Source organism: Microbulbifer sp. ABF4_143, assembly GCF_056160225.1.
Genome location: NZ_JBSWWT010000027.1, coordinates 1 through 50,472 on the forward strand (window position 1 = coordinate 1; position 50,472 = coordinate 50,472).

Sequence of the window (50,472 nt, forward strand, 5' to 3'; positions counted from 1 at the left end):
CATCCTCTCCCTCTTCTCTTTCTTTTTTTTTCCTTCTTTTGTCGCTTTCTGCCTCCTTCCTCCCCCTCTTCTTGCTGAGTTAAAGGGGGGTGCTGCGCCCGGGAACTGTCCCCCCCGCCTTACGCCGTTAAGAAAGAACACACTTTATATGTCGAAACGCGATTACTACGAAATCCTCGGTGTCGACCGGAGCGCATCGGAAAAGGACCTGAAGAAGGCCTACCGCCGCGTGGCCATGAAGTACCACCCGGACCGCAACCCCGGCGACAAGGAGGCGGAGAACAAATTCAAAGAGGCCAACGAGGCCTACGAGGTGCTGTCCGACCCGCAGAAGAAGGCGGCCTACGACCAGTTTGGCCACGCCGGTGTCGAGGGCCAGATGGGTGGCGGCGGCGCCGGCGGTTTCGGCGGTTTCTCCGATATTTTCGGCGACGTGTTCGGCGATATCTTCGGCGGTGGCGGCCGCCGCAGCGGGCCCGCCAGGGGCTCCGATCTGCGCTATGACCTGGAGCTGGATCTCGAAGACGCGGTGCGCGGCACCACGGTGAAGATCCGCGTACCGACCCTGGCTTCCTGTAAGACCTGCCACGGCTCCGGTGCCAAGCCCGGCTCTTCGCCGCAGACCTGCGGCACCTGCGGCGGCGTCGGCCAGGTGCGCATGCAGCAGGGCTTCTTCTCGGTGCAGCAGACCTGCCCCAACTGCCGCGGGCGCGGCACCACCATCTCCGACCCCTGCGCCAGCTGCCACGGGCGCGGGCGCGTGGAGGAGACCAAGACCCTGTCGGTCAAGGTGCCGCCGGGCGTGGACACCGGCGACCGCATCCGCCTGTCCGGCGAGGGCGAGGCGGGCCCGGACGGCGGCCCCGCCGGCGACCTCTATGTGCAGGTGGTGGTCAGGGAACACGAGCTGTTCCAGCGCGACGGCAAGAACCTCTACTGCGAGGTGCCGATCAGCTTCGTCACCGCGGCGCTGGGCGGCGAGCTGGAGGTGCCGACCCTGGACGGCAAGGTCAAGCTGAAGATTCCCGCCGAGAGTCAGACCGGCAAGCTGTTCCGCCTGCGCGGCAAGGGTGTGACCCCGGTGCGCGGCGGTGCCCCCGGCGACCTGCTGTGCCGCGTGGTGGTGGAGACACCGGTGAACCTGACCGCGAGGCAGAAAGAGCTGCTGCAGGAGTTCGCCGACACCCTGAGCGAGAAAAAGAACTCCCCGCGCCAGACCGGCTGGTTCGAGGGGGTGAAGAACTTCTTCGGTGATATGAAGCTCTGATCCCGGGGCCGCAGGGCCCCGGCTCGGCAGCGGGCCCCGGGCCCGCTCCGGGCGAGCGGTTCAAGCGCTCAGGGCGGATTATTCCTCCGCCAGCCGCTTGCGGAACGCTTCGTGAAACTCTTCCTGTACCTTCTTCAGCTCCCGCAACTGATCCGCGTTTAACAGCGGCACCATCTTTGCCCGCGCCTCGGCGCGGATCGCAATCATCTTTGCGTCCAGCTCTTCCCGCTGCCTGACCGACAGCTTCGGTCTCTCCTCGCCGATGTGGATGCCGTATTCCTTCAGTAGCGCCAGCTGCCTGTCGAAGGTCTGATCCAGGATCGGCAGGGCCTTGTCCTCCTGTTCCGGCGTCAGCTTCAGGCGCAGGGTCAGCCAGTCGGCAATGTCGTCGTATTTCTCCCAGAAGTCGTCGCTGAGCTCCTGCTTCTGCGCCTGCGCCTGCTCTTGTGCCTGCATCGGCGCCGCGCTGCACAGCAGGGCGAGTGCGAAAAGCAGGGCCGCGAGCCCGGCGCTGGCGGACTGGTTGGTGAGTGCTTGCATCTGTGGCGCTCCAATCATCTATCCACTAAGAAGCGTAGCAGTTGCGGCCGCGGGGGCGGGAGGCGCGACGATACTGTTCGCTATCAGGCGCGGGATGCTTATTGCTATTGACCTGTTTTCCCGCGGCCTGGCGGCTGGGGCCGCCATTTGCGCGAATTGCTATTCTGTGTCCTGCCTCCGGGGTAGAATCCGCGGCTTTGTCTGCGGCGCGAAAAGAGGAGAAATACCATGGCGGCAAAAATCGCGGTAACCGGCTTTGGCGGGCGCATGGGGCGCGCGCTGACGCAGGCGCTGGCGCAGTCTGATGCGGCGGCGCTGTCCGCCGCGGTGGTGCGACCCGGTTCCAGCCTGGTGGGTGCGGATGCCGGTGAGGTGGCGGGGCTCGGCCGCAGCGGGCTGGCGATAGTGGACAGCCTGGAAAAGGCCGACTTCGACGTGCTGATCGATTTCACCGCCCCGGCGGCGACCCTGGCCAACGCCGCCTTCTGCGCCGCAAAGGGACTGCCGATCGTGATCGGCACCACCGGCTTCGATGAATCCCAGAGGGCGGCGCTGCTGGCGCACGCCGGGGCGATCCCCCTGTGCCTGGCGAGTAACTTCTCCACCGGCGTCAATCTGTGTTTCAAACTGCTGGAAACGGCGGCGCGGGTGATGGGCGAGGACGCGGACATAGAAATCGTCGAGGCGCACCACCGCCACAAGGTGGACGCGCCCTCCGGCACCGCGCTCAGCATGGGCGAGGTGGTGGCCGAGGCGCTCGGGCGCGATCTGCGCGAGGTCGCCGTCTACGGCCGCGAGGGCCAGACCGGCGCCCGCGCGCGTGACACCATCGGCTTTGCGACGGTGCGCGGCGGCGACGTGGTCGGCGACCACACGGTAATGTTTCTGGCGGACGGCGAGCGGGTGGAGATCAGCCACCGCGCCAGCAGCCGCCTGTCCTTCGCCCGCGGCGCCGTGCGCGCAGCGCTGTGGCTGGTGGGAGAGGGGGCGGCCGGGCGGAAACCCGGTCATTACGATATGCGCGATGTACTGGATTTGAAATGATTCGAGCGGCCGGTGGCGCGCCGCGGCATTGGCGACGGCAAACGGACAACCCCAAACCGATTACGGGAAATCAAACTTGGAAAAAAAACTAATCGTCGGCTGTGAGGAGTGGTGCGCCTTCCCCGGCCTCGGCATCCCCGCGATCAAGGCGCGGGTGGACTCGGGCGCCAAGACCTCCTGTCTGCACGCCTACAACATCCAGACATTCAAGCGCGACGGCGAGCCCTGGGTCAGCTTCGAGGCCCACCCGCTGCAGCATCTGCGCCGCCCCTCGGTGCGCTGCGAGGCGCGCCTGCTGGACAAGCGCATGGTGCGCAGCTCCTCCGGCGAGAGCGAGAAGCGCCCGGTGATCCGCACGTCCCTGTCCATCGGCGGCAGCGTCTGGGATATCGAGTTGACGCTGACCAACCGCGACAGCATGGGCTACCGCATGCTGCTCGGGCGCGAGGCGATGCTCGGGCGCATGCTGGTGGATCCGTCCGAGAGTTTCTGCCTCGGCGACCTGCCCCAGAGCCAGTTGGAGGAGTACTACCGCGACGAGCACCATATGGCCGGCACTGGTCTGCGCATCGGCGTGCTCGCCTCCAACCCGGATCTGTACAGCAATCAGCGCATCATGGAGGCCGGCGCCGAGCGCGGCCACCGCATGAGCTTCCTGGATATTCGCCAGTGCTATATGAAGCTGGATCCGAACGAGCCGGAGGTGCACTACCGGGACGGGCGCATACTGAACAATCTGGATGCGGTGATACCGCGCATCCGCCCCAGCCAGACCTTCTACGGCTGCGCCCTGACCCGACACTTCGAGAGCCTCGGCGTCTTCGCGCTGAACGGCTCCGCGGCCATCAGCCAGTCGCGGGACAAGCTGTTCTCGCTGCAACTGCTGCAGCAGAGCGGCCTGAATATCCCCACCTCCGGATTCGCCAACTCGCCGGTGGATACCAGCGAGCTGATCGAGATGGTCGGCGGCGCGCCACTGATCGTGAAGCTGCTGGAGGGCACCCAGGGCCGGGGGGTGGTGTTGGCGGAGACGCGCAAGGCGGGCGAGTCGGTGATCAACGCCTTCAAGTCCCTGAAGGCCAACCTGCTGGTGCAGGAGTTTATCCGCGAGGCCCAGGGCAAGGATCTGCGCCTGTTCGTGATCGACGGCAAGGTGGTGGCGTCGATCCAGCGCGAGGCGGCGCCGGGTGAATTCCGCGCCAATATCCATCAGGGCGGCACCGCCTCGGTGGTCAAGGTCACCGCGGAGGAAAAGCGCCTGGCGGTGAAGGCGGCCAAGGTGCTGGGCCTGAAGGTGGCTGGCGTGGATATCATCCGCTCCAAGAAGGGGCCGCTGCTGCTGGAGGTGAACTCCTCCCCCGGGCTCGAGGGGATAGAGAGCGCCACGCGCAAGGATGTGGCCGGCGCCATGATCCTGTCGATCGAGAAGGCGCTCAAATGGCGCCCGGCCATAGCCCCGCAGAGCGACGCCTCCCTGGCCAAGGGGGATTGACCCAGGGCCACCCCGGGCGGGGCTGAAGGCGGCACAGAACCGCCGGGCCCCGCCGCTCCCTCCCCGCAGGCTGGCGTCGCGCTCCCCGCGCCCTTTGGCAAAGCGCCCGGCCCGAGACTAACCTACTGAAAGCGCCGGGCTGTGTATCCGGCGCGGATTGTCGCGCGGGTTTCGATGCCCGCGCACTCCCGAATCCCCGTTCCCGGCTGCCACGGATGGTGGGTTGGCGGGGGGCGCGCGCCGGCGCGTTTCCGCTCTCGGTGGCCGGATGGTGAATACCGCAAGGCCTTGTGCATGAAAAATCGCCAACACCGCTACTTCCTGGACAGCCTCGCGCTGGCGCTGTCACACCTGGCGGTATTGCTGATTGTGATGATGGTCACCAGTGCCCAGGCGTCGACCCGGTTGTCCGACTCCGCGGCGGGGCGGCAGGTTATGGTGGACTATATAGTGCACTTCGCCTACCACCTGCAGTGGCCGATCGAGGCCTTCTCCGGTGCCAGGGCCCCCTTCCGTATCTGCATCATGGGCGAAGACAGCCTGCGCGAGCCGCTGGCGCAGCGGTTGCAGCACCAGCGGATCGGCGGCCGCCGGGCGGCGCTGGAGAGCGTCGACCCGCGCGAACCGATACGCGCGCGCCGCTGTCAGATCGTCGTGCTCGGGGAGATGGAGCGCGCCAGCCTGCTGAAGGCGGTCCGGGCGCTGGAGTTCTTCCCGGTACTGACCGTCAGCGATGTCGACCGCTTTGCCGCCACCGGCGGCATGGTCGAGTTTGTCAGCAGCGGCGGCAGCATCGCGCTGCAGCTCAACAAGACCATGCTCGACCGCGCGGAACTGAAGATGGGCAACAGCCTGTTTCGCCTGAGCCGCGAGCTGAACTGAATGATGACAAAGCTGTTTCCGACAGATTGGCCATCATTCCGCATTCATCATGCACAAGCCTCTGGCGCCAGCGCGGCATTTCGCGTAGAATCTGCGCCCGGTTTGGGCAGGTCCCGCGAGCCCCGAGGAACCCCGAAGCGGGGAACCCCGGAGAGGTGAGCTTCGCGGCGCACCGGCCCGTCAACGCCGGCGGCAAGCGCCGGCCACAGTGTGCACAGTGTGAGAGCCGCGCGTGAACAAATTCTAAAAAAGCGAGATGAAGCTGCGGAGTTTCATCTCGCTTTTTTATAGGTGCCATCCGGCACCTGCTGCGCCGCCCGCTGCTGCTCGCCACCCCGCCCGCAAGCAGTTCTGAAGATTGGAGATCAATTTGACTAAAGCTGTCCCCACGCCGGAGGGCCCCATGCCCCACAACTTGATGCCGAGTACAACCCCCGCCCTGCTGGTACTCGCAGATGGCAGCGTTTTTGAAGGGCGCGCCATCGGCGCTCAGGGTAGCGCCGTTGGCGAGGTGGTGTTCAATACCTCCATGACCGGCTACCAGGAGATACTGACCGATCCCTCCTACGCCCGCCAGATAGTCACCCTGACCTATCCCCATATCGGCAACACCGGTACCAACGCCGAGGATGAGGAGTGCGGCGAGATCTGGGCCGCCGGCCTGGTGATCCGCGACCTGCCGCTGCTGGCCAGCAGCTTCCGCAACGAGCAGCCGCTGGAGGAGTACCTGAAGGCGCGCAATATCGTCGGCATCGCCGATATCGATACCCGCCGGCTGACCCGCCTGCTGCGCGACAAGGGTGCCCAGAACGGCTGCATTGTCGCCGGCGACAGCATTGACCGGGAAGCCGCGCTGGCCAAGGCGAGAGAATTCGCCGGCCTCAAGGGCATGGACCTGGCCAAGGTGGTCTCCACCAAGCAGAGCTACCCGTTCAACGAGGGCACCTGGGAGCTGGGCAGTGGCCACAAGCCGGCGCCGCAGCAGCCGTTCAAGGTGGTGGCCTACGACTTCGGCGTGAAGCGCAATATCCTGCGCATGCTGGTGGACCGCGGTTGCGAAATCACCGTGGTGCCGGCGGAGACGCCGGCGGCCGAGGTGCTGGCGATGAATCCGGACGGTGTCTTCCTGTCCAACGGCCCCGGCGACCCCGAGCCCTGCGACTACGCCATCGCCGCGATCCGGGAATTCCTCGAGGCGGAGATCCCCCTCTACGGTATCTGTCTCGGCCACCAGCTGCTGGGTCTGGCCGTCGGCGGTGCGACTGAGAAGATGAAGTTCGGCCACCACGGCGGCAACCACCCGGTGCAGGACCTGAAGACCGGCAAGGTGATGATCACCGCGCAGAACCACGGCTTCGCAGTGGACGCGGAATCCCTGCCGGCCAATGTGGAGGTCACGCACAAGTCCCTGTTCGACGGCACCCTGCAGGGGATCCGCCTGAAGGACAAGCCGGCCTTCAGCTTCCAGGGGCACCCGGAGGCCAGCCCCGGCCCCCACGATGTGGCGCCGCTGTTCGACCAGTTTGTCGAGCTGATGCAGGCGCGCCGCTGAGCGCAGCCCGCTTGGATCCTTTGTAGGAGCGGCCCATGGCCGCGATCGGATTCCAGAAGACTTGGAAAGATTGATCGCGGCCATGGGCCGCTCCTACAGTACACACAGAGTTTCAGCGCTGCCGGTTGAACCGGTGAACGAACGGAAGAAAGATGCCAAAACGCACAGACATCAAAAGCATTCTGATTATCGGCGCCGGCCCCATCGTGATCGGCCAGGCCTGCGAGTTCGACTATTCCGGTGCCCAGGCCTGTAAGGCGCTGCGCGAGGAGGGCTACCGGGTGATCCTGGTGAACTCCAACCCGGCCACGATCATGACCGACCCGGCCATGGCCGACGCCACCTATATAGAGCCGGTGGAGTGGAAGACGGTCGCCAAGATTATCGAGCAGGAGCGCCCGGACGCGATACTGCCGACCATGGGCGGCCAGACGGCGCTGAACTGCGCCCTGGATCTGGACAAGAACGGCATACTGAACAAATTCGGCGTGGAGCTGATCGGCGCCGACAAGGACGCTATCGAGAAGGCCGAGGACCGCGATCTGTTCGACAAGGCCATGCGCGCCATCGGCCTGGAGACGCCGCGCGCGCGCATCGTCCACTCGATGGAGGAGGCGAAGAAGGTGCCGGAGGAGTTCGGCTTCCCGGTGATCATCCGCCCGTCCTTCACGATGGGGGGCTCCGGCGGCGGCGTGGCCTACAACTGGCCGGAGTTCGAGGAGATCTGCAAGCGCGGCCTCGACCTGTCGCCGACCAACGAGCTGCTGATCGACGAATCCCTGCTCGGCTGGAAAGAGTACGAGATGGAGGTGGTGCGCGATAAGAACGACAACTGCATCATCGTCTGCTCCATCGAGAACTTCGACCCGATGGGGGTGCACACCGGCGACTCCATCACCGTGGCCCCGGCGCAGACGCTGACCGACAAGGAATACCAGCGGATGCGCAACGCCTCCATCGCGGTGCTGCGCGAGATAGGCGTCGAGACCGGCGGCTCCAACGTGCAGTTCGGCGTGGACCCGAAGACCGGGCGCATGGTGGTGATCGAGATGAACCCGCGGGTATCCCGCTCCTCGGCGCTGGCCTCCAAGGCCACCGGCTTCCCGATCGCCAAGGTCGCCGCCAAGCTGGCGGTCGGCTACACGCTCGACGAACTGCAGAACGATATCACCGGCGGCGCCACCCCGGCCTCCTTCGAGCCCTCTATCGACTATGTGGTCACCAAGATTCCGCGTTTCACCTTCGAGAAGTTCGGCGAGGCGGACGCGCGCCTGACCACGCAGATGAAGTCCGTCGGCGAGGTGATGGCCATAGGCCGCACCTTCCAGGAGTCGCTGCAGAAGGCCCTGCGCGGTCTGGAAGTGGGCAGCTTCGGCTTCGAGAGCAAGATAGATCCGAGTGAGGACGGCGCCCGGGAGCGGTTGCGCCGCGAGCTGTCGGTGCCCGGTGCCGAGCGCATCTGGTATGTGGGCGACGCCTTCCGCATGGGCATGAGCGTCGAGGAAATCTACGAGCTGTCCGGCATAGATCCCTGGTTCCTGGTGCAGATCGAGGAGCTGATCAAAATCGAGGAGCCGCTCAAGTCGCTGCCCACCTCGGCCCTGGACGCCAAGACCATGCGCTTCCTGAAGCGCAAGGGCTTCTCCGACCGCCGCCTGGCGGACCTGCTCGGCGTCAGCCAGAAGACCGTGCGCGAATTCCGCCACAAGCTCGGCGTCTTCCCGGCCTACAAGCGCGTCGACACCTGTGCGGCGGAATTCGCCACCAGCACCGCCTATATGTACTCCACCTACGACGAGGAGTGCGAGGCCAATCCGTCCGACCGGAAGAAGATCATGGTGCTCGGCGGCGGCCCCAACCGCATCGGCCAGGGTATCGAGTTCGACTACTGCTGCGTGCACGCGGCGCTGGCGATGCGCGAGGACGGCTACGAGACCATTATGGTCAACTGCAACCCGGAGACGGTATCCACCGACTACGACACCTCCGACCGTCTCTATTTCGAGCCGGTGACCCTCGAGGACGTGCTGGAAATCGTGCGCAAGGAAAAGCCGGAGGGCGTCATCGTCCAGTTCGGCGGCCAGACGCCGCTGAACCTGGCCCGCTACCTGGCCGCCGAGGGCGTGCCGATCATCGGCACCACCCCGGAGCAGATAGACCGCGCCGAGGACCGCGAGCGCTTCCAGCAGATGATCATGCGCCTGGGCCTGAAGCAGCCGCAGAACGCGATAGTGCGCTCGGAAATGGAAGCCATCCAGCGCGCCAAGGATGTGGGCTACCCGCTGGTGGTGCGCCCGTCCTATGTACTGGGCGGCCGCGCGATGGAGATCGTCTACAAGGAAGACGAACTCAAGACCTATATGAAAGAGGCGGTGCGGGTTTCCGACGAGGCGCCGGTACTGCTGGATCACTTCCTGAACGCCGCGATCGAGGTGGATATAGACGCCGTCTCCGACGGCAAGGATGTGGTGATCGGCGGCATCATGCAGCATATCGAGCAGTGTGGCGTCCACTCCGGCGACTCCGCCTGCTCCCTGCCGCCCTACAGCCTGCCCGCCGACGTGCAGGACAGGATGCGCGAGCAGGTCAAGGCCATGGCGCGCGAACTGGGCGTCGTGGGTCTGATGAATACCCAGCTCGCCTACCAGGACGGCGAGATCTATGTGATCGAGGTGAACCCGCGCGCGTCGCGCACCGTGCCCTTCGTGTCCAAGTGTATCGGCACCTCGCTGGCCAAGGTGGCGGCGCGCTGCCAGGCGGGCATCAGCCTGGCCGAGCAGGGCTTCACCGAGGAAATCGTGCCGGACTACTTCTCGGTCAAGGAATCGGTGTTCCCGTTCAACAAGTTCCCGAAGGTGGACCCGATCCTCGGCCCGGAGATGAAGTCCACCGGCGAGGTGATGGGCGTGGGCGAGACCTTCGCCGAGGCCTTCGACAAGGGCCTGCTGGCCGCCGGCGACAAGCTGCCGGAGTCCGGCCGCGTGTTCATCTCGGTGCGCGACTTCGACAAGCCGGCGGCGGTGGATGTGGCGCGGGACCTGGCGGCGCTCGGCTTCGAACTGGTGGCCACCCGCGGCACGGCCAAGGTCTTGCAAGATAGCGGCATTCCCGTTACAACCGTCAACAAGATGAGCGAGGGCCGCCCGCATATCGTCGATATGATCAAGAACGACGAGATAGCCCTGGTGGTCAACACCACCGAGGGGCGCCAGGCCATTCGCGATTCCGCCGATATCCGCCGCAGCGCGGAGAATCACCAGGTGTGCTACACCACCACGCTGGCCGCGGCCAAGGCCATGGCCCTGGCGATGCAACAGGGCGAGCCCCTCAAGGTCCGCCGTCTGCAGGATCTGCACCAGCGGGTGGTCAAGCTGCCGGAGTAAGGCTGGCGCCTTTTTGTAGGTGCGGCCCATGGCCGCGATCGGAATGGGGAAACCCTAACATTGATCGCGGCCATGGGCCGCTCCTACAGGGCAAATCAAATACGGATATAACGGCCAGGCTTCACCGGAAGGCGAAGCCTGGCTTTCTAGTGAATAAATTTGGAGGTCCCAACTTGAACCGGGTACCAATGACCGTCGAGGGCGCAGAGGCTCTGCGCGCCGAATTGGAAAGACTGAAGAAGGTTGAGCGCCCGGCCGTGGTGCAGGCCATCGCCGAGGCGCGCGAGCACGGCGACCTGAAGGAAAATGCCGAGTACCACGCCGCGCGCGAGAAGCAGGGTTTTATCGAGGGGCGCATCCAGGAGATCGAGAGCAAGCTGTCTCACGCCCAGGTGATCGACGTGAAGGCCATAGAGCCCAGCGACAAGGTGATCTTCGGCACCACCGTGACCATTATCCATATGGAAAATGACCAGGAAGTGACCTACAAGATTGTCGGCGACGACGAAGCGGATGTGAAAAACCACAAGATCTCCGTCAATTCACCGATTGCCCGCGCCTTGATCGGCAAGGAAGTGGGGGATGTCGTCGTGGTGCAGACACCGTCCGGTTCGGTGGAGTACGAGATAGATTCGGTAGAGCACCTGTAATTTATTTTCATCACGTCAAAAAATAAGGGCGGCAATTTGCCGCCCTTATTTTTTGCAGCGGGGCTGGCCCGTAAACAGGAAGCCGGTTACTGGACAACCACCGCGGTGTTGCCATTGCCCGTCTGGCTCACGATGGCGGTTTCAGAAATCCCGTTCTGTATCACTATGGCCTCGTTCACGCTGCCGGACTGGTTCACGATGGCCAGGTGGCCGCCGCCAATGCCGAAGGCGCCGGCCTGCGTCACGCTGGCGCGGTTGGCGAAGCCTTCCTGGGTGATCCTGGCGCTGCTGCCCCAGTCCACCTGAACCACAGTGGCCTCGTTGCCGAACCCGCTCTGCAGTATGTCGGCCTCGTGGTCATTGCCTCTCTGATCCGTGTAGGCGCGGTTGAAGGTGCCCTGCTGGTTGATGGTGGAGAAATGACCGCTGCCGGACTGGGCGATCTGCGCTTCGTTACCGGTGCCCGCCTGGTAGATGAAGGCATCGGAATCAAAGCTGGCGTTCTGGCCTATGTAGGCGTTGTGCAACTGGCCGCGCTGCTCGATTCGCGCGACATTGCCCGCGCCCAGTATCTGCGCGATTTCCGCTTCATTGCCGAAGCCGGACTGCAGTATCCAGGCCTCGCTGTCCTGGCTGCCCAACTGGTAGATGGTCGCGTCGTTGAGCGTGCCTTCCTGGTAGATATATGCGCTGTTGAAGGCGCCGTCCTGTTGCAGCGTGTAGGCACTGTTGAGGCTGCCGTCCTGTACCTGGGATATGCTGGATCCCACCTCGGACTGCTGCAGCGCATAGGCGTTGTGGAAGTTTCCGCTCTGTTGCTGCGAGATGAAATTGTCGGTGGCGCCCGGGTCCGCCTGGTCGGCGATGGCGGTGTTGCCCGTGCCATTCTGGTTGAGCTCGGCGGTATTGGTCGCCGCCAGCACTATGCCGCTTGCGGTTAGCAATAACGCTGCGGCGATGGGGGTTGTGGGGTTCACAAATGGCTCCTCTACTGCTTCACCTACAGGGGCCCGGTGGTGTCCGGGCGCTCCTTTGTCCGCGCTCGCGCCTTGTGGGCATACCGGCGGATCACCAGTCAATTGTTATTAACCCGGCAAATGAAATTTGCGCGGGTTAATGCGGCACAGGGATGTGCCGCCGCCGGTCGCAGGCCGGCGCGAGCCCTTGAAATTCAAGAAGATCCGCGCATCTTCGCCAGTATTTCAAGGGCGACAATCAAATATTTCAGGGTGAAATATTTGATTGCCAAGTTAATAAAAGGCGGCCGTAAAGGCCGCCTGGGGTTTTGCTTTATGCGCGGCGACTACTGCACGATAAAGCCGACGTTGCCAATACCTGTCTGAGTGGCCACAGCGGTTTCGTTGAAGCCGAACTGGAAGGTGTTGTGGAAGTTGAAGAGCCCCACCTGGGTAGTGACCGAGTTGTGGAAGAGCCCGATCTGGGTGGTGTTGGCATTGTTGCCGAAGCCGAACTGGAACTCCGCGGCGGCATGGCCGAGACCTACCTGGGTGATATCCCCAACGTTGAATGCACCGACTTGCACCTTCAGCGCAGAGCTGCCAATAGAGCCGACCTGGACGATGTTGCCGCTGTTGAAGAAGCCGGCCTGGATGATATCGGCATCGTTTGCCAGGGCGAATGCCTGGGTGATATTGGCGCTGTTGCCGACGCCACCTTGCAGGATATCGGCGCTGTTCAGGGCACTGACTGTCTGCAGGATGTTACCGAAGTTCAGCGCTCCGACCTGAGTGATGCTGGCGCTATCCAGCAGGCTCAGGGTCTGGGTGATAACGCCGAGGTTGACGAAGCCCACCTGCAGGATATTGGCATTGCTGGCTAGAGAAGCTGCCTGAGTGGTAACACCCACGTTGCCCGCACCCACCTGGGTAACGGCGGCGGTGTTGAACGCACCGGCGGCTTGGGTGGAAACCGCCGTGTTCACGGCACCTACCTGAGTCTGCACTATGGTGCTGTCGTTCTCACCGGCGGTCTGCACCGCGATTTCGTTGTTGAACAGGCCATTCTGGTTTTGCACGATCAGGTTGTCGTTCACGCCGAGCCCGATCTGCGAGGCGAACTGGAAGTTGCCGATACCGTTCTGGTTTTGGAGGGTGGTGTTGTTTGCCGCGAATACGCTGCCGCTGGCGGCGAGAAGTACTGCTGCGGCGATGGGGGTAAACGTCTTCATGAGTTGCTCCTTACTTACGTCCGACGTTGAAAGAATCAGTACAGGTCATACTGATTTACGATGGTGCCGACCTCAGCACCATGTTGGATTACAGCGTTGTGCGAGCCTTCACCTCCCCGGCAAGCGGTCCCGCTGTGAATAGGTGCCGATCTGTCCCGAAAGGACCAGGTTGAGCCTCAATTCCCCGGCAAGTGCCCCATACGCCGGCGGTGCTACCGTTGTCATGGCGTGGATGTGGCGAGCAGGGGAGCGATGGCGGATTCAAATAATTCCTGGCCAAATTTCAAACTCTTTGTTTGCAAAGTGATCAAACACTGTGTTGAGTCTTGCCGCTCAAGCGGGGGGTCGCTATAGGAGGGAAGTGTCGAAACTCTAGGAAAAAAGTTCGATTTTTGATCAGTTGTTTTCTGAGGCGCTAAGGAAGGATGAGAGTCGCGCTGGGGAAAGTGATTTTCCGCGCCAGTCGATGAATTGCCGCCGCAGAGAAGGGCGGGTGGCGCGCAATTGCGCGGGAGTTGCGCCGGATCAGTGCGCCAGCGACACGGAGTTGCCGTTGCCGAACTGGGTCACGATTGCCGTCGAGGAAAAGCCGCTCTGGATGACCGTCGCCTGGTTCAGTCCACCGGACTGGCTGATCACGGACAGGTGACCGCCGCCCATGCCGAATGCGCCGGACTGGAGTACGTCGGTGCTATTGAAGAATCCATCCTGGGTGACGACAGCGCTGTTGTACCCGTCTCCCTGAGCGACCAGGGCACCGTTGGCAAAGCCGCTCTGGGCGATATCGGCTTCCTGGAAGAACCCCTCCTGGTCCGTGTTCGCGCGGTTGAAGGAGCCCTGTTGATCCGTGCTCGAGAAGTGGCCTATGCCGGTTTGCGCGGCATCGGCGTCGTGATCGGTGCCTTCCTGATCGATATGGGCTTCGGCGTGAAAACTGCCATTCTGTGCGATGCCGGCGCGGTGGAACTGGCCCCTCTGCTCAATCGCGGCGATATTGCCAACACCGGCAATCTGGTTGATTTCCGCAGTGTGGTTGAAGCCCCGCTGGCGGGACACTGCCCTCGTATCCGTGGCGGCCGTCTGCAGGCTCGCGGCTGCGTTGAACGCGCCTATTTGGTGGATTTCACTGCTGTTGCCGGACCCGCCGATCTGTATGGTGCCTGCCTGATTGGTTACGCCGTCCTGGACCTGAATGATTTCGCTGTCCAGTTCGCCCTGCTGGCTCGCATCGGCGGTGTTGTGGGCACCCTCCTGTGCCTGCAGGAGGCTGTTGCCAAGCGAGCCCGACTCTATCTGCTCGGCGAAGGCGGCATTGCCGGCCCCGCTCTGTGCCTGCTCTATTTTGTTGTCCGCTGCGCCGGCCTCGCCAGCCGCAACTAGGCTTAGCGCCGCTATCATGCCAGGAAGTTTTTTCACGATGGAAATACCGCGCTGTCGGAATTATCTACAAGGTCAATTGTACTGGTTGACGGTGGTCGTGATCGCCACCCCCTTCTGGGTGACTTCGGTGTGCAGGCCATTGCCGCTCTGGTAGATGTTCACACTGTGATGAACGCCTATCTGGTTCACCAGGGCGGAATTCTGTATGCCAAACTGGGCGATGCCCGCCTCGTGTGCGAAACCTATCTGGTTGAGGCGAATCCAGTTTTCGTAGCCGACCTGAAGCAGGGCGGCGATATTGTCCTCCCCCTTCTGGCGTGAAATCACCGCGTTTTCATCGCCGGCCTGCCTGACAGACAAACGGTTGCCGTTGCCGTCCTGGAGGGCGGACAGGTAGTTCAACATTCCGTACTGTCGGGCGTTCACCGCGTTGAGGCTGCCCTCCTGATAGATGATCGCCAGGTTGGCCACTGGCACGGCGTTGTTGAAATCGAGCTCGCTGGTGGCGGCCAGTTCCGACCCCGAATCCAGGTCCGAACTCCAGGCGCTGTTCAGGCCGAGCAGGGTTAGGGTCAGGGATTGAATCAGTCTTCCGGGTTTCATGGGATTACATAATGTGAGTGCTTTCATTCAGGTAGTACTGCAGCACGGGGTTGTTGATGTCGTCCGGGTTCTGCAGCGCCCAGGAATTGTTGACGATACCTTCGCTGATCAGATGGATGACCGCCGACTCCATGGCCGAAAGCATCGCCAGCTGCGCCGGCTCGTTGGTCGTGGTGCCCGCCTCCATCTCGAGCAGGCGGCGGAACTTGACGAAGCGGTACACGTCGGCGCTGATGGCTTTCGAATAGACAGTCTTTGAGGTCAGCACCGAGTGCAGAACGCGGCCGGAGCGGATGTCGATGGCTCTCAAATTCACGGTGACCTGATCTACCCGGTACTGATCATCGATGCCGATACCAAAATACCGCGCGCCCGCTCCGCCAGTGCGGATATTGGTGTCGTAGGCGACGATTCCGCCTTCCAGCAGGACGTTTGCCGCCACCAGGGAGGGCAGGGGAATGTTATTGTTCGCCGGCGCATCCGGTTTGGCCAGCGCGGCGCGAATAATTTTGCGTTCCGTCAGCAGGTTCTGCAGTCCCTCCCGTTCCAGGGGGATAAACCAGCCGGACTCGTTTAAGACATCCATCAGCATCGAGGCACCGCCCTGGGTTACCGCGGTGGAAAAGCTGCTGTTGGGGGCCGGTTTGTATTGCCCTGTCTGGTCGCGGAAGGCGTATACGGCGGCCAGTATCTTGCCCTTGGGGGCGGGCAGGTTGAGCAGGTCCCGGTAAGTGCTGTTTCTCGGAGTAAGCTGTGCTTCATCCCTGCCCGGTCCAAAGAGGGCGTCGCCTGTGGTCTTCATTGCAGAGCAGCCGCTCAGAGTGGTCATAACTGCCAGTGCGGGCAAAGCAAGACTTTTTATTGCGGTACGCATTGCCTATCTCTCCTACAAGCATTCGCGGGCTTTAATTCGTCGGGTTGAGTCCGCTGACAATGATTTCACTCTTGTCGCCGGTGTTGCGGTCGGTAATCAATACGGTCAGTACGCCGTCGTTGTCGATGATCTGCACGACAAAATCATCGGTGATCAGTTCGCCGCTGTTGCCGTTACCGACATCCGTCAGCAGCTGGTTCAGCAGGCGGGTCTCCAGGGAGTCCGTGAACCTGTCCAGGGCACTGGGCTGTTCGTAGATGGTGTCCTCGCGGTCCGGATCCTTGTGGCGGTCCTGGGCCTGGGCGTTGTTCAGTAAATAGGCGCCGTTCAGGGGATTGCCGCCAAAATTCGGGTTTACCGGCTCATAGATCAGTTCTGTGCCGAGCGCGAGCCCGCTGGCAAGCGGAAAAACAGGGGCCAGAATGAGGCCCGCCAGTCTCGATTTCTTCATCAGAATTCATCCTTACCTATATCGAAGTGGTCGGTCAGCGCGCTGCGGACCTTCTCCTGCAACACTATCTCGTGGATATGTTTCGATGCCTCTTCCGCCATTCTCTGAATATTGTTGGTGCTTGGGCTGATAAAACGCCGGAATACGACTCTGTTGTTGTAGGTGATCCATATCAGGTTGCCCCAGCGCGCGGAGGGGCGTTCGTGAATCGTCAGGTTGTAATCACTGTCCGGGTAGTGGAGATTGCGGTATTCGCTCATATAGCGCGCAAAATCGTGCCCGGTGCGGGTAATGGTCCTGTCGATATTGAAGCCGCTGATTTCATCTTCTAGGCGCCCGCCGCCATCTTCCAGGGCGCCATCGGCGTCTCCGGTGCCCTGCGCCGACGCCAAGCCAGTGCATAAAAGCAATAGAAGCGCCAGCCTTTTCATAGCCGCTCCGCCTGGAGGTGCATCTTGGCCCAGTTGCTCGCCTGCAACCGGTTTTTGACGCCGATCTTGCGGAAGATGTTGTACATATGGTTTTTGACCGTGTGTTCGCTCAGGTGCAGCCTGGAGGCGATGACGCTGTTGGGATCCCCGGTGGTCAGCTGGTTCAGGATCTCCTGCTCGCGCCTGGTGAGCAGCGGGCCGCTCTGCAGTTCTTCGGAATGGGATTTCTCCGCACTCTGTATGGCCGCGGTGAGCTTTTTGATCAGGTTCTCCTGCGTGGTTGTCGCATCGCAGAGGAGCTGGAAATTTTTCCGTTTTAACTTTTCCGCCAGATGACAGGGGATGTCGGCGGGGAAGTTGATCAGCAGAACCTTCTGGTGGGCCAGGTTCTTCAGGTATGGCAGCATCCGGTTCGTTTCAGAGTTTGCTGCTATGTGCCAGCAGTCGACGACGATTGCCTGGTAGTGTTGAAGGCAGTGGCGTTGTTTTCCTATTTCTGATTTTTCCCATTTGAAGGGCAGTGAATCGGAAATCAGTGAGTAGAGCAGCTCTCCCTGTAGGCCGGAATTGCTGAAAAAAAGAACCGGCATATACCTGTTACCTCTCCTTGGCCAGATCGAAATCTTAAAACCTGTATCTGGGTCCGTCCTGCGACCCCCTGTCGCAGTAAATAGTATTTCTGCCCCGCTGGATTTTCCTCGTCAGGCAGAGAAATTTCTCACGATCACCGTTAGTAAAATTAGGTTAAATAACTCAGTGAATGAGAAGTTAGTTTGGAGTGTAGACTGTGGTGGCGTAATTTCTAGACAAAAAATGTGTCAGATTTTTCCGGTGTTCGTGTAACGGAATTTGCTTTTTTCGGATGTGTTGCCCTTGTCGCGATAAATGCCCGAAACCGCTGTGCGACGGAATTAGTGGAGCGGATCGGTGGATGTGCCGGCCCATTGCCGCGCTTCTATGCTATATGCCGGGTGCCGCGGTAAATTTCCTCCCGCCGGGCGGTGACGGCAACGAGCGGCCCAGGGCTGGGGACTGAAGTGCAGCGACTTATTTCATCGACGACAGGCTTGCCACCGCGGCGCCACCCGGCTCTCAGGAGCCGCCGCGTTGGCCTGTTGTATGCGTTGCTGCTGATCGCGCTGTTGATGGGCGGCTGCCAGCCGAAGCCGCAGCGCGCTCTTGGCACCCTGGAGTGGGATCGTATCGCGCTGCCGGCGCCGGCTGCGGAAAAGATAGTTGATATACGTGTGCGCGAGGGGGAAAGGGTCAGCGCCGGCCAGGTGCTGCTGCAGCTGGATACCCGCCGCACGCGGGCGCAGCTCGCGGCGGCGCGGGAGGAGGTGGCGCGGCGCGAGGCGCTGCTTGACGAATTGCAGGCGGGACCGCGGATTGAGGAAATTCAGCGCGCCGAGGCGAATCTGGCCGCTGCTCTCGCGGAGGAAAAGGATGCGCGGCAAAACTTCCGGCGCCTGCGCAAACTGCTCGGTGAGGACTATATCTCCCAGGCTGACGTCGACCGCGCCAAGGCAGCCGCCGACAGCGCCTCGGCGCAGGTGGCCTCCGCCCGCGCGGCGCTGTTGGAGTTGCAGCGCGGCACGCGCAGCGAGGATATCGCCCAGGGGGCGGCGGCACTGGCGCAGGCCCGCGCAGAGGCGGAAGCGCAGGCGGTGCTGCTGCAGAAACTCACGGTACAGGCTCCGAGGCAGGGTCTGGTGGACAGTCTGCCGTTCAAATTGGGGGACGAGGCGCCGGTCGGCGGCCCGCTGGCGGTGATGCTGGTGGGGGAGACGCCCTACGCCCGCGTCTATATTCCCGAGCCGATGCGGCCCGCCGTTCGGGTGGGCGATACCGCGCGGGTTTTTATCCAGGGGCTGGATCGGGCCTATAGCGGCCGGGTGCGGATGATCCGCAGCGAGCCCAGTTTTACCCCCTACTTTGCACTGACCGGTGACGACGCGGCGCGGCTCAGCTACCTGGCGGAAATCCAGTTGGGAGAGGACGCCGCCGCGCTGCCCGCGGGCCTGCCGCTGCGGGCGGAATTTGACGGCAGCGGGGTGCACGGCGATGGCGGCTGAGAGTGAAATCGCGATCCGCGCGCGGAGCTTGAGCAAGTGCTTCGGCGCACTGCGCGCGGTGGATGGCGTGGATCTCACCGTGAGGCGCCGACAGGTGTACGGCTTCCTCGGCCCCAACGGCTCCGGAAAATCCACCAGTATCCGCATGCTGTGCGGCCTGCTGACACCGAGTGCCGGTGAAATTGAAGTGCTGGGCCTGCGTATACCGGCACAGGCGGAGGAGCTGCGCCGGCATATCGGCTATATGACGCAGCAATTCTCTCTGTTTGCCGACCTGAGCCTGCGCGAGAACCTGGAATTTCTCGCCGCGGTGCAGAACCTGTCGCGCAGGGAAATGGTGCGGCGGGTGGACGAGCTGCTGCAGGAGTACGGTTTCGCCGAGCGCGCCGGGCAGATGGCGGGCACCCTGAGCGGCGGCCAGAAGCAGCGCCTGGCGCTGGCCGGCAGCGTGATCCACAAGCCGGAGCTGCTGTTTCTCGACGAGCCCACCAGCGCGGTGGACCCGGAATCGCGGCGCGATTTCTGGGAGAAGCTGTTCGAGCTGGCGGACGCCGGCACCACGATACTGGTTTCCTCCCACTATATGGATGAGGCGGAGCGCTGCCACCGGCTGGCGATTCTCGATCGCGGCCGCCTGGTGGCCGACGGCAGCCCCGCCGAACTCACCGGCGCCCTGCGCGGGCGCACGCTGGAGGTGCGCGCCGAGCGGCCGCGGCAGGCCAAGCGGGTGCTGTTGCAGGTGCCCGGCGTGATCAGCGCGGCGCAGATAGGCAACAGCCTGCGCGTGCTGTGTGAGGAGAGCGGCGACTGCGCATCGCGTGTCGAGCGGGCATTCCGCGAGCGGGGCGTCGGCGCCGAGGTGTGCCCGGCGCTGCCCAGCCTGGAGGATGTGTTCGTCGCCGCCACCAATAGAGCGCCGCAGGAGGAAGCCCGGTGAATTGGCGCCGGCTCTGGGCCGTGGTCGTCAAAGAGTTGCGCCAGCTGCGCCGCGACCGCATCACCCTGCTGATGATCGTCGGCGTGCCGATACTGCAGTTGATGCTGTTCGGCTATGCGATCAACCTGAATCCGCGCCATCTGCCCGCCGCCATCGCCGATCAGGCGCAGACCAGCGGCTCGCGCCAGCTGGTGATGGATATGCTCGCCACCGGCGTGATAGAGCCGGTGGCCGACGCGGAGAGCCCGCAACAGCTGATGACCATGTTGCGCCGCGGCGAGATCAGTGTCGGCGTCGTGATCCCGAAAGATTTCGAGCGCCGCCGCGCACAGAGCGACGAGGCGGTGCAGGTACTGGTGGACGGCAGCGACACGGTGGTGCAGAACGCCGTCGCGCAGCTGGCGCAGATGCCGCTCGCCTTTGCGCCGGCGCAGCCGCGGGGAGCCTCGGGGCGGGAATCCTCGATACCGCTGCCGCAGCTGCCGATCAGTGTCGTGGCCTTCTACAATCCGCAGCGGGTGTCGGCGATCAATATAGTGCCGGGACTGATCGGCATCATCCTGACGATGACGATGGTGATGTTCACGGCCATCGCGATAGTGCGCGAGCGCGAGCGTGGCAATATGGAGCTGCTGATCGCGACGCCGGTCAGCAGCGCCGAACTGATGATCGGCAAAGTGTTGCCCTACGGCGTTATCGGCCTGGTGCAGACCAGCCTGGTGCTGTTGGCCGGCGTGCTGCTGTTCCAGGTGCCGATTCGCGGCAGCCTGCTCGATGTCTACTGGGCCGCGATACTGCTGATCCTGGCCAACCTGAGCCTGGGCCTTTTGATCTCGACACGCGCCCAGTCCCAGTTCCAGGCCATGCAGATGACCTTCTTCGTGTTCGTGCCGTCGATACTGCTGTCCGGATTCATGTTCCCGTTCGACGGCATGCCGAAGCCGGCGCAGTGGATTGCGGAGCTGCTGCCGCTGACCCATTTCCTGCGCCTGATCCGCGGGGTCATGCTGCGCGGCGCCGATATGGCTGAGCTGTGGCCCGACTGGCTGGCGCTGCTGGTGTTTATCGCGCTGATGATGACGCTGGCGATAGCGCGTTTCCGCAAGAGCCTCGATTAAATTTTGTTCAGATGCGGATTTCGCGCCAAACCTGCTACCCGCACAAAGTGTGAACTTCTGGGCGATTGTGTTGCCATCTGCTGTTAGGATGGATGGTCGACCGGCCTATCTCGAGGAGGCAATACCGTGACCCAACTACTGGAAAGCCTGCCGCTCTGGCTGTGGTTATTGCTGGCGCTGCTGGCGCTGTTCGTTGCACGCAAACCGGTGCACCAGGGCATCTTCTCTCTGGCGCGCTTCTTTCACCAGTCACTGCGCCTGGGCGCCAATGCGGTTGCCGGCGCCGAACAGCGCCTGCAGGAGCGCAACCGCGAGGTGCTGCTGGCGGCCGGGCGCGAGGCGGCGGAGCGCCATGTGGAGCGGGAGTTCGACCGCATCGAGGCCACGATGAAGAAGGAGCTGGCGCAGTATCCGGCCCTGCACCGCAAGCTGTGCGAACAGCTGACCGCCATCGACGAGGACTATGTGCGCAGCGCCGAGGTGCCGCCGGAGCCCACCAACTGGGCCAAGGCCATCAAGGCGGTGGCGGAAATCCCGGCCAAGAACGACGGCGTGGTGGGGGATGTGCTGGAGACCATCCACCACTCGATGCGCAAGGCCGAGGCCAAGGCGCTGGAGGCCTACCGCGAGTCCGCCCGCGAGCGCCACCAGCTGCTCAAGCGCATGATGCCCAGCTGGCGCTCGATGCTGTCCACTCTGGGGCGGGTCAACAAGAGCGTGGATTCGGTGATCCGCCGCGCCAAGGCCATCGACGGCCATATGGAGCGCTACGAGGAAATCGTCCAGGGCAGCGACCGCGCCCTGCGCATGCTCTCCTCCTCCTCCCTGAGCCAGTTCTTTATCGCGTCCTTCGTGCTGGCGATTGCCGCCGGCGGCGCGCTGATCAATTTCCACCTGATCGCGCGGCCGATGACCGAGATGGTCGGCGGCACCAGCTATATCGGCAGTTTCAAGGTGGCGGATATCTCCGCGCTGGTGATTATCCTGGTGGAGATCACCATGGGGCTCTTCCTGATGGAGTGTCTGCGCATCACGCGGCTCTTCCCGGTGATCAGTGCGCTGAACGACAAGCTGCGCACGCGCATGATGTGGGCCGCCTTCGCGCTGCTGTTCTGCCTCGCCTCGGTGGAGGCCGGTCTGGCCTTTATGCGCGAGATACTGATGCAGGAGGATCTGGCGGTCAGCGCGCAGCTCAGGGGCGCAGAGATTGAGGCGACTGCGGGCGGTGTCCTCTGGATCACTACCGCGGCACAGATGGGCATGGGCTTCATTCTGCCGTTCGCGCTCACCTTCGTCGCGATACCGCTGGAGAACTTTATCGCCTCGGCGCGCACGGTCATCGGCCTGCTGGCGACCTTCTTCCTGCGCGCCCTGTCGGTGCTGTTGCGCCTGACCGGCACCGCGGCGCTGCGCTGCGGTTCGCTGCTGGTGCGCCTCTACGATATTGTGATTTTCCTGCCGCTGTGGCTGGAGAGCCTGTACGCGAACTGGCGTGCCGACTCGGCCGCCGTGACCGCGGCGGAGGAGGCGCGATGAAAAAACTGATTCCTTTTGCCTGCGCTCTGCTGCTGGCCGCCTGCGGCGAGCCGGTGGCGCGCAACCAGGGCATCTATATGCTGATCGATACCTCCGGCACCTACACCCAGGAGCTGGACAAGGCGCAGCAGGTCATCAACTACACCCTCGCCAAGATGAACCCCGGCGATACCTTCGCGGTGGCCAGTATCAACAGCGGCAGTTTCAGCGAGAAGAACATCAAGGCCAAGGTCACCTTCGACGACAGGCCCAGTGTCGCCAACAAACAGAAGCGGGCCTTCCAGCAGGCGATACAGCAGTTTGTTGAGGAGACCCGGCCCGCGGCCTACACGGACATCACCGGCGGCCTGTTGCAGGCGGTGGAATACCTGAACGAGAAGGACCCGGGGCGCAAGACCATCCTGATCTTTTCCGACCTGAAAGAGGAGATCAGGGAGGGCTACAACCGCGATGTGCCGCTGCAGCTTTCCGGCTTCAATCTGGTGGCGCTGAATGTGACCAAGCTGCGCAGTGACAATATAGATCCAAACGCCTACCTGGGGCGCCTGCGGGACTGGCAGAGTCGCGTCGAGGAGAGCGGCGGCAGCTGGCGGGTGGTCAATGATCTGGAGCGGCTGGAAAAAATCCTGCCCTAGCGGGTTGTTATCACTGTAGGAGCGGCCCGTGGCCGCGATCGAGCTGTCAGATTTCTCTGGAATTCGATCGCGGCCACGGGCCGCTCCTGCAAGGGCAATTGAAAATACTTTCGGGTGAACGATGCTCTGGCCATCGCTTTTTTGCGCGCTGCTGTTGATTCTGTGGCTCCATGCCAGATCCCGCCCCGCGCCGCCGTCACTACTCGACCTGCCCCGAAAAGACGGCCTGCTGGTCATAGCCCACGGCGATGAATCCGGCAATGGACTCTACCCGGGCAATACGTTTTTCTACCTGCAGAAAATGGTCGAGCTGGGGGTGGATGCGCTGGAGATGGATCTGCACCTGAGCGCGGACGGCCACCTGGTGCTGATACACGACGCGCGGCTGGAGCGCACCACCGACGGTGAAGGCGCCGTCGGGGAAAAGACGCTGGCGGAACTGCGCCGGCTGAATATGGGTTACAACTGGACCCGCGACGGCGAGACCTACCCCTATCGCGACAGGCCGCTGCGCATCGCCACCATCGACGAAGTCTTCGCCGCGCTGCCGGACACGCCGATGATCATCGAGTTGAAGAACAACGACAAGCGCGCGGCGGAGGCCATGTGCGAAAGCCTGCGGCGCTCGAACAAGCGCAGCCGGGTGATCGTATCCTCCTTCCACCAGGGCGTGATCAATCACTTCCGCCGCCTCTGCCCCGAAGTCGCGACCGGCGCCGCGACCCTCGACGCGATGCTGTTTTTCGCCGCGCAGCTGGTGGGTGCGGAAAGGCTGCTGCGGCCGGGCTACCAGACGATGCAGCTGCCGATGCGCTACTACGGCATACAGGTTTTCTCGCGGCGCTTTATGCGCGCGGCGAGAAAACTCAATCTGCATATATCCGCCTGGACAGTGAATGAGGAGGCGGATATGCGGCGCTATATCGAACTCGGGCTGGACGGGCTGGTTACCGATAGGCCGGATAGATTAATGGCGCTCCTCGCGGGGAGTGCGCGGGGCTAGCTTGTGTAGGAGCCTGCCTGCAGGCGAATGCCGGAGGCCGGGCAGCAGCGCGGCCAGCCGCGCGAAAGCGCGGGTTGGCCAGCCCGGCTGCCGCGCGTCCGCCATCTCCCCCTCGCGCACCCGGTACCAGGTCGCATAGAGGGCCGGCAGGAACAGCAGCGTCAGCGCGGTGGCCACTATCAACCCGCCCATAATCGCTACCGCCATGGGGCCGAAGAAGTCGCTGCGCGACAGCGGGATCATCGCCAGTACCGCGGTCAGCGCGGTCAGCGCGATCGGGCGGAAGCGGCGCACCGTGGACTCGACGATGGCATCCCAGGGTGTCAGCCCCTGGTTGATGTCCTGCTGTATCTGGTCGACCAGTATCACCGAGTTGCGCATGATCATGCCGGCCAGCGCGATGGTGCCGAGCATGGCCACGAAGCCGAACGGCTGGCGGAACAGCAGCAGGAACAGGGTGACGCCGATAATGCCGAGCGGCGCGGTCAGGAACACCATCGTCGACAGGGAGAAGCTGCGCAGCTGCAGCATCAGCAGGGTAAAGACCACCAGCAGGAACAGCGGCATACCGGCGTTCACCGAGGCCTGGCCGCGCGCGGACTCCTCCACGCTGCCGCCGATTTCGAGCAGATAGCCCGGCGGCAGCTGTGCGCGGATATCCGCGAGGCGCGGCCAGAGTTCGCCGACCACGGTGGCCGCCTGTTCTGTTCCGTAGATGTCCGCGCGCACCGTCACCGTCGGCAGCCGGTCCCGGTGCCAGATAACCCCCTCCTCGAACCCGTATTCCAGAGTCGCGATCTGGTTCAGCGGCACACTGTTGCCGTTGCCGGTCTGCACGGCCAGGTTGCCGAGCCTGCCGAGGGCGTGGCGCTCGCGCTCGTCGCTGCGCACCTGTACGTCGATCAGCTCGTTGTCCTCGCGGTACTGGCTGACGGGAATGCCGCTCAGGGAGCTCTGCAGTGCGCGCGACAGACCGGCGGAGTCCACGCCCAGGGCGCGGGCGCGGGCCTGGTCGATATTCAGCTGCACCGACTTGCTCGGCTCCTCCCAGTCCAGGTGTACATTGCTCAGCGCCGGGTGTGTGCGCACTCTCTCGGCGACCGCGCGCGCTATCTCGTGCACCTCGGGAATATGCTCGCCGGACACGCGGAACTGCACCGGGTAGCCCACCGGCGGCCCGTTCTCGAGCCGCGACACCCGCGAGCGCAGGGTCGGGAATTCCTCGCGCAGGGTTTCGATCAGCCAGCTGCGCAGCTGCTCGCGCTCCTCCACATTGCGGGTCAGCACCACGAACTGGGCCAGGCTGGCCGTCGGCAGCTGCTGATCCAGGGGCAGATAGAAGCGCGGTGAGCCGGTGCCCACATAGGCCACATAGCTTTCCACCAGTTCATTCTGAGCCAGCAGATTTTCCAGGCGCCGGGCTTGGTATTCGGTGGCGGTGAGAGAGGCGCCCTCGGCGAGCTTCAGGTCGACGATCAGTTCCAGGCGGTTGGAGGAGGGGAAGAACTGCTGCGGCACAAAGCGGAACAGCGCCACCGAGGCGGCGAAAACCGCCAGCGTCAGCAGTATCACCGTCTTGCGGTGGCGCAGGCACCAGGTCACCAGTCCGCGGAAGCGCCGGTAGAAGGGCTTCGCGTAGGGATCCCGCACCTCGCCGCTGTGGTCGCGCCGGGTCAGGTTCGGCAGCAGCTTGTCGCCCAGGTAGGGCACGAACACCACCGCGGCCACCCAGGAGGCCAGCAGCGACAGGGTGACCACCTGAAATATCGAGCGGGTGTACTCGCCGGTGCCGGACTGGGCGGTGGCGATCGGCAGGAAGCCGGCGGCGGTGATCAGGGTGCCGGTCAGCATCGGGAAGGCGGTGCTGGTCCAGGCGAAACCGGCCGCCTTCAGGCGCGACAGCCCCTGCTCCATCTTGATCGCCATCATCTCCACCGCGATGATGGCGTCGTCCACCATCAGCCCCAGCGCCAGCACCAGGGCGCCGAGGGAAATCTTGTGCAGGCCGATATCGAAGTAGTGCATCAGCGCGAAGGTCATGGCCAGCACCAGCGGGATCGACAGCGCCACGACCAGGCCGGTGCGCATGCCCAGCGAGAAGAAACTCACCAGCAGCACTATCGCCAGCGCCTCCATCAGCACCTGCAGGAACTCGCCCACGCCGCGCTTCACCGCCGCGGGCTGGTCCGACACCTTGCGCAGCTCCAGGCCGAGCGGCAGGTCTTTCTGCAGTTCGGCGAAGGCGGCGTCGAGGTTTTCGCCCAGCTGCAGAATATCGCCGCCGGCCTTCATCGACACGGCGATACCGATGGCGTCCTCGCCCATAAAGCGCATGCGCGGCTGCGGCGGATCGCTGAAGCCGCGCCTGACCGTCGCGATATCGCCGAGCCTCTGGGTGCGCCCGCCCGCCGCAATCGGGAAGCGGCGGAGTTCGTCCACCGAGCGGAACTGGCCGCTTACTTTGATGCGCACCCGGTCGCTGACGGTATCCACGAAGCCGGCATCGACGACGCTGTTCTGCGCCTGCAACGCGTTTTGCACCGCGGACAGAGGAATGCCGAGGGCGGCGAGTTTGGTGTTGGAGATCTCGACCCAGATTTTTTCGTCCTGCAGCCCGAGCAGTTCCACCTTGCCCACGTCCTTCACCCGCGCGAGCGCCAGCTGCAGCCGCTCGGCATAGTCCTTTTTCAGCGCGTAGTCGAAGTCCGGACCGGTCAGCGCGTAGATATTGCCGAAGGTGGTGCCGAACTCGTCGTTGAAGAAGGGGCCGCGGATATCCGGCGGCAGCGTGTGGCGGATATCGCCGACCTTTTTGCGCACCTGATACCAGAGATCGGGGATTTCGCTGGAGTGCATATCGTCGCGGGCGACGAACAATACCTGGGACTGGCCGGGGCGGGAGAAGGAGGTGATGCGCTGGTAGTCGCCGGTCTCCATCAGTTTCTTTTCGATGCGCTCGGTGATCTGGCGCGACACCTCCCCGGCGCTGGCGCCGGGCCAGAGAGTGTTGACCACCATCACTTTGAAGGTAAACGGCGGGTCCTCGCTCTGTCCCAGCTGGGTATAGGAGAGGGCGCCCAGCAGGCCGAGCAGCAGCATCGCGTAGAGCACCAGCGGGCGGTTTTGCAGGGCCCATTCGGAGAGATTGAAACGCATGGTGGTTGTTCCCTGGGGCTCGGTTTATTCCTGGTGTGCAAAGGAGCGATCGGGATTGATCGGGCGGTTCATCCGGTCCACCGGCCGCACCCGCTGACCCTCCCGCAGCAGGTGGGTGCCGGCGGCCACGACCCAGTCGTCGGGTTTGAGGCCCGAGAGCACCGGCACCACTTCCTCGCCGTAGGGCCCGAGGGTCACCGGAGTCTTGTGCAGCGTCTGCGCGAGCGGGTCCAGCACCCACACATAGGGCTGGCCGTTGTCGGCGGTGACGGCGGACATCGGCACTGCCAGCGCGGCTGTCGAGGGCTCTCCGTCGACGAAAACCCGCGCGCTCTGCCCCAGTTCCGCGCCCAGCTCCCGGTTGTCGAAGGCCACCCGCGCCTCGAAGGTGCGCGAACTCGGATCTGCCGCCGGCGCCAGTTCGCGTATATGTGCGGGGAAGCGGCGGCCCGGCTGCGACCAGAGTTCCACCGCCAGTGTCTGGCCCACGGCAAAGCGCTCGATATCCTGTTCCGGCAGGTCGATGCGCACCTCGAGCTCTCCGTCCGCGGCCAGGGAGAAGACCGCCTGGCCGGCGGCCACAACCTGGCCCGCCTCGGCCAGGCGCCGGGCGATGACGCCATCCCGCGGCGCCTTCAATACGGCGTAGTCGGCCTGGTTGCGCGCCACCTGCAGTTGCGCCTTGGCCCGGTCGAGCTGCGCGGCGCTGGCATCGAAGCGGCTCTGCACCGCGTCGAACTGGGAGGCACTGACCAGCTGGCGTTGGCGCAATTTCTTGTGGCGCTCCAGTTCGCTGCCGGCGAGGCGGTGCTCCGCCCTGGCGGCGCTGAGCTGTGCGCGCGCCGCGTCCAGTTGCAGGCGCAGATCCTCCGCGTCGAGTTCGGCCAGCGGCTGGCCGCGCTCGACCCTGTCGCCCACATCCACCAGGCGCCGGCTGATCTTGCCGCCGACGCGGAAGGAGAGTGCCAGCTCATAGCGGGCGCGTACTTCGCCCGGGTAGACATCCTGCTCGGCCCCGGCGGCCTTCGGCTGCACCATCACCGCCGGGCGCGGCTTGTCCTCGGTGTCGCCGGATTCTGCCGGCGCACAGGCGGCCAGTATCAGGCCGAGCGGCAATACAGCGGCCAGTAGCGAGCGGTACATAGGCGGGTCCCTTTCCGTGTAACTGAGAGTGCCGGTGAATACGGGCGCCGGTTGGGCCGGCAATGCTATACTGGTCAGTATAGTAATTTTATTGAACTCGTGAGTCCACTATATCCGCCGGATCGGGTGGACGCCTTTGGAGAGCTATGTCCGAATCCATGTCTGTACCACCGTCTGCCGAGACCGCGCCCCGCGGGCGCCCGAAGGACCCGGCCAAGCGCCGGGCCATTCTCGAAGCGGCCAAGGAGCTGTTCCTGTCCCAGGGCTTTGCCGGCACCAGCATGGACGCGGTGGCTTCGGCCGCGGGTGTGTCGAAGCTGACCGTCTACAGCCACTTTTCCGACAAGGCGAACCTGTTCACCGCCGCGATCGAATCCAAGTGCGAAAACCTGATGCCGCTGCCGATGTTCTCGCTGGAGCGGGGGGATTCGGTCGAGGAGATGTTGAACCGTATCGGTGTCGCCTTTCTCGAGATGGTCGGCAGTGAGGAGTCGGTGCGCCTGCTGCGCCTGATGTGCGCTATCGGCGCGGAGGACGCGGAGATGGCGCGGCTGTTCTACGAGGCGGGCCCGCAGCGCACCCTGGGGGGGATGGAGCGCTTCCTGCGCCGGGCCGACGAGCTCGGGCTGTTAAAGGTGGACGAGCCGGCGGCGGCGGCAGAATTGTTTTTCGGCATGTTGCAGGGCGGCTGCCGCCATATCCAGAAGCTGATCGGCTGTTGCGACGCGCCGACCGGCGAGGCTGAAATCCGCGCGAGGGTCGCATCGGTGGTGGCGGTCTTCCTGCGCGCCCATGCGCACTGAGTTCCGGCCGCGATCGGGTTTCGCCAAAACGACCGCGGCTCGATCGAGGCTCAGGTCTTGATCCGATACCCGGTGCGGAATATCCACCAGATAGTGGTCATGCACAGGATCAGGAACAGCAGTGTCATGCCCAGGCTGATACCCACATTCACATCCGCGACGCCGTAGAAGGCCCAGCGGAAGCCGCTGATCAGATAGACCACCGGGTTGAACAGTGTGACCGTGCGCCAGGGTTCCGGCAGCATATCGATGGAGTAGAAGGCGCCGCCCAAGAAGGTCAGCGGCGTAATCACCATCAGCGGGATCACCTGCAGCTTTTGGAAGTCATCTGCCCAGACGCCGATGATAAAGCCGAACATGCTGAAGGTGACGGCGGTCAGTACCAGAAACCCGAGCATCCAGAAGGGGTGCACGATTTCGTAGTCGACGAAGAGGCGCGCGGTGGCCAGGATCAGCAGGCCGAGAATGATCGACTTGGTGGCCGCGGCGCCCACATAGCCGGCGACGATTTCGGCCGCCGACACCGGCGCCGACAGCACCTCGTAGATGGTGCCGGAAAACTTCGGGAAGAAGATCCCGAACGAGGCGTTGGAGATGCTCTCGGACAGCAGCGACAGCATAATCAGGCCGGGAATGATAAAGGCCCCGTAACTGACCCCGCCGATATCCCCCATGCGCGAACCGATGGCGGCGCCGAAGACGATAAAGTACAGGGAGGTGGACAGCACCGGCGAGGCGATGCTCTGCATCAGCGTGCGCCAGGTGCGCGCCATTTCAAATTTGTAGATAGCGCGGATTCCGTACCAGTTCATGCCTGGGCCTCCTTGGTCAATACTGCTTGATTTTCTCTGCGCGCGCCCTTGACCAGACCGACGAAAATCTCCTCCAGGGAACTCTCGCGGGTGTGCAGGTCGCGGAACTCGATACCGGCCTGGTTCAGGCGGCGCAGAAACTCGGCGATACCGGTATCGCTGCTCTTGATGTCAAAGCGGTATACCAGCTGGCTGCCGTCGGCGGAGAGCGTCAGCGGCAGGTCCGCCAGTGCTTCCGGGATGGATTGCAGGGGTTCCGGCAGGTGCAGGCTGAGCTCCTTCTCGCCCATCTTCTGCATCAGTGTGTGCTTGTCCTCGACCAGCACCAGCTCACCGCGATTGATCACCCCGACGCGGTCCGCCATCTCCTCGGCCTCCTCGATATAGTGGGTGGTGAGGATAATGGTGACACCGGACTTGCGCAGGTCGCGCACCATGTCCCACATATCCTGGCGCAGCTCCACATCCACACCGGCGGTGGGCTCGTCGAGGAAGAGGATGTTGGGCTCGTGGGAAAGCGCCTTGGCAATCATGACCCGGCGCTTCATGCCGCCGGACAGGGCCATGATTTTGCTGTCCTTCTTCTCCCACAGGGAAAGCTGGCGCAGCAGCTTCTCGATATAGGCCGGGTCCGGCGCCTTGCCGAACAGGCCGCGGCTGAAATTCACCGTGGCCCAGACACTCTCGAAGGAGTCTGTGGCCAGCTCCTGGGGCACCAGGCCTATCAGGCTGCGCGCGCGGCGGTAGTCGCGCTGGATATCGAAGCCGCCGGCCAGCACGCGGCCGCGGGTCGGGTTGACGATGCCGCAGATGATGCTGATCAGCGTGGTCTTGCCGGCGCCGTTCGGTCCGAGCAGTGCGAAGATCTCGCCGCGGCGGATCTCCAGGTCCACGCTGTGCAGGGCGGTAAATCCCCCGGCATAGGTCTTGCCGAGCCCCTCGACGGAAATAATCGGTTCCACTTTTTCTCCTCGCTAAAAGTTGTGTTAGGGCCTGTTCACTTGATCGTCCGGTTGCCGGGAATATCGACATCCTACCCCAAAAGCTTTTCACCGGTGTGCCTCCCTCTCTGTTGGAGCGCGGCTGTCGCGGCGGCGGCCGCCAGCAACAGGAGCGCGAGCCCCGCATGTGCAAAGCTGCTGGCGAGACCGAAGTGTGCGCTCCACGGCTGGCTCGCGAGTGGCGACAGGAACTGGCCGAGGAAAATACTGGTGGTCAGCCAGCCTGCGACGCGGCCGCGCCTCTGTGGCGGGGCCAGCTGGATGGCGCAGGTGAAGAGGTGAGGCATCATGGCACCCATACCGATACCGTATACCGCCGTCGCGGCGATTATTGTGCCGAGGGACGCGGCTGCGGATATCAGTAACATACCCGCGGCTAATATGGTAAAGCTGAATGCAAAGGCACCCAGTGTTCCCAGGCGCGTGCGCAGACGGCGATAGAGAAGCAGCGATGACACTGCTCCCATCAGATTGCCGCCGGCGATGGCAATGCCTGCGTTGCTCGGCAGCACGGTGCCTATCTCCCGCAGCAGGAAGGGCAGCTGGGTCGGGATCAGGTAAAAGGTCAGACTGTGCACCAGTGCCACTGAAAAAAGCACGGACAGCAGAAAGTAGGGGACCTTCGTCGCGGTGTCGGTATCTGCGACAGCAGCGCGCCTGCGCGATGGTTCATTGAGAAAAAAGATCGCCGCGGGCAGCAGGAGCAGGGCTATTCCGTAGACCGCGAAAGGTGCGCGCCAGTGCAGATCTGCCAGCAGGCCGCCGCCGATCAGAAACACCACGCCGCCAAAACTGATAAAGGCGCCCTGTTGACTCATATATTTTGCCCGCTCGGCACCGGCGAAGTAGTCGCCCGCCAGTGCGGTCACAGAAGTCATGGTGCCGGCAACGGCGACGCCCAGGAGGGCACGGCCCGTCAGTATGAGCGCCAGACTGTCGGTCAGCAGGCTGGAGAGCCCCGCCAGGGCGTAGAGCAGTACTGAGCTGAACAGCAGGCGGCGCCGGCCGAAGCGATCGCAGATGGCGCCCGCAACAGGGGCGCAGAGAGCGATAAACAGCCCCGGTAGGGTCAGCACCAGGCGGGTCAGCAGCTCGCTGTCCGGGTGGGCGGCAAAGTGGTCCTGCAGAGCCGGCAGCGACGGTGCAATGGTCGCGCCGGACATCACATTCAGTGCGGCCAGACACAGCAGTGTCGCGCGGCGCAGCGGGGAGACCGAGGGTTCCAGACCGATACTCGGCACAAGTGCCGTCGTCATGCGGCTATCTCCCCATAGGGATTCTTGTCGCGGGCCTCGCGCAGGGCCGTGGCCCACCACTCCAGGTGCGCCAGCATGCGCGCCAGGGATCTCTGCGCGCGCGCCGGCTCGCGCAGATTGCCGCTGTCGTCGAACTGCTTCCACGCATTGATGAAGCTGACGCTGTCGCGCAGCGTGATCGAGTGCAGTTCGGCAAACACCTGGCGCAGCTGCTCCACCGCGCGGGCGCCGCCGGAGATGCCGCCGTAACTGACGAAGGCCACCGGCTTGCCCTGCCACTCCGCCCTGGCGGAATCGATCAGCGCCTTCAGCGGCGCCGGGTAGCCGTGGTTGTACTCCGGCGTGACGACGATAAAGGCATCGGCCGCGGCCAGGCGTGCGTGCCTGTCGGTGATCTCTTCGGCGGGATCAATGAAGCTCAATTGGTAGCGGTCGCTGCGCGCCAGCTGCGCCGCCAGCCAGTCGACGATGGTGTCGCAGAAGCGGCCCTCGCGGTTGCTGCCGTAGATGATCCCCAGGCGAAGTTCCTCATTCACGGTGATTTTCTCCAGGTGGTTGCCATCGAATGCCGCACAGTGTAAAAGCTCAACTTAACTTGAGATCAATGGCCGCCGCGAACAATGTGCATGAAACGTCGCTATGGCGCCGATAGGAGTTGGCTATGGGTAAGGGTGACACGGGCCCGCGTCGGGAGCTGACAGTAGGGGAGGTGGCCGAGCGCAGCGGCGTGGCGGTATCCACCTTGCACTTTTACGAGAGCAAGGGGCTGATCAGCAGTTGGCGCACCGCCGGTAATCAGCGCCGCTATTCGAGGGATGTATTGCGGCGCGTCGGTATTATCAAGGTGGCGCAGAGCGTGGGCATTCCGTTGGCGGAGATACGCGCGGCGCTGGACACCTTGCCGAACGGCCGCACGCCGAACGCGAAGGACTGGGCGCGGCTGTCCGCGCGCTGGCGCGAGGACCTGGAGCGGCGCATTGCGCAATTGACACTATTGCGCGACCAGCTCGACGGTTGCATCGGTTGCGGCTGCCTGTCGATGGACAGCTGCCCGCTGCGCAACCCGGGGGACGTGGCGGCGCAGAAGGGGGTCGGCGCGCAGTATTTGAATGGCTAGCAGGCTACTGAAAAAAACCAATCATGGTTTTTTTCAGCCCGGGTTTGCGGCGCGTGTCCGCAAACCCTCCACGACGAATCAAGCACTTAAGCGCTTGATTCGCGACCCGGCCATCCATGGCCGGGTGGTGAGTGTGGGGCACGGCTTCCGCTGGCGCGGAGCTCGGGCAGATTTGCTCAGTGATTCCAGGGCGGCCCCTTGAGCTCCACGACATTGCCCTCGGGGTCGGAGATATAGATGGATGGCCCCTCGCCCTCTGCACCGTAGCGGGATTCGACCGGGCCGGGTTCAATGCCTTTGCCGCGCAGAAAGGCGATGACTTCCTCAGTCTCGAACGGCTCTATGCGCAGGCACAGGTGGTCCAGGTTGCGGCCCTCCGCGCCCGGCGCGGCCCCGCCGGCGCGCCCGAGTTTCCGGTCGACCGGCACCAGGTCTATCAGGCTGCTGCCGGCGCGCAGTTGGTAGAGGCCTATGTCCCGCTGTTCCCGTTCCAGGGTGCAGCCGAGAATATTGGTATAGAAATCCAGCATCGGCTGCAGCTCTTTGACGCGCAGGACGATATGGTCGATATGTCGGACTTTCAGCATGCGATGGGTTCCGGGCGGCCGTCTATGTCCGCGTGCGCGTTGTGGGTGTGCAGGATCGATGCTATCTCGGGTTTGCAGGAACCGCAATTGGTGCCGCAACCGAGCGCTTCGCCGAGGGCCTCCACCGTCGCGCTGCCTTCGGCAATGGCCGCCTCTATCTGCTGTCGCGTCACCTGCATGCAGCTGCATATTGTCTGCGCACCGGGGGCGATATTGCGCAGCAGCTGCGCGGGTGCCGCCGGCAGCGGCCGGCTCAGGTGTTCCTCCAGGGCGCGCCTGTCCGGCAGTGTGCGCCAGTCGCTGCCGGTGAAAATCAGCAGCTCCACTCTGTGTGTATGGGCCAGCCAGCGCCGCCCCTGCGGCAGTTGCAGCTGCTGCCAGTGCAGATCCGCCGCCTTGCCGGAGAGCAGCTGTTCGCCGAGTGCGCGGCCGTCCAGTGGTCTGCGCAGGGCCAGCTCGTAGCGATAGCCGCCGTCAACGGGCACCCGGTACCAGTGCGCCAGCGCCGCGCCCAGCCGCGCCAGCGAGTCCCGCACCGGCGCGGCCATGTCCTCGCGGCACAGCAGCGTCGCGTACAGGCGCACCGGCAGCGGCGAGATCTGTACCGGCAACTGCTTGAGTTCCGGCTGGCCCGAGTGGGGGTCGGTGGCCGGTTCGGCCAGGGCGCTGACACGGGAATTCTGCGCGAGGGTTTCGCTCCAGTGGATCGGCGCGAACAGCTCGCCGGGTTTCTGCGCGCCGGTGAGCGCTGCGCGGCCATACATAGTGCCGCGCCTGCTGCGCACTTGCAGCAGTTGGCCGTCTTCGACGCCGTAGCGCGTCGCATCCCGCGGATGGATCTGTATTTCGGGCACCTCGCTGTGGTCGAGCAGTTTGCGCGCGCGGCCGGTGCGGGTCATGGTGTGCCACTGGTCGCGCAGGCGGCCGCTGTTCAGCCACAGTGGAAACTCGCCGTCGCGCCGCTGCTCCGGCGCGCGCGGTTGTATCGGCACGAATCGCGCGCGGCCGCTCGGCGTGTGGAATCTGCGCGCGGTGAACAGTCTCGAGCAGCCCCGGGGATGCTCCCGGTTGACAGGCCACTGTACCGGCTGCAGCGCGTCGTACTCGCGCCGGCTGATCCCCGAGAGCGCGGAGATATCGAAGGCGCGGCCGCCGCCGTTCTCGAAGCCCGACAGTGCCGCGTGTTCGCGAAAGATTTCCACCGGATGGGTATAGGCGAAGGCCTCTGCAAAACCGAGGCGCGCGGCCAGGTCGCAGACAATCTGCCAGTCGTGCCGCGCCTCGCCGGTCGGTGGCAGGAAGGCGCGCTGCCGGGAGATACGCCGCTCGGAATTGGTTACGGTGCCGTTTTTTTCGCCCCAGGTCGTCGCCGGCAGCAGCAGATCGGCGAGCCGCGCCGTGTCCGTATCCGCCACACAGTCTGAGACTACCACCAGCGGGCATTTTTTCAGCGCGGCGGCTACGCGCCGCGCGTCCGGCATACTCACCGCCGGATTGGTGGCCATAATCCAGATGGCCTTGATCTGGCCGCGCTCGACCGCATCGAACAGCTCCACCGCCTTGAGGCCGGGCTTTGACGCCACCGAGTCCGACTGCCAGAAACGGCCCACCCGGTCGATATTCTCCGCGCTGAAATCCATATGGGCGGCGAGCATATTCGCCAGCCCCCCCACCTCGCGCCCGCCCATCGCATTCGGCTGACCGGTGATGGAAAAGGGGCCCGCGCCAGGCACACCGATTCTGCCGGTTGCCAGGTGGCAGTTGATGATCGCGTTGTTCTTGTCGGTGCCGCTGCTGGACTGGTTGATACCCTGGGAGTAGAAACTGACGGTTTTCTCCGTTGCGGCGAACAACCGGAAGAAGTCTGTCAGTTTTTCCTCGGGGATTCCGCAGCTGGCCGCGGTCCTTTGCGGCGACCAGGAGCGCGCCGCCTCCAGTGTCTCGTCGAACTGCTCCGTGTGCGCGTCGATAAAGTCGCGGTCCAGTTTGTCGTGCGTGGCCAGATAGTTGAGGAGACCGTTGAACAGCGCCGCATCGCTGCCCGGCGTAATCGCCAAGTGCAGTTCCGCCATTGCGCTGGTGGCGCTGGCGCGGGGGTCTATGACCACCAGGCGGGTACCGGCGGCCTGCATGCGCTGGAACAGGATAGGGTGGGTCCAGGCGGCATTGGAGCCCACCAGCACCACCAGGTCCGCTGTTTCCAGATCCTCGTAGCAGCAGGGCACCGCATCGGCGCCGAAGGCGCGCTTGTAGGCGGCCACCGCCGACGACATGCACAGGCGCGAGTTGGTGTCCACATTACCGGAGCCGATAAATCCCTTCATCAGCTTGTTGGCGACATAGTAGTCCTCGGTGAGCAGCTGTCCGGACAAGTAGAAAGCCACGGATTCCGGGCCGTGCTCGGCGATGGTGCGGGAGAATTCCGCAGCCATAAAATCCATCGCGGTTTCCCAATCGCAGTCCTCGCCGTGCAGCCGCGGCCGCAGCAGGCGCCCGCGCTCGCCGAGGGTTTCCGCCAGTGCCGAGCCCTTGACACACAGGCGACCGAAATTGGCCGGGTGCTGCTGGTCGCCGCGCACCGATACGGCATCGCTGCTGCCCTGACTTTGTACTGTCGCGGACACGCCGCAGCCGACGCCGCAGTAGGGGCAGGTGGTACAGGTCCTGTGTGCGCGGAAGCGCTCCGTCGGCGCCATCTTCAGACCGCGTCAATCGCGATACAGACGGTGTCGCCGTCGAGGGCGACCGGGTAGCTGGCCAGGCGTATGTTTCCGTCCTCGATACAGACGCCGTCGCTGAGGCGGAAGTGATGCTTGTAGAGCGGCGACGCAACCGTGAGTTCGCCGTCGAGCTCCGCGATCATACCGCGGGAGATGACTCCGGCTTTTGCGATCGGATCCCAGTTGTCCAGTGCGTAGAGTTGCGGTTCGGCGCCGGGAATAAAAAACAGCGCGACGCTCCTCCTGTCGGAGGCCGAGCCCACGAGGGCGCAGATTCCGGAATCGGCAACCAGATCCGATCGCTGGCAGACTGCCTGCCATTGGCTGTGGTTTACGGCTACTTGGTTCATGCTTTGCTCCTAACTATTGACCCGGCGAACAAATATATCGTCCTGATATATTTGTTCGTCGCCCTTGAAATACTGGCGTAAATACGTGGATTTACTTGCATTTCAAGGGCTCGCGCCAGCCTGCGGCTGGCGGCGGCACATCCTTGTGCCGCGATTGACCCGGCAATATTTATCGCCGGGTTAATAGGCAACGGTATGATTGATTCGTCCTGCCGGCATACGCCGGAACGACGTCGCCATTCCACCCTGTTCAGTACGCGCCTAAGCCGGTTCCGCGATCCTGACGATTTCCTCCTCTCTCGCGGGGCGGGGCTGGCCGCGCTCCTCGACGAAAACAACCTTTTCGTCGGGCTCGTCGCTGTTGACGAACTGGCGGAAGCGCTTGAGCATTTCCGGATCCTCGATGGCGGTCTTCCACTCGCACTGGTAGCTGCCGATGACGTTGGCCATCTGCGCTTCCAGCTCCGGGCAGATTCCCAGCTTGTCGTCGATGATGACTTCGCGCAGGTAGTCCAGGCCGCCCTCCAGGTTTTCCAGCCACACCGAGGTGCGCTGCAGCTTGTCCGCGGTGCGCACATAGAACATCAGGAACCGGTCGATGTATTTGATCAGGGTTTCGTCGTCGAGATCGGTGGCGAAGAGATCCGCGTGGCGCGGGCGCATGCCGCCGTTGCCGCACACGAACAGGTTCCAGCCCTTCTCGGTGGCGATAACGCCGACGTCCTTGCTCTGCGCCTCGGCGCACTCCCGGGTGCAGCCGGACACCGCCATTTTTATCTTGTGCGGTGAGCGCAGCCCCTTGTAGCGGTTCTCGATATCCAGTGCCATCTTGACGCTGTCCTGTACACCGAAGCGGCACCAGGTGCTGCCGACGCAGGACTTAACCGTGCGCAGGGATTTTCCGTAGGCGTGGCCGGTCTCGAAGCCGGCGTCGATCAGTTCGCGCCAGATGTCCGGCAGCTGCTCCAGGCGCGCGCCGAACAGATCCACCCGCTGGCCGCCGGTGATCTTGGTGTAGAGCTTGTATTTTTTCGCCACCTGGCCGAGCACGATCAGCTTGTCCGGGGTAATCTCGCCACCGGGAATACGCGGCACCACCGAATAGCTGCCGTTTTTCTGCATATTGGCCATAAAGGTGTCGTTGGTGTCCTGCAGGCCGACGTGCGGCTTCTCCAGAATGTGCTCGTTCCACAGGGAGGCGAGAATCGAGGCCACCGCCGGCTTGCAGATTTCACAGCCGCGACCGCTGCCGTGCTTTTGCAGCAGCTCGCCGAAGGTTTTGATCTCCTCCACCTGCACTATGTGGAACAGCTCCTGACGGGTGAATGGAAAGTGCGCACAAAGGTGGTTGTTCACTTCCATACCCAGTGCCGCCAGCTCCTCGTCGACGACATTCTTCAGCAGCGCCGCGCAGCCGCCACAGCCGGTGGAGGCTTTGGTTGCGTCCTTCACTTCCGCCAGGGAGCAGCAGCCGCCGGCCACGGCGTCGACTATTTGCCCCTTGCTGACGTTGTGGCAGGAACAGATGGTTGCGGTGGCGGGCAGGGCGCCGGCACCGAGGGCGGGCGCGGCGCCGTCGGCGGCGGGCAGTATCAGCTGTTCCGGATGCTCGGGCAGATCGATATTGTTCAGGTGGTACTGCAGCAGCTGGTCGTAGTCACCGGTATCGCCGACCAGCACCGCGCCGAGTAATTTTTTGCCTTCCCCGTCGGTGATCATGCGCTTGTAGACGCCGCTCTGCTCGTCGATGAAGGTGATGGCCGCGGCGCCCTCGCTGCGGCCGTGGGCGTCGCCGATAGAGCCCACCTGCACGCCGAGCAGTTTCAGTTTGGTGCTCATATCGGCACCGGTAAAACGGGCGTCCTCGCCGCACAGCTGCGCGACTGTGTTGCGGGCCATGGTGTAACCCGGGGCCACCAGGCCGAAGATGCGGTTGTCGTAGAGGGCGCACTCGCCGATGGCGAAAATATTTCCGTCGGACGTGCGGCAGGACTCGTCGATGACGATACCGCCGCGCTCGCCGACTGCCAGGCCGGCGGCCTTGGCGAGCTTGTCCTCCGGGCGAATACCGGCGGAGAAGACGATCAGGTCGGTGAAGAGTTCCCTTTCGCCTTTGAACTGCATACGCAGGCGGCCGTCGACCTCCTCGATCAGCTCGGTGGCGGTACTGGTGTGCACCGTTACACCCAGGTCCTCGATCTTGTTCTTCAGCAGCTCCGAGCCGCCGGCGTCCAGCTGCACCGACATGAGCCCCGGGGCGAACTCCACCACATGGGCCTCGAGCCCCAGCTCGCGCAAGGCGTTGGCCGCCTCCAGTCCCAGCAGACCGCCGCCGACCACGACGCCGGTACTGCCGCCCTCGGCGGCCGCGCGGATCGCATCCAGGTCCTCGATGGTGCGGTAGACGAAGCACTTTTCGTGCTGATGCCCGGGAATCGGCGGCACGAAGGGATAGGAGCCGGTGGCGAGTACCAGGCGGTCGTAGCTTTTTTCGATACCGCTGGCGGAGGTGACGGTTTGCTTTTCCCGGTCGATGGCCACCGCGGCGTCGTTCAGCAGCAGCTCGAAGCCCCAGTCCCTGTATTGTTCGATCTTGCCCATGGCCAGGTCGTCGGCAGAGCGGCCGGCGAAATACTCGGACAGATGCACCCGGTCGTAGGCGGGTCTTGGCTCGGCGCAGAAGACGGTGACGTCGAACAGCGCTTTTTCCGGCCGCGCGGCCAGTTGCTCGAGGAAGTGGTGGCCCACCATGCCGTTGCCGATAACGATGAGTTTTTGCTTAACCATAAGTCTGCCATCTCAATCTGTTTTGTTCGGCAGGGGAGGTGGCGCGGTGGAGTGGCACGGGCGCCTCCTCTTCTGCCGAAGAGTCCGGGCGCCGTTGCCGCGGTTGGAGATAAGTTGTGTTGGTAGTTATTGATATTCAAGGTTTGTGCCAAAGTGAAATCAGCGGTTTTTTCAGGATTTTGGCGATAGACAGGGTTTTGCTTGCGATAAATTGGTGCGCCCGATGGGGTGACTGCCCCCCGACGGTGCCCGCAAGCGGGATTGATGGCAGCAGGGCCGCTACCACCGCCAGCTAATGGCAGAGCCGAAAGCCGGGTACCGATCGCGGCCACCGGCCGCTGCTACAGCAGATACAGCAGGTGCGACAGCAGTGACAGCAGCGCCACCAGTTGCCAGAACAGCAGCGGATTGCGCTCCATCAGTGGCCGAAATTCTTCACGGGTGAACTCCGGGTTCGGCGTCTGCAGGTCGTGTACGAATTCCGACAGCGCCGGGTAGCGGTGGCGCGGGTCCGGCGCGCAGGCCCGCCGCAGGGCGCCGTCTATCCACTCGGGAATATCCTCGCGGCGCTCGCGCACACTGATGTATTGCAGATGGGTGTAGCTCTTCAGTCGGTAGTGACTCAGGCCGGTGCGCTCGCGGTAGGGGTAGCGGCCGGTAAGCAGCTCGTAGGCGATAACGCCCAGGGAGAAGATATCCGAGCGGTGGCTGGGGGTGTCGCCGAAGAAATACTCCGGCGCGGCGTAGTTCTTGCTGCCCGGCGGTGTCTCGTCGCCCAGCTGCAGCCGCTCGCGCAGCCCGGCGCCGTCGGCGCCGCCCAGATCGATCAGCTTCAGGCGGCCGTCCTTTGCCACCATGATGTTTTCCGGCTTCAGGTCGCCGTGCACTATTTCCATGCGCTGCAGCCGGCGAAGCGCGCTGACCAGCTGGCCGATCAGTTCGCGCACCTGCTCCACCGGCGGCTCGGGATTCAGCTGCATCCACTGGCGCAGGTTCTGGCCGTCGATATATTCCAGTGCGTGGTAGAGGAACTGCCGCTGCGCGCGCGGCGGGAATATCCTGACAATACCCGGGTGGTCCAACCGGCGGCCGGTCCACTCCTCGGCGACGAAGCGCTCGATATAGAGGGGGTCGTCGGCGAAGTTGACCGAGGGGGTTTTGAGTACGCGCAGTTCGCCGCTATCGGTATCCCGCGCCAGGTACAGCTGGCTGCGGGGGCTGGCGTGCAGCTCCTGCAATATCAGGTAGCCGTCGATCTTGTGCCCCGGGCGCAGGTCCGGCGGAAAGGGCAGTTGGCGGTTGCGCTCCAGCAGGTCGTCGCCGCTCGGCTCGACCCGGTGCACGCGGCAGACCACTGCGCTCAGGTTGTCATCGGAGCCGCCGGCCAGGGCCACATCCACAAGCGTCTGGGCGGCGGTGTCGCCGCTTTGCCGCAGTATGTTCGCGATGACTTGCGCTGGGACAAAATCGTGTACGCCGTCGCTGGTGATCAGGTAGATATCGCCGGCTTGTAACACCTCGCGGCGGTAGTCCAGCTCGAGATGGGAGTCCATGCCCAGCGCGCGGCTCAGGAAGGTGCGCCCGGGGCCCAGGGCGCGGCTGTGATCGCGGGTCAGGCATTCCAGTGTGCCGTCGCGCAGCCGGTGAATGCGCGAATCGCCGATATGGATCAGGTGGGCGCTGGCCCCCTGCAAAACGACGGCGGAAAAGGTGGTGAGCCAACCCTGGCGGATCTCCCCGCCGGCCCCCTGGCGGTAGAGCCAACTGTTCAGCGACTGCAGCACCCGCGACGCGGCCTGTTTTACCGGCCAGGTTTCCGGCGTGCTGTAGTAGTCGGACAGGAAGCCGCTGATCGCCGCCCGCGCCGCCTCGCCGCCGGCCTCGGCGCTGGCGACGCCGTCGGCGACGGCGGCCAGGGTACCGCGGGCGCGCAGCTCCACCGCATCCGGGTTACAGGCGGCACAGGCGTCGTCGTTGTGGGGGCGCCGGCCGGCACTGGAAGCGCTGGAGACTTCCAGCGCGGGGCGGGCCCGCGGCCCGCTTGAAGCGCCGGGGTCTTCGGTGCGCGACGGCGAAGCGCTCTGCGTTTGCAGGTCAGGCGACATCGATCAGCGACACGCTGCCGTCGGGCATGATTTCGGCCATCTGTCCCTGCGGCTCCTCCATCAGCAGCAGTACCGCGAAGCCGAGCAAGGCGGTGGCGGCGATGACCAGAAAGAAGGTCTGGTAGGACACCAGACTCAGCACCGTCAGGTAGAAGACGGCTCCGACATTGCCGTAGGCGCCGGTCATTCCGGCGATCTGGCCGGTCAGGCGGCGCTTGATCAGCGGTACCACGGCGAATACGGCCCCCTCGCCGGCCTGCACGAAGAAGGAGCACAGCATGGCCGCGCCCACCGCCAGATACAGGGGCCAGGAGGCCGAGATCAGGCTCATCAGGAAATAGCCCGCGGCGAGGCCGGCGACCAGTATCAGCAGCGTCGGTTTGCGCCCGAAGCGGTCACTGAACAGGCCGCCCGCCGGGCGCGATACCAGGTTCATGAAGGCGTAGGCACTGCCGAGCAGGCCGGCCTTGACCGGATCCAGGGTGAATGTCTCGGAAAAAAACAGCGGCAGCATGGAGACCACCGCCAGTTCGGAGCCAAAGGTGGCGAAATAGAGCAGATTCAGCACCGCGACCTGCTTGAATTTGTAGCGGTGCATCGGTGCCGGCGGATTGCGGAACACCTCGCGGTTGATGCTGTAAGTTTTTTTGGCGTCCAGGACGTAGAGTAGTGCCAGGCCGCCGTAGATCAGCGCGGCCCAGAATTCGGAGATGATGCCGACACCGGCGGACAGCTTCCAGGTCAGCAGTGCCAGCGCCGCGTACAGCGGGATTTTCATCACCAGCAGCAGCGCGAAGTCCCCGGGGCTGGTCACTTCCATCGCGCCGATTCTTTTCGGCTTGAAATAGGTGGAGCCCTTGGGGGTATCGGTGACCGAGAAATAGTAGACCAGGCTGTAGACCAGTGCGATGGCGCCGGTCAGGCCTATGGCCCAGCGCCAGCCCTCATTTCCCGGTGTGTCGCCGCCGAAAATCAGTGCGATGGTGGGCAGGCTCATGGCCGCGGCGGCGGAGCCGAAATTGCCCCAGCCGCCGTAAATGCCCTCGGCGGTGCCCAGTTGTCGTGCCGGAAACCATTCGGACACCATGCGGATACCCACCACGAAACCGGCGCCGATAAAGCCGAGCAGGAAGCGGCCGAGGGCCGCTTGCACGAAGTTGTCGGCGAGCGCGAACAGGAAGCAGGGCAGGCTGCCGACGGCGAGCAGCAGGGAAAAGGTCAGGCGCGGGCCGTATTTGTCGGTCAGCATACCGATCACGATACGCGCGGGAATCGTCAGGGCCACGTTCAGGATCAACAGGGTTTTCACCTGATCCGGACTCAGCGACAGGCTCTCGGCGATGGAGAGCAGCAGCGGCGCATGGCTGAACCAGGCAAAGAAACAGATAAAAAAGGCCACCCAGGTCAGGTGAAGAACTTTGGTTTTCCCGCGGAAGGAAAACAGGTTCAGGGTATCACTGGACATGTTTATTTCCCCTTGTGGATTTGTCGCGGGCACAAAAAAAGCCCACGGGGCGGTTTATCCGCTGCCGGTGGACTTCGTTGTCCGTTCAATAATTTTTCGGGGGCCAGCCAATCCGTATCCGCTTGAATAGGGGGTTGGCGACCGCATTAAAGAAAGTGTCTATCAGGCCGCTGAAAGATACTTTTTCAGCAAGTTGCCATTCAAATTGCGTGCCATCATTTCCGTTCGCGTGGCGATATGCGCGCAGCCGCGATTCTGGCTGCGGGTGGCGCTGTGTGCTCTCTTCAGTGTCCGGCCTGAAAATACTGAATGATCTGCTCCGCCACCTCGCGCATGGTGGTATTGCTGCGCATGGCCAGGCTGCGCAGCGTCTTGTGGGCGGCGGCCTCGCCCAGCTCCTTCTTTGCCATCAGCAGGCCCTTGGCCCGTTCTATGGCCTTGCGGTCGTCCAGCTGCTGCCGGGCGCGCGCGAGGGATTCGCGCAGCTGCTGAAGCTGGCGGAAGCGGGCCAGGGCCATGACGATCGCGGTCTGTACCCGCTCCGCGCTTATGCCCTCCGCCATATAGGCGCTGACTCCGGAGGCCAGCGCGCGGCCGATAAAGTCCGCATCGCCACCGCTGGCAAACAGGGCTACCGGGATGGGAGCCTGGCGGTCGAGCACCGCCAGGCCCTCGAGCAGATCCGGGTCCGGAGCCCCCATATCGATCAGCAGCAGATCCGGTCTGTGCCTTTCCACCCGGTACAGCAGCCCCTCGGCACTGTCGAGCTGTGCCAGTAGGCGGTGGCCTGCTGCGCGCAGCCGTTCGCACACAGCCCGCACGTGCTCTGTCCGGCCGCCGACCAGTATGATGTCGAGGGGGTTGTCCATCTCTGCGCGCTTTTCAGGAAGTTTGCCCGGGGATAACAGCGGTCGCGTCGCCGCGAAACCGGGTTTTCCCGCCATTCATACAATCAAGAGCTGTGCCAAGTGCAAAAGTGGACTCCTATGTGACTGACGCCGCGGCTTTCGGGCGATGGTGACGCCTTAGGAACCTCTGAATAACTCCATAGCCTCTCTGCGGGCCCTGAAGCGTGCAGATGCAAGGCGCAGCTCGCAGCGAATGGCCCGGCCCTTTGCAAGAGCTGCAACGCCGCAGATGCATGCTTCAGGGCCCGCCCCGCGGGGCTTTCAGAGCGATCCACACTCTGCGTTGCGACTTTTTGAAAGGTCTGGACATTCCTACAAAGTCGCGCCTTGATTGTGAACCGCTCTGAAAGCCAGAGAGGCCATGGAGTTATTCAGAGGTTCCCTTAGTATCGATACCGCCATTGCAGTGCGCTTCACGGTCCGGGCGGGCGGCCGCACGGCGCTGGTGCATCGGTTTCTGTGGCGGCCTGTTTTTGGTGCGCGGTGACATCCGGGTCCGCCGACCGGCGGCGCGTACCGCCCGGTCGCAAAGCGCATGGGCCGTGTCGCCACCGGGGATCCGGGTTGGGTGTGGAGTCATTTCGCGCCAATTTCCGGCGCTGACCTGCATCTGGAAGGCGAAAATTTTCTGCGCAATCAGTTACAGTTGTAACCAGGGGCGCTCGCCCGTATCGCAGCGCTTGTGCTGTCGGAGTTATAGGCAGAAGCTAATTTCGTTATTGATAATTCTTATATCGTTGATCGACTAATTTCCTTTTAATAGCTTCCCGCTGCGTATAGAATTTTTTTCTGCTTCCGTATGCGGCAGACCCATATAATTCTTCCAACAGGGGGTTCTGCAGCAGGGAGTGCGAAAAGTGGTGTTCGATCTATAAGCAGTATTCGATATATAAATAGAAATCTACCTTACCGAGGGAGCATAGCGGTGATCATAGCCATTCCGAGAGAGACCGCACCGGGGGAGGCGCGGGTAGCGGCAACTCCCGACAGCGTGAAGCGTTTGCGCGATCTGGGTTTTTCCGTCGCGGTTGAAAAAGGCGCGGGCGCAGCGGCCAGTTTTACCGACGCGGCCTACGCAGAAGCCGGAGCCGAAATCCGCGGCGATATCAAAAGCTGCCTGCAGGACGCCGGCCTGGTGCTCAAGGTGCAGGCCCCCAGCGACGAGGAGCTGGCACTGATCCCCGAGGGCGCCACCCTGGTCGCCTTCCTGAAGCCGGCACAGAATCCCGAGCTGTTGCAGAAACTCGCCGAGCGGAAGATCAATGCGCTCGCGGTGGAGTCCATTCCCAGAATTTCCCGCGCGCAAAAAATGGATGCGCTCAGTTCCATGGCCAATATCGCCGGCTATCGCGCGGTGATCGAGGCGGCGCACAACTTCGGTCGTTTCTTTACCGGGCAGATCACCGCCGCCGGCAAGATTCCGCCGGCCAAGGTGCTGGTGATCGGCGCCGGCGTGGCCGGCCTTTCCGCCATCGGCACCGCCAAGGGTATGGGGGCGGTGGTGCGCGCCTTTGACACCCGCGCCGAGGTGCGCGAGCAGGTGGAGTCCATGGGAGCGGAGTTCCTCACCGTGGAGATAGAGGAGGAGGGCTCCGGCCAGGGCGGTTACGCCAAGGAGATGTCGAAGGAGTTTATCGAGGCCGAGATGGCGCTGTTCCGCGAACAGGCCAAAGAGGTGGATATCGTTATCACCACCGCGCTGATCCCCGGCAAGCCGGCGCCCAAGCTGTGGCTCGCGGATATGGTCGACAGCATGGCCGAGGGCTCGGTGGTTGTGGACCTGGCCGCGGAGATGGGCGGCAACTGCGACTACACGGTGGCCGATGAAAAAGTCGTGAAAAACGGTGTGACCATTATCGGTTACACCAATCTGCCGAGCCGTGCCGCGACCCAGTCCTCCAGTCTCTACGCGACCAACCTGGCGCACCTGCTCAGCGAACTGGCGCCGGAGAAAAACGGCGAGATCAATATCAACTTCGACGACGAAGTGATCCGCGGCGCGACAGTGGTCAAGGGTGGCGAAATTACCTGGCCGCCGCCCCCGCCCAAGATTTCGGCGCAGCCGAAGCCGGCGGAAAAGAAACCCGAACCGCAGGTGACGGTGGTCGAGGAAAAGGCGCCCGCGAAGAAGTCGCCGCTGTCGATCCTGGCCTTCTGGGCCGTTGCCGGAAGCCTGCTGCTGTGGCTTGGCAAGGTGGCGCCGGCGGATTTCGTATCCCATTTTACCGTGTTCGTACTGGCCATCTTTGTCGGCTGGCAGGTGATCTGGAATGTGACCCACGCGCTGCACACACCGCTGATGAGTGTGACCAATGCCATTTCCGGCATTGTCATCGTCGGTGCGCTGCTGCAGGTGGGCGCGACCGGCTCCGGCCTGGTGACCCTGCTCGCCTTTGTCGCGGTGCTGGTGGCCAGCATCAATATATTCGGTGGCTTCTTCGTCACCTACCGCATGCTGAAAATGTTTCGGCGCTAAGAGGGGAGAGTAATGATGAACGGTATGATTTCCATGGCTTATCTCTTCTCCGCGGTGATGTTTATCCTGAGCCTCGGCGGGCTCTCCAGCCACGAGACGGCGCGGCGCGGCAATATCTACGGCATGGTCGGTATGGCGGTGGCCATCCTCGCCACCATCGCCGGCATCGTCGCCGGTGCCTACTGGATGGTGGCCATCGCCATGGCGGTGGGCGCGGTCATCGGGCTGGCCCTGGCCAAGCGCGTGGCGATGACGCAGATGCCGCAGATGGTGGCGCTGCTGCACAGTTTCGTCGGTCTGGCGGCGGTGCTGATCGGCTGGGGCGGCTTCCTCGATCCGCGCGTGTCCCTGAGCGGTGCCGAGCACATAGTGCACAACACCGAGATCTATCTGGGTATCTTTATCGGCGCGATTACGCTGACCGGCTCGGTGGTCGCCTTCGGCAAGCTGCAGGGGCTGATCTCCGGCAAGCCGCTGATGCTGCCCGCGCGCCACTGGCTGAATCTGGCCGCGATCCTCGCCTGCGTGGTGCTGGGGGCGCTGTTTATCCCCGCGGACCTGAACGCGGGCACCGTGATCAATCTGCTGATTATGACCTCCATCGCGCTGCTGCTCGGTATTCACCTGATCGCCGCGATCGGCGGTGCCGACATGCCGGTGGTGATCTCGATGCTGAACAGCTACTCCGGCTGGGCCGCGGCGGCCACCGGGTTTATGCTCAGCAACGACCTGCTGATCGTGGTCGGCGCCCTGGTGGGCTCCTCCGGTGCCATTCTGAGCTACATCATGTGCCGCGGTATGAACCGCTCCTTTATCAGCGTGATCTTGGGGGGCTTCGGTTCCGACGGCGGCGAGGTGGCCGAGGGCGATATAGACGGCGAGGTGATCGCGACCAATTACGACGAGCTGGCGGCGGAGCTGGAAGCGGCCGAGAGCATCATCATAGTGCCGGGCTTCGGCATGGCGGTGGCCCACGCCCAGCAGGCGGTCAGCGACCTGACCGACCGGCTGCGCAAGATGGGCAAGACGGTGCGCTTCGGCATACATCCGGTGGCCGGCCGCCTGCCCGGGCATATGAACGTGCTGCTGGCGGAGGCCAATGTGCCCTACGATATCGTGCTGGAAATGGACGAGATCAACGGCGACTTCCCGCAGACGGATCTGGTCCTGGTGATCGGCGCCAACGACACGGTCAACCCCGATGCGGTGGAAAAACCCGGATCGCCGATCGCCGGTATGCCGGTGCTGGAAGTGTGGAAGGCCGGCAAGGTGGTGGTGTTCAAGCGCTCCATGGCTTCCGGTTACGCCGGCGTGGCCAATCCGCTCTTCTACAAGGAGAATGCGCGCATGCTGTTCGGGGATGCGAAGGACAGCCTGCAGGCGGTGCTGGGCAAGCTGGGCGCGGTGAGCTCCAGCCAGGGCGCCGCCAGCGGCCGCCAGCAGGCTGTTACCACTTGACGGTTCGGGAATGCCCGGCACAGCCGGGCTTGACTTCGTGACCCCTTCGCGCCGGCCCCGGGCCGGCGCTTTTCCCCCTCCCGCTTGAATTCCCTCCATCTTTCCTCGACATCCACCCGCGCCGGCTGAACGGGCGGACAGATTTTGCTATCGATTGGCCGGGGCAGTGGTGGTACTCTCCGGCGCTTCGAATACTAATTAAAAAATGGAGTTTGGAGTCATGGAGGTGTCTTTCCGCCGCCTGGTCTTGCCCGTCTTACTTTTTCTGAACGCTGTTTCCCTGGCCGCCTGCGGAGGTGGTGGAGGTGGCGGAGGTGGTGGCGACAATGGCGACGAGCCGCTCGGCTGGCAGCCGAATGTCTTTCAGCCATCGGAGAATTTCGCCAACCAGTGCAGCTCCGTGCTGCCGCAGAACAACTGGCTGCGCTCCTGGAGTCACGAGACCTATCTCTGGTACAACGAGATAGAGGATCGCGATCCGGCCGCGTACAGCGATCCAGTCGAATACTTCGCGCTGCTGAAAACCGAGCAGACCACCCCGTCCGGCAGCAAGAAGGACAACTTCCACTACTCGATGCCGACCGACGAGTGGAACCGGCAGTCCCAGTCCGGCGTGGCGGTCGGCTACGGTTTTCAGTGGGCGCTGCTCAAGGCGGAGCCGCCGCGAAGGGTCCGGGTGGCATACAGTGATCGCGACGGCGAGTGGCCCGCGGGCGTCCGGCGCGGCATGGACGTGATTACTGTGGACGGCGTGGAGCTGGATTGGAGCGACGACATAGAGACGCTCAATGCCGGCCTCTTCCCGAGCGAAGTCGGCGAGCAGCACACTTTCGTCTTGCAAGATCCGGAAACCCTGGACCACGTCGAGGTGACCCTGACCGCGAGTGCCATAACCCTGGACCCGGTGCAGAATGTGCGCGTGTTCGATCGGGCCGACAAGCGCGTGGGCTATATGTTATTCAACGACCATATAGGTACCGCGGAGAAGGCGCTTCTGGACGCGGTCAATCGGCTGCAGGCAGAGGGTGTGAACGAACTGGTGCTGGATCTGCGCTACAACGGCGGCGGTCACCTGGCGATCGCGAGCCAGCTCGCCTATATGATCGCAGGACGCGAGCGTACCCGCGGCAAGACTTTTGAGCAGCTGCAGTTCAACGATCAGCATCCCACCCACGACCCGGTCACCGGTGAACCCCTGGATCCGATTCCATTCATCGACGTCACCCTCGGCGAGTGGGAGTTGCCGGGCAACCAGCCGCTGCCGAGTCTGGACCTGGATCGCGTGTTTGTACTCGCCGGCCCGAACACCTGTTCCGCCAGCGAGGCGATCATCAACGGCCTGCGCGGCGTGGACATGGACGTGGTGCAAATCGGGAAGCAGACCTGTGGCAAGCCCTACGGTTTCTATCCCACACCCAACTGCGGCACCACCTGGTTTACGATCCAGTTCAAGGGCGTCAACGACAAGGGCTTCGGCGAATACGCCGACGGCTTCGTGCCGAACGAGGACTACGACGATGGCTACGCGCTGGTGAAGGGCTGCGACGTTACCGATGATTTCTCCCACCCGCTGGGTGACGAGAGCGAGGCGCGCCTCGCGACGGCGCTGAACTATATTGAGACCGGCAGCTGCGGCAGCGTCTCCGCCAGCAGCTTCTCCGCCGAGCCGCAGATGGCGGGCGGCCTCTCCAACGGGGAGGGCCGGGTGTCGAAGTCCGTCTGGCGGCAGAACCGCATAGTAATGCTGGGTAGGTGATGCTATGAAAGCGACCAATACGGGCCTTATTCTCAGTGCGCTGCTGCTCGGCGCCTGCAATTCGCCGATGGCGCTTGGCGGCGACAAGCCGGCGGTGATCGCCGAGGCCACGCCCGAGAGTCGGGCGGAGCTTCAGCGCCTGGTCAGCGAGGCGCTGGACGGCGCTGCGGTCACCCTGGCCGACGACGCGCTGACGAAGGAAAGCACGCTGATCATCGAGCGCAATCCGCCCCAGGATCTGAGCCGGCGCCCGCTGCAGGGCCGCATCATGGAGCCCCCGGTCAAGTTCCGGCTGCTGCTCAGCGACAGTCGCTGCTGGCTGGAGAGGGTGTCCGATGGCGGGCGCTGGGAGCTGCTGCAGGCGGAGTGCGTGCCTGCCGGCGGCTAGGGGACGTTTCTTCTGACGTTTCTTCTGTAGGAGCGGGGGGGGGGGGGGGGGGGGGGGGGGGGGGGGGGGGGGGGGGGGGGGGGGGGGGGGGGGGGGGGGGGGGGGGGGGGGGGGGGGGGGGGGGGGGGGGGGGGGGGGGGGGG

General features: G+C 63.7%; 42 protein-coding genes and 1 pseudogene. 21 read left to right on the forward strand and 22 right to left on the reverse strand.

The genetic code is table 11. The annotated features are described in order from the left end of the window. The first annotated feature begins 148 nt into the window (after window positions 1–148). Window positions 149–1,267, forward strand: coding sequence for a molecular chaperone DnaJ (gene dnaJ / locus ACXAF3_RS16545; protein WP_475113403.1), 1,119 nt, complete (start codon window positions 149–151; stop codon window positions 1,265–1,267). Between the two features lie 78 nt (window positions 1,268–1,345). Here dnaJ and ACXAF3_RS16550 read toward each other — a convergent pair whose 3' ends face one another. Beyond that, on the reverse strand, window positions 1,346–1,807 hold the full coding sequence (locus tag ACXAF3_RS16550; RefSeq protein ID WP_475113404.1) for a hypothetical protein: 462 nt from the start codon (window positions 1,805–1,807) through the stop codon (window positions 1,346–1,348). A gap of 228 nt (window positions 1,808–2,035) precedes the next feature. On the opposite strand from ACXAF3_RS16550, the gene dapB reads away from it, so the two are divergent. The 7 genes and pseudogenes from dapB (at window position 2,036) to greA (ending at window position 10,810) form a co-directional block, all read left to right on the forward strand. Next, entirely contained in the window at window positions 2,036–2,851 is an 816-nt protein-coding gene (gene dapB, locus ACXAF3_RS16555; RefSeq protein ID WP_475113405.1) for a 4-hydroxy-tetrahydrodipicolinate reductase, read from the forward strand. A gap of 76 nt (window positions 2,852–2,927) precedes the next feature. Further along, window positions 2,928–3,329, forward strand: a pseudogene (locus ACXAF3_RS16560) (ATP-dependent zinc protease family protein); the annotation flags it as partial. Between the two features lie 84 nt (window positions 3,330–3,413). After that, on the forward strand, window positions 3,414–4,343 hold the full coding sequence (gene rimK / locus ACXAF3_RS16565; RefSeq protein ID WP_475113444.1) for a 30S ribosomal protein S6--L-glutamate ligase: 930 nt from the start codon (window positions 3,414–3,416) through the stop codon (window positions 4,341–4,343). Between the two features lie 294 nt (window positions 4,344–4,637). After that, complete coding sequence (locus tag ACXAF3_RS16570; RefSeq protein WP_475113406.1) at window positions 4,638–5,225, forward strand: YfiR family protein; 588 nt, start codon at window positions 4,638–4,640, stop codon at window positions 5,223–5,225. 403 nt (window positions 5,226–5,628) lie between these two features. Continuing rightward, window positions 5,629–6,777: a glutamine-hydrolyzing carbamoyl-phosphate synthase small subunit gene (carA, locus tag ACXAF3_RS16575; RefSeq protein WP_475113407.1), complete on the forward strand. Its 1,149-nt coding sequence runs from the start codon at window positions 5,629–5,631 to the stop codon at window positions 6,775–6,777. A gap of 152 nt (window positions 6,778–6,929) precedes the next feature. Then, entirely contained in the window at window positions 6,930–10,160 is a 3,231-nt protein-coding gene (gene carB / locus ACXAF3_RS16580) for a carbamoyl-phosphate synthase large subunit (RefSeq protein ID WP_475113408.1), read from the forward strand. A gap of 173 nt (window positions 10,161–10,333) precedes the next feature. After that, window positions 10,334–10,810 carry a transcription elongation factor GreA gene (gene greA / locus ACXAF3_RS16585; protein ID WP_475113409.1) on the forward strand — a complete coding sequence of 159 codons (477 nt, stop codon included), beginning with the start codon at window positions 10,334–10,336 and terminating at the stop codon, window positions 10,808–10,810. 86 nt (window positions 10,811–10,896) lie between these two features. Here the strand turns inward: greA and ACXAF3_RS16590 are convergent, their stop codons facing one another. After that, window positions 10,897–11,787: a hypothetical protein gene (locus ACXAF3_RS16590; RefSeq protein WP_475113410.1), complete on the reverse strand. Its 891-nt coding sequence runs from the start codon at window positions 11,785–11,787 to the stop codon at window positions 10,897–10,899. Window positions 11,788–11,826: 39 nt separating this feature from the next. Between ACXAF3_RS16590 and ACXAF3_RS16595 the strand changes: the two genes are divergently transcribed. Further along, the gene (locus ACXAF3_RS16595) at window positions 11,827–12,153 is read left to right on the forward strand and encodes a hypothetical protein (RefSeq protein ID WP_475113411.1); all 327 of its coding nucleotides are present in this window, start codon (window positions 11,827–11,829) and stop codon (window positions 12,151–12,153) included. Here ACXAF3_RS16595 and ACXAF3_RS16600 read toward each other — a convergent pair. The 7 genes from ACXAF3_RS16600 to ACXAF3_RS16630 all read right to left on the reverse strand — a co-directional run bounded on the left by ACXAF3_RS16600 (window position 12,114) and on the right by ACXAF3_RS16630 (window position 17,144). Further along, window positions 12,114–12,998, reverse strand: a complete 885-nt coding sequence (locus ACXAF3_RS16600) for a hypothetical protein (protein WP_475113412.1) — start codon at window positions 12,996–12,998, stop codon at window positions 12,114–12,116. The genes ACXAF3_RS16595 and ACXAF3_RS16600 overlap by 40 nt on opposite strands. Window positions 12,999–13,523: 525 nt before the next feature. Further along, window positions 13,524–14,414 carry a hypothetical protein gene (locus ACXAF3_RS16605; RefSeq protein ID WP_475113413.1) on the reverse strand — a complete coding sequence of 297 codons (891 nt, stop codon included), beginning with the start codon at window positions 14,412–14,414 and terminating at the stop codon, window positions 13,524–13,526. A 36-nt stretch (window positions 14,415–14,450) separates the two neighbouring features. Beyond that, window positions 14,451–14,981, reverse strand: coding sequence for a hypothetical protein (locus ACXAF3_RS16610; RefSeq protein ID WP_475113414.1), 531 nt, complete (start codon window positions 14,979–14,981; stop codon window positions 14,451–14,453). Between the two features lie 4 nt (window positions 14,982–14,985). Continuing rightward, window positions 14,986–15,783, reverse strand: a complete 798-nt coding sequence (locus tag ACXAF3_RS16615; RefSeq protein WP_475113415.1) for a CsgG/HfaB family protein — start codon at window positions 15,781–15,783, stop codon at window positions 14,986–14,988. Between the two features lie 103 nt (window positions 15,784–15,886). Next, window positions 15,887–16,306: a curli assembly protein CsgF gene (locus ACXAF3_RS16620; RefSeq protein ID WP_475113416.1), complete on the reverse strand. Its 420-nt coding sequence runs from the start codon at window positions 16,304–16,306 to the stop codon at window positions 15,887–15,889. Continuing rightward, complete coding sequence (locus tag ACXAF3_RS16625; RefSeq protein ID WP_475113417.1) at window positions 16,306–16,737, reverse strand: curli production assembly/transport protein CsgE; 432 nt, start codon at window positions 16,735–16,737, stop codon at window positions 16,306–16,308. Before ACXAF3_RS16625 ends, ACXAF3_RS16620 begins: the two co-directional genes overlap by 1 nt. Beyond that, complete coding sequence (locus ACXAF3_RS16630; RefSeq protein ID WP_475113418.1) at window positions 16,734–17,144, reverse strand: response regulator transcription factor; 411 nt, start codon at window positions 17,142–17,144, stop codon at window positions 16,734–16,736. The genes ACXAF3_RS16625 and ACXAF3_RS16630 overlap by 4 nt, the downstream gene beginning before the upstream one ends. Window positions 17,145–17,774: 630 nt before the next feature. On the opposite strand from ACXAF3_RS16630, the gene ACXAF3_RS16635 reads away from it, so the two are divergent. The 6 genes from ACXAF3_RS16635 (at window position 17,775) to ACXAF3_RS16660 (ending at window position 24,041) form a co-directional block, all read left to right on the forward strand. Further along, window positions 17,775–18,812 (forward strand): HlyD family secretion protein, encoded by a 1,038-nt coding sequence (locus ACXAF3_RS16635; protein ID WP_475113419.1) that lies wholly within the window; start codon window positions 17,775–17,777, stop codon window positions 18,810–18,812. Further along, a complete protein-coding gene (locus ACXAF3_RS16640; RefSeq protein ID WP_475113420.1) occupies window positions 18,802–19,749 on the forward strand; it encodes an ABC transporter ATP-binding protein in 948 nt (315 codons plus the stop codon). Before ACXAF3_RS16635 ends, ACXAF3_RS16640 begins: the two co-directional genes overlap by 11 nt. Then, window positions 19,746–20,867, forward strand: coding sequence for an ABC transporter permease (locus tag ACXAF3_RS16645; RefSeq protein ID WP_475113421.1), 1,122 nt, complete (start codon window positions 19,746–19,748; stop codon window positions 20,865–20,867). Before ACXAF3_RS16640 ends, ACXAF3_RS16645 begins: the two co-directional genes overlap by 4 nt. 126 nt (window positions 20,868–20,993) lie before the next feature. After that, window positions 20,994–22,403 (forward strand): hypothetical protein, encoded by a 1,410-nt coding sequence (locus ACXAF3_RS16650; protein ID WP_475113422.1) that lies wholly within the window; start codon window positions 20,994–20,996, stop codon window positions 22,401–22,403. Further along, a complete protein-coding gene (locus ACXAF3_RS16655) occupies window positions 22,400–23,038 on the forward strand; it encodes a VWA domain-containing protein (protein WP_475113423.1) in 639 nt (212 codons plus the stop codon). The genes ACXAF3_RS16650 and ACXAF3_RS16655 overlap by 4 nt, the downstream gene beginning before the upstream one ends. A 121-nt stretch (window positions 23,039–23,159) precedes the next feature. Beyond that, complete coding sequence (locus ACXAF3_RS16660) at window positions 23,160–24,041, forward strand: glycerophosphodiester phosphodiesterase family protein (protein ID WP_475113424.1); 882 nt, start codon at window positions 23,160–23,162, stop codon at window positions 24,039–24,041. Here the strand turns inward: ACXAF3_RS16660 and ACXAF3_RS16665 are convergent. Together ACXAF3_RS16665 and ACXAF3_RS16670 are read right to left on the reverse strand one after the other, a co-directional pair. Further along, window positions 24,006–27,197: an efflux RND transporter permease subunit gene (locus ACXAF3_RS16665; protein ID WP_475113425.1), complete on the reverse strand. Its 3,192-nt coding sequence runs from the start codon at window positions 27,195–27,197 to the stop codon at window positions 24,006–24,008. The two genes, ACXAF3_RS16660 and ACXAF3_RS16665, sit on opposite strands and share 36 nt — an antisense overlap. A gap of 24 nt (window positions 27,198–27,221) precedes the next feature. Continuing rightward, window positions 27,222–28,340 carry an efflux RND transporter periplasmic adaptor subunit gene (locus ACXAF3_RS16670; protein ID WP_475113426.1) on the reverse strand — a complete coding sequence of 373 codons (1,119 nt, stop codon included), beginning with the start codon at window positions 28,338–28,340 and terminating at the stop codon, window positions 27,222–27,224. Between the two features lie 146 nt (window positions 28,341–28,486). Here ACXAF3_RS16670 and ACXAF3_RS16675 point away from each other — a divergent pair, with 146 nt between their 5' ends. Continuing rightward, on the forward strand, window positions 28,487–29,143 hold the full coding sequence (locus ACXAF3_RS16675; protein WP_475113427.1) for a TetR/AcrR family transcriptional regulator: 657 nt from the start codon (window positions 28,487–28,489) through the stop codon (window positions 29,141–29,143). A 50-nt stretch (window positions 29,144–29,193) separates the two neighbouring features. On the opposite strand, the gene ACXAF3_RS16680 is transcribed toward ACXAF3_RS16675, so the two are convergent. From ACXAF3_RS16680 to ACXAF3_RS16695, 4 genes are all read right to left on the reverse strand, one after another. Then, the gene (locus ACXAF3_RS16680; RefSeq protein WP_475113428.1) at window positions 29,194–29,955 is read right to left on the reverse strand and encodes an ABC transporter permease; all 762 of its coding nucleotides are present in this window, start codon (window positions 29,953–29,955) and stop codon (window positions 29,194–29,196) included. After that, complete coding sequence (locus ACXAF3_RS16685) at window positions 29,952–30,917, reverse strand: ABC transporter ATP-binding protein (RefSeq protein WP_475113429.1); 966 nt, start codon at window positions 30,915–30,917, stop codon at window positions 29,952–29,954. The genes ACXAF3_RS16680 and ACXAF3_RS16685 overlap by 4 nt, the downstream gene beginning before the upstream one ends. A gap of 71 nt (window positions 30,918–30,988) precedes the next feature. Next, window positions 30,989–32,212 carry an MFS transporter gene (locus tag ACXAF3_RS16690; RefSeq protein WP_475113430.1) on the reverse strand — a complete coding sequence of 408 codons (1,224 nt, stop codon included), beginning with the start codon at window positions 32,210–32,212 and terminating at the stop codon, window positions 30,989–30,991. Next, window positions 32,209–32,748 carry an NADPH-dependent FMN reductase gene (locus tag ACXAF3_RS16695; protein WP_475113431.1) on the reverse strand — a complete coding sequence of 180 codons (540 nt, stop codon included), beginning with the start codon at window positions 32,746–32,748 and terminating at the stop codon, window positions 32,209–32,211. Before ACXAF3_RS16695 ends, ACXAF3_RS16690 begins: the two co-directional genes overlap by 4 nt. Window positions 32,749–32,873: 125 nt before the next feature. Here ACXAF3_RS16695 and soxR point away from each other — a divergent pair, with 125 nt between their 5' ends. Beyond that, window positions 32,874–33,329 carry a redox-sensitive transcriptional activator SoxR gene (soxR, locus tag ACXAF3_RS16700; protein WP_475113432.1) on the forward strand — a complete coding sequence of 152 codons (456 nt, stop codon included), beginning with the start codon at window positions 32,874–32,876 and terminating at the stop codon, window positions 33,327–33,329. A 176-nt stretch (window positions 33,330–33,505) separates the two neighbouring features. On the opposite strand, the gene ACXAF3_RS16705 is transcribed toward soxR, so the two are convergent. The 7 genes from ACXAF3_RS16705 to ACXAF3_RS16735 all read right to left on the reverse strand — a co-directional run bounded on the left by ACXAF3_RS16705 (window position 33,506) and on the right by ACXAF3_RS16735 (window position 44,212). Continuing rightward, window positions 33,506–33,916, reverse strand: a complete 411-nt coding sequence (locus ACXAF3_RS16705; protein ID WP_475113433.1) for a VOC family protein — start codon at window positions 33,914–33,916, stop codon at window positions 33,506–33,508. Further along, window positions 33,910–36,612: a nitrate reductase gene (locus ACXAF3_RS16710; RefSeq protein ID WP_475113434.1), complete on the reverse strand. Its 2,703-nt coding sequence runs from the start codon at window positions 36,610–36,612 to the stop codon at window positions 33,910–33,912. Before ACXAF3_RS16710 ends, ACXAF3_RS16705 begins: the two co-directional genes overlap by 7 nt. Before the next feature lie 2 nt (window positions 36,613–36,614). Next, window positions 36,615–36,986 carry a nitrite reductase small subunit NirD gene (gene nirD / locus ACXAF3_RS16715; protein WP_475113435.1) on the reverse strand — a complete coding sequence of 124 codons (372 nt, stop codon included), beginning with the start codon at window positions 36,984–36,986 and terminating at the stop codon, window positions 36,615–36,617. A 261-nt stretch (window positions 36,987–37,247) separates the two neighbouring features. Then, a complete protein-coding gene (nirB, locus tag ACXAF3_RS16720; protein ID WP_475113436.1) occupies window positions 37,248–39,773 on the reverse strand; it encodes a nitrite reductase large subunit NirB in 2,526 nt (841 codons plus the stop codon). Between the two features lie 341 nt (window positions 39,774–40,114). After that, complete coding sequence (locus ACXAF3_RS16725) at window positions 40,115–41,878, reverse strand: bifunctional protein-serine/threonine kinase/phosphatase (RefSeq protein ID WP_475113437.1); 1,764 nt, start codon at window positions 41,876–41,878, stop codon at window positions 40,115–40,117. Then, window positions 41,868–43,343 (reverse strand): NarK family nitrate/nitrite MFS transporter, encoded by a 1,476-nt coding sequence (locus ACXAF3_RS16730; RefSeq protein WP_475113438.1) that lies wholly within the window; start codon window positions 43,341–43,343, stop codon window positions 41,868–41,870. Before ACXAF3_RS16730 ends, ACXAF3_RS16725 begins: the two co-directional genes overlap by 11 nt. A gap of 284 nt (window positions 43,344–43,627) precedes the next feature. After that, window positions 43,628–44,212 carry an ANTAR domain-containing response regulator gene (locus tag ACXAF3_RS16735; RefSeq protein ID WP_475113439.1) on the reverse strand — a complete coding sequence of 195 codons (585 nt, stop codon included), beginning with the start codon at window positions 44,210–44,212 and terminating at the stop codon, window positions 43,628–43,630. Between the two features lie 964 nt (window positions 44,213–45,176). Here ACXAF3_RS16735 and ACXAF3_RS16740 point away from each other — a divergent pair. From ACXAF3_RS16740 to ACXAF3_RS16755, 4 genes are all read left to right on the forward strand, one after another. Next, the gene (locus tag ACXAF3_RS16740; RefSeq protein ID WP_475113440.1) at window positions 45,177–46,727 is read left to right on the forward strand and encodes a Re/Si-specific NAD(P)(+) transhydrogenase subunit alpha; all 1,551 of its coding nucleotides are present in this window, start codon (window positions 45,177–45,179) and stop codon (window positions 46,725–46,727) included. Window positions 46,728–46,742: 15 nt separating this feature from the next. Then, window positions 46,743–48,185, forward strand: a complete 1,443-nt coding sequence (pntB, locus tag ACXAF3_RS16745) for a Re/Si-specific NAD(P)(+) transhydrogenase subunit beta (RefSeq protein ID WP_475113441.1) — start codon at window positions 46,743–46,745, stop codon at window positions 48,183–48,185. A 220-nt stretch (window positions 48,186–48,405) separates the two neighbouring features. Continuing rightward, complete coding sequence (locus ACXAF3_RS16750) at window positions 48,406–49,941, forward strand: S41 family peptidase (protein WP_475113442.1); 1,536 nt, start codon at window positions 48,406–48,408, stop codon at window positions 49,939–49,941. A gap of 4 nt (window positions 49,942–49,945) precedes the next feature. Next, complete coding sequence (locus ACXAF3_RS16755) at window positions 49,946–50,329, forward strand: hypothetical protein (protein WP_475113443.1); 384 nt, start codon at window positions 49,946–49,948, stop codon at window positions 50,327–50,329. The last annotated feature ends 143 nt before the right edge of the window (window positions 50,330–50,472 follow it).

Coding starts and splice junctions, on each gene's coding strand:
- ACXAF3_RS16690 (WP_475113430.1), bottom strand. CDS start 32,212: ATGACGACGGCACTTGTGCCGAGTATCGGTCTGGAACCCTCGGTCTCC.
- dnaJ (WP_475113403.1), top strand. CDS start 149: ATGTCGAAACGCGATTACTACGAAATCCTCGGTGTCGACCGGAGCGCA.
- ACXAF3_RS16670 (WP_475113426.1), bottom strand. CDS start 28,340: ATGTACCGCTCGCTACTGGCCGCTGTATTGCCGCTCGGCCTGATACTG.
- ACXAF3_RS16610 (WP_475113414.1), bottom strand. CDS start 14,981: ATGAAACCCGGAAGACTGATTCAATCCCTGACCCTAACCCTGCTCGGC.
- ACXAF3_RS16680 (WP_475113428.1), bottom strand. CDS start 29,955: ATGAACTGGTACGGAATCCGCGCTATCTACAAATTTGAAATGGCGCGC.
- ACXAF3_RS16640 (WP_475113420.1), top strand. CDS start 18,802: ATGGCGGCTGAGAGTGAAATCGCGATCCGCGCGCGGAGCTTGAGCAAG.
- pntB (WP_475113441.1), top strand. CDS start 46,743: ATGAACGGTATGATTTCCATGGCTTATCTCTTCTCCGCGGTGATGTTT.
- ACXAF3_RS16615 (WP_475113415.1), bottom strand. CDS start 15,783: ATGAAGACCACAGGCGACGCCCTCTTTGGACCGGGCAGGGATGAAGCA.
- carB (WP_475113408.1), top strand. CDS start 6,930: ATGCCAAAACGCACAGACATCAAAAGCATTCTGATTATCGGCGCCGGC.
- ACXAF3_RS16750 (WP_475113442.1), top strand. CDS start 48,406: ATGGAGGTGTCTTTCCGCCGCCTGGTCTTGCCCGTCTTACTTTTTCTG.
- ACXAF3_RS16550 (WP_475113404.1), bottom strand. CDS start 1,807: ATGCAAGCACTCACCAACCAGTCCGCCAGCGCCGGGCTCGCGGCCCTG.
- nirD (WP_475113435.1), bottom strand. CDS start 36,986: ATGAACCAAGTAGCCGTAAACCACAGCCAATGGCAGGCAGTCTGCCAG.
- ACXAF3_RS16660 (WP_475113424.1), top strand. CDS start 23,160: ATGCTCTGGCCATCGCTTTTTTGCGCGCTGCTGTTGATTCTGTGGCTC.
- ACXAF3_RS16620 (WP_475113416.1), bottom strand. CDS start 16,306: ATGAAGAAATCGAGACTGGCGGGCCTCATTCTGGCCCCTGTTTTTCCG.
- ACXAF3_RS16630 (WP_475113418.1), bottom strand. CDS start 17,144: ATGCTGCCATACCTGAAGAACCTGGCCCACCAGAAGGTTCTGCTGATC.
- soxR (WP_475113432.1), top strand. CDS start 32,874: ATGGGTAAGGGTGACACGGGCCCGCGTCGGGAGCTGACAGTAGGGGAG.
- nirB (WP_475113436.1), bottom strand. CDS start 39,773: ATGGTTAAGCAAAAACTCATCGTTATCGGCAACGGCATGGTGGGCCAC.
- ACXAF3_RS16570 (WP_475113406.1), top strand. CDS start 4,638: ATGAAAAATCGCCAACACCGCTACTTCCTGGACAGCCTCGCGCTGGCG.
- ACXAF3_RS16710 (WP_475113434.1), bottom strand. CDS start 36,612: ATGGCGCCGACGGAGCGCTTCCGCGCACACAGGACCTGTACCACCTGC.
- ACXAF3_RS16675 (WP_475113427.1), top strand. CDS start 28,487: ATGTCCGAATCCATGTCTGTACCACCGTCTGCCGAGACCGCGCCCCGC.
- ACXAF3_RS16755 (WP_475113443.1), top strand. CDS start 49,946: ATGAAAGCGACCAATACGGGCCTTATTCTCAGTGCGCTGCTGCTCGGC.
- ACXAF3_RS16655 (WP_475113423.1), top strand. CDS start 22,400: ATGAAAAAACTGATTCCTTTTGCCTGCGCTCTGCTGCTGGCCGCCTGC.
- ACXAF3_RS16725 (WP_475113437.1), bottom strand. CDS start 41,878: ATGTCGCCTGACCTGCAAACGCAGAGCGCTTCGCCGTCGCGCACCGAA.
- ACXAF3_RS16625 (WP_475113417.1), bottom strand. CDS start 16,737: ATGAAAAGGCTGGCGCTTCTATTGCTTTTATGCACTGGCTTGGCGTCG.
- ACXAF3_RS16600 (WP_475113412.1), bottom strand. CDS start 12,998: ATGAAGACGTTTACCCCCATCGCCGCAGCAGTACTTCTCGCCGCCAGC.
- ACXAF3_RS16735 (WP_475113439.1), bottom strand. CDS start 44,212: ATGGACAACCCCCTCGACATCATACTGGTCGGCGGCCGGACAGAGCAC.
- ACXAF3_RS16705 (WP_475113433.1), bottom strand. CDS start 33,916: ATGCTGAAAGTCCGACATATCGACCATATCGTCCTGCGCGTCAAAGAG.
- dapB (WP_475113405.1), top strand. CDS start 2,036: ATGGCGGCAAAAATCGCGGTAACCGGCTTTGGCGGGCGCATGGGGCGC.
- ACXAF3_RS16730 (WP_475113438.1), bottom strand. CDS start 43,343: ATGTCCAGTGATACCCTGAACCTGTTTTCCTTCCGCGGGAAAACCAAA.
- ACXAF3_RS16665 (WP_475113425.1), bottom strand. CDS start 27,197: ATGCGTTTCAATCTCTCCGAATGGGCCCTGCAAAACCGCCCGCTGGTG.
- carA (WP_475113407.1), top strand. CDS start 5,629: ATGCCCCACAACTTGATGCCGAGTACAACCCCCGCCCTGCTGGTACTC.